The organism is Streptomyces albospinus (assembly GCF_014648695.1).
Lineage (GTDB): Bacteria > Actinomycetota > Actinomycetes > Streptomycetales > Streptomycetaceae > Streptomyces > Streptomyces albospinus.
Genome location: NZ_BMRP01000021.1, coordinates 57,672 through 98,753, shown reverse-complemented (window position 1 = coordinate 98,753; position 41,082 = coordinate 57,672). Strand labels below are relative to the sequence as shown.

The 41,082-nt window shown below is 70.0% G+C and carries 39 protein-coding genes (1 of these 39 cut by a window edge); 17 read left to right on the top strand and 22 right to left on the bottom strand.

What is annotated here, in order from left to right:
• Nucleotides 1-188 precede the first annotated feature (188 nt).
• Both cydB and IEZ17_RS26320 read right to left on the bottom strand, forming a co-directional pair.
• Entirely contained in the window at nt 189-1,190 is a 1,002-nt protein-coding gene (gene cydB, locus IEZ17_RS26325) for a cytochrome d ubiquinol oxidase subunit II (protein WP_189304234.1), read from the bottom strand.
• 9 nt (nt 1,191-1,199) lie between these two features.
• On the bottom strand, nt 1,200-2,708 hold the full coding sequence (locus IEZ17_RS26320; protein ID WP_189304232.1) for a cytochrome ubiquinol oxidase subunit I: 1,509 nt from the start codon (nt 2,706-2,708) through the stop codon (nt 1,200-1,202).
• A 249-nt stretch (nt 2,709-2,957) separates the two neighbouring features.
• Here IEZ17_RS26320 and IEZ17_RS26315 point away from each other — a divergent pair, with 249 nt between their 5' ends.
• A complete protein-coding gene (locus IEZ17_RS26315) occupies nt 2,958-3,326 on the top strand; it encodes a cyclophilin-like fold protein (RefSeq protein WP_189304230.1) in 369 nt (122 codons plus the stop codon).
• A 97-nt stretch (nt 3,327-3,423) separates the two neighbouring features.
• Here the strand turns inward: IEZ17_RS26315 and hisC are convergent, their stop codons facing one another.
• Complete coding sequence (gene hisC / locus IEZ17_RS26310; RefSeq protein WP_189304228.1) at nt 3,424-4,503, bottom strand: histidinol-phosphate transaminase; 1,080 nt, start codon at nt 4,501-4,503, stop codon at nt 3,424-3,426.
• 395 nt (nt 4,504-4,898) lie between these two features.
• Here hisC and IEZ17_RS26305 point away from each other — a divergent pair, with 395 nt between their 5' ends.
• From IEZ17_RS26305 to IEZ17_RS26295, 3 genes are all read left to right on the top strand, one after another.
• Entirely contained in the window at nt 4,899-5,999 is a 1,101-nt protein-coding gene (locus IEZ17_RS26305) for a LacI family DNA-binding transcriptional regulator (protein ID WP_189304226.1), read from the top strand.
• A 270-nt stretch (nt 6,000-6,269) separates the two neighbouring features.
• Entirely contained in the window at nt 6,270-7,358 is a 1,089-nt protein-coding gene (locus IEZ17_RS26300; protein WP_189304224.1) for a metallophosphoesterase, read from the top strand.
• Between the two features lie 208 nt (nt 7,359-7,566).
• Nucleotides 7,567-8,451 (top strand): G protein-coupled receptor family protein, encoded by an 885-nt coding sequence (locus IEZ17_RS26295; protein ID WP_189304222.1) that lies wholly within the window; start codon nt 7,567-7,569, stop codon nt 8,449-8,451.
• A 108-nt stretch (nt 8,452-8,559) separates the two neighbouring features.
• Here IEZ17_RS26295 and thiC read toward each other — a convergent pair whose 3' ends face one another.
• Nucleotides 8,560-10,338, bottom strand: coding sequence for a phosphomethylpyrimidine synthase ThiC (gene thiC, locus IEZ17_RS26290; RefSeq protein ID WP_229852639.1), 1,779 nt, complete (start codon nt 10,336-10,338; stop codon nt 8,560-8,562).
• A 222-nt stretch (nt 10,339-10,560) separates the two neighbouring features.
• Here thiC and IEZ17_RS26285 point away from each other — a divergent pair, with 222 nt between their 5' ends.
• Nucleotides 10,561-11,898 (top strand): YibE/F family protein, encoded by a 1,338-nt coding sequence (locus tag IEZ17_RS26285; RefSeq protein WP_189304219.1) that lies wholly within the window; start codon nt 10,561-10,563, stop codon nt 11,896-11,898.
• 118 nt (nt 11,899-12,016) lie between these two features.
• Here the strand turns inward: IEZ17_RS26285 and IEZ17_RS26280 are convergent, their stop codons facing one another.
• From IEZ17_RS26280 to IEZ17_RS26265, 4 genes are all read right to left on the bottom strand, one after another.
• Entirely contained in the window at nt 12,017-12,439 is a 423-nt protein-coding gene (locus IEZ17_RS26280; RefSeq protein WP_189304217.1) for an SsgA family sporulation/cell division regulator, read from the bottom strand.
• Between the two features lie 104 nt (nt 12,440-12,543).
• Nucleotides 12,544-13,326, bottom strand: coding sequence for an IclR family transcriptional regulator (locus IEZ17_RS26275; RefSeq protein ID WP_189304215.1), 783 nt, complete (start codon nt 13,324-13,326; stop codon nt 12,544-12,546).
• Between the two features lie 476 nt (nt 13,327-13,802).
• Nucleotides 13,803-14,027 (bottom strand): DUF5326 family protein, encoded by a 225-nt coding sequence (locus tag IEZ17_RS26270; RefSeq protein ID WP_189304213.1) that lies wholly within the window; start codon nt 14,025-14,027, stop codon nt 13,803-13,805.
• A 193-nt stretch (nt 14,028-14,220) separates the two neighbouring features.
• On the bottom strand, nt 14,221-14,538 hold the full coding sequence (locus IEZ17_RS26265; RefSeq protein WP_189304211.1) for a cupin domain-containing protein: 318 nt from the start codon (nt 14,536-14,538) through the stop codon (nt 14,221-14,223).
• 48 nt (nt 14,539-14,586) lie between these two features.
• On the opposite strand from IEZ17_RS26265, the gene IEZ17_RS26260 reads away from it, so the two are divergent.
• The 5 genes from IEZ17_RS26260 (at nt 14,587) to IEZ17_RS26240 (ending at nt 18,359) form a co-directional block, all read left to right on the top strand.
• Complete coding sequence (locus IEZ17_RS26260) at nt 14,587-14,964, top strand: phage holin family protein (protein WP_189304209.1); 378 nt, start codon at nt 14,587-14,589, stop codon at nt 14,962-14,964.
• A gap of 3 nt (nt 14,965-14,967) precedes the next feature.
• Nucleotides 14,968-15,522: a low molecular weight protein-tyrosine-phosphatase gene (locus IEZ17_RS26255; protein WP_189304207.1), complete on the top strand. Its 555-nt coding sequence runs from the start codon at nt 14,968-14,970 to the stop codon at nt 15,520-15,522.
• Entirely contained in the window at nt 15,519-16,667 is a 1,149-nt protein-coding gene (locus tag IEZ17_RS26250) for a cystathionine gamma-lyase (RefSeq protein ID WP_189304205.1), read from the top strand. Before IEZ17_RS26255 ends, IEZ17_RS26250 begins: the two co-directional genes overlap by 4 nt.
• 261 nt (nt 16,668-16,928) lie before the next feature.
• A complete protein-coding gene (locus tag IEZ17_RS26245) occupies nt 16,929-17,825 on the top strand; it encodes a LysR family transcriptional regulator (protein ID WP_189304203.1) in 897 nt (298 codons plus the stop codon).
• 54 nt (nt 17,826-17,879) lie between these two features.
• The gene (locus IEZ17_RS26240) at nt 17,880-18,359 is read left to right on the top strand and encodes an NUDIX domain-containing protein (protein ID WP_189304201.1); all 480 of its coding nucleotides are present in this window, start codon (nt 17,880-17,882) and stop codon (nt 18,357-18,359) included.
• A gap of 33 nt (nt 18,360-18,392) precedes the next feature.
• Here IEZ17_RS26240 and IEZ17_RS26235 read toward each other — a convergent pair whose 3' ends face one another.
• The 3 genes from IEZ17_RS26235 to IEZ17_RS26225 all read right to left on the bottom strand — a co-directional run bounded on the left by IEZ17_RS26235 (nt 18,393) and on the right by IEZ17_RS26225 (nt 22,236).
• A complete protein-coding gene (locus tag IEZ17_RS26235) occupies nt 18,393-19,244 on the bottom strand; it encodes a pyridoxamine 5'-phosphate oxidase family protein (protein WP_189304199.1) in 852 nt (283 codons plus the stop codon).
• A gap of 94 nt (nt 19,245-19,338) precedes the next feature.
• Entirely contained in the window at nt 19,339-21,150 is a 1,812-nt protein-coding gene (locus IEZ17_RS26230) for a globin domain-containing protein (protein WP_189304197.1), read from the bottom strand.
• A 450-nt stretch (nt 21,151-21,600) separates the two neighbouring features.
• Nucleotides 21,601-22,236 (bottom strand): HAD family hydrolase, encoded by a 636-nt coding sequence (locus IEZ17_RS26225; protein ID WP_189304195.1) that lies wholly within the window; start codon nt 22,234-22,236, stop codon nt 21,601-21,603.
• A gap of 282 nt (nt 22,237-22,518) precedes the next feature.
• Between IEZ17_RS26225 and IEZ17_RS26220 the strand changes: the two genes are divergently transcribed.
• The gene (locus IEZ17_RS26220) at nt 22,519-23,106 is read left to right on the top strand and encodes a DUF2269 domain-containing protein (protein ID WP_229852638.1); all 588 of its coding nucleotides are present in this window, start codon (nt 22,519-22,521) and stop codon (nt 23,104-23,106) included.
• A gap of 96 nt (nt 23,107-23,202) precedes the next feature.
• Here IEZ17_RS26220 and IEZ17_RS26215 read toward each other — a convergent pair whose 3' ends face one another.
• A complete protein-coding gene (locus IEZ17_RS26215; protein ID WP_189304191.1) occupies nt 23,203-24,423 on the bottom strand; it encodes an MFS transporter in 1,221 nt (406 codons plus the stop codon).
• Nucleotides 24,424-24,572: 149 nt separating this feature from the next.
• Between IEZ17_RS26215 and IEZ17_RS26210 the strand changes: the two genes are divergently transcribed.
• Together IEZ17_RS26210 and IEZ17_RS26205 are read left to right on the top strand one after the other, a co-directional pair.
• Nucleotides 24,573-25,055, top strand: a complete 483-nt coding sequence (locus tag IEZ17_RS26210) for a MarR family winged helix-turn-helix transcriptional regulator (protein ID WP_189304189.1) — start codon at nt 24,573-24,575, stop codon at nt 25,053-25,055.
• Between the two features lie 56 nt (nt 25,056-25,111).
• A complete protein-coding gene (locus IEZ17_RS26205; RefSeq protein ID WP_189304187.1) occupies nt 25,112-25,564 on the top strand; it encodes a GNAT family N-acetyltransferase in 453 nt (150 codons plus the stop codon).
• 168 nt (nt 25,565-25,732) lie between these two features.
• Here the strand turns inward: IEZ17_RS26205 and IEZ17_RS26200 are convergent, their stop codons facing one another.
• The 6 genes from IEZ17_RS26200 to dnaB all read right to left on the bottom strand — a co-directional run bounded on the left by IEZ17_RS26200 (nt 25,733) and on the right by dnaB (nt 34,778).
• Nucleotides 25,733-26,587 carry a TetR/AcrR family transcriptional regulator gene (locus IEZ17_RS26200; RefSeq protein WP_189304185.1) on the bottom strand — a complete coding sequence of 285 codons (855 nt, stop codon included), beginning with the start codon at nt 26,585-26,587 and terminating at the stop codon, nt 25,733-25,735.
• Between the two features lie 623 nt (nt 26,588-27,210).
• Nucleotides 27,211-28,350 carry a pyridoxal-phosphate-dependent aminotransferase family protein gene (locus tag IEZ17_RS26195; protein WP_189304183.1) on the bottom strand — a complete coding sequence of 380 codons (1,140 nt, stop codon included), beginning with the start codon at nt 28,348-28,350 and terminating at the stop codon, nt 27,211-27,213.
• 181 nt (nt 28,351-28,531) lie between these two features.
• Nucleotides 28,532-29,908, bottom strand: coding sequence for a serine hydrolase domain-containing protein (locus IEZ17_RS26190; protein WP_229852659.1), 1,377 nt, complete (start codon nt 29,906-29,908; stop codon nt 28,532-28,534).
• Between the two features lie 316 nt (nt 29,909-30,224).
• Nucleotides 30,225-30,917 carry a hypothetical protein gene (locus IEZ17_RS26185; protein ID WP_189304179.1) on the bottom strand — a complete coding sequence of 231 codons (693 nt, stop codon included), beginning with the start codon at nt 30,915-30,917 and terminating at the stop codon, nt 30,225-30,227.
• A gap of 64 nt (nt 30,918-30,981) precedes the next feature.
• Entirely contained in the window at nt 30,982-32,160 is a 1,179-nt protein-coding gene (locus IEZ17_RS26180; RefSeq protein ID WP_189304177.1) for a MerR family transcriptional regulator, read from the bottom strand.
• A gap of 143 nt (nt 32,161-32,303) precedes the next feature.
• On the bottom strand, nt 32,304-34,778 hold the full coding sequence (gene dnaB / locus IEZ17_RS26175) for a replicative DNA helicase (RefSeq protein ID WP_189304175.1): 2,475 nt from the start codon (nt 34,776-34,778) through the stop codon (nt 32,304-32,306).
• A gap of 459 nt (nt 34,779-35,237) precedes the next feature.
• Here dnaB and IEZ17_RS26170 point away from each other — a divergent pair, with 459 nt between their 5' ends.
• Complete coding sequence (locus tag IEZ17_RS26170) at nt 35,238-36,575, top strand: MATE family efflux transporter (protein ID WP_189304173.1); 1,338 nt, start codon at nt 35,238-35,240, stop codon at nt 36,573-36,575.
• Between the two features lie 40 nt (nt 36,576-36,615).
• Nucleotides 36,616-37,485: a trypsin-like serine peptidase gene (locus IEZ17_RS26165; protein ID WP_189304171.1), complete on the top strand. Its 870-nt coding sequence runs from the start codon at nt 36,616-36,618 to the stop codon at nt 37,483-37,485.
• A 79-nt stretch (nt 37,486-37,564) separates the two neighbouring features.
• Here the strand turns inward: IEZ17_RS26165 and rplI are convergent, their stop codons facing one another.
• The 4 genes from rplI to rpsF all read right to left on the bottom strand — a co-directional run bounded on the left by rplI (nt 37,565) and on the right by rpsF (nt 39,355).
• Nucleotides 37,565-38,011, bottom strand: a complete 447-nt coding sequence (gene rplI / locus IEZ17_RS26160; protein WP_043265241.1) for a 50S ribosomal protein L9 — start codon at nt 38,009-38,011, stop codon at nt 37,565-37,567.
• An 18-nt stretch (nt 38,012-38,029) separates the two neighbouring features.
• On the bottom strand, nt 38,030-38,266 hold the full coding sequence (rpsR, locus tag IEZ17_RS26155) for a 30S ribosomal protein S18 (protein WP_003978893.1): 237 nt from the start codon (nt 38,264-38,266) through the stop codon (nt 38,030-38,032).
• A gap of 128 nt (nt 38,267-38,394) precedes the next feature.
• Nucleotides 38,395-38,982 carry a single-stranded DNA-binding protein gene (locus IEZ17_RS26150; protein WP_189304169.1) on the bottom strand — a complete coding sequence of 196 codons (588 nt, stop codon included), beginning with the start codon at nt 38,980-38,982 and terminating at the stop codon, nt 38,395-38,397.
• Nucleotides 38,983-39,064: 82 nt separating this feature from the next.
• Nucleotides 39,065-39,355, bottom strand: coding sequence for a 30S ribosomal protein S6 (gene rpsF / locus IEZ17_RS26145; protein ID WP_003978891.1), 291 nt, complete (start codon nt 39,353-39,355; stop codon nt 39,065-39,067).
• 230 nt (nt 39,356-39,585) lie between these two features.
• On the opposite strand from rpsF, the gene IEZ17_RS26140 reads away from it, so the two are divergent.
• Together IEZ17_RS26140 and IEZ17_RS26135 are read left to right on the top strand one after the other, a co-directional pair.
• On the top strand, nt 39,586-39,903 hold the full coding sequence (locus IEZ17_RS26140; protein WP_189304167.1) for a hypothetical protein: 318 nt from the start codon (nt 39,586-39,588) through the stop codon (nt 39,901-39,903).
• A 131-nt stretch (nt 39,904-40,034) separates the two neighbouring features.
• Nucleotides 40,035-41,082, top strand: partial view of a lipid II:glycine glycyltransferase FemX gene (locus IEZ17_RS26135; protein WP_189304165.1) — the 5' portion only. Its footprint extends 71 nt past the window's final position; the window shows 1,048 of its 1,119 coding nt (coding positions 1-1,048); its start codon is at nt 40,035-40,037; its stop codon lies off the right edge, out of view.

The window sequence follows — 41,082 nt, the reverse complement described above, 5'->3', positions numbered from 1 at the left end:
GCTCCGACCACGATCTCGGCGATCAGCATGGCTTGGCCGATGACCAGGCCCGCTCCGGCAAGCCCGAGCACCACCACCGCGATGAGGAATCCGCGGGTGGCACGGGCGTATCGGAGCAGACGTGGGTCGACCGGTTTCACGTGAAACCTTCCGTTCTCCTGAGGTCCGCCGCGCGGTGCGGGGCTCAGCTAGTGGGCTTCGGCGATGTGCTGGGTGCCGATCCGCTTGCGGAACACCCAATAGGTCCACCCTTGGTAGAGCACCACGATCGGTGCGGCGATCCCGGCGCACCAGGTCATGATCTTCAAGGTGTAGGGACTGGACGAGGCGTTGCTGACCGTGAGGCTCCAACTCTCGTTCAGCGTGGACGGCATGACGTTCGGGAAGAGCGACAGGAACAGCATCGCGACCGCGGCGGCGATGGTGATCCCGGAGAAGGCGAACGCCCAGCCCTCGCGCCCGAGTTTGTTGGCCCCGAGCGCCGCGACCAGCGCGACCACCGCGACGACCATGGCGATCAGGCTGGTGCCGTCGCCCTTGTCGGCCTGGGTCCAGCCCAGGAAGCCGACCGCGAGCACCGCGGTGACCAGCCCGAGGACGCCCGCCGTCCTGCGCGCCCGTTCCCGGATGTCGCCGACGGTCTTCAGGGACGCGAACACCGCACCGTGGAAGGTGAACAGCGTCAGCGTGACCAGCCCGCCGAGGATCGCGTACGGGTTCAGCAGGTCCAGGACGCTGCCGACGTACTCCTTGTGCGCGTCGATCTTGACGCCGTGCACGATGTTGCCGAACGCCACGCCCCACAGGACCGCGGGCAGCAGCGAGGTCCAGAAAATCGCATGCTCCCAGTTGCGCTGCCAGCGCTCCTCGGGCCGCTTGGCGCGGTACTCGAACGCGACCCCGCGCACGATCAGGCAGACCAGGATCAGCAGCAGCGGCAGATAGAACCCGGAGAAGAGGGTGGCGTACCAGTCCGGGAAGGCCGCGAAGGTCGCGCCGCCCGCACTGAGCAGCCAGACCTCGTTGCCGTCCCAGACCGGACCGATGGTGTTGATCAGTACGCGCCTCTCGCCGCGGTCGCGGGCGAGGAGCTTGGTGAGCACGCCGATTCCGAAGTCGAAGCCTTCGAGGAAGAAGTACCCGGTCCAGAGGACGGCGATAAGAACGAACCAGACGTCGTGGAGTTGCACAGTCGCCTCCTAGTACGAGAAGGCCATCGGCCGGTCGGCGTCCGAGGTGTGGCCGCCGATCTTGGTGGGCGGGTTGAGGTCGGAGTCGGTGAGCTCCTGGGGTCCGGCCTTGATGTACTTCGCCAGCAGCTTGACCTCGACCACGGCGAGGATCGCGTAGAGCGTGGTGAAGACGACCAGGGACGTGATCACCTCGCCCTGCGTGACACCCGGCGAGACCGCGTCGCGGGTGCGCAGCACGCCGTAGACGACCCAGGGCTGGCGGCCCATCTCGGTGAAGATCCAGCCCCACGAGTTGGCGATCAGCGGGAAGCCGAGGGTGACGAAGGCCAGTCGCCAGTACCACTTGGCCAGGCGGTCGCCCAGCGTCTTGTTCTTGGTGAGCGCGAGGTGCGGTGGTTCGTCATCGCCGGTCCGCAGCGCGGGCGCGAGCCAGAACTTCTTGCGGGTGAGCCACAGTCCGGCCAGACCGATGGCGAAGGACGTCATCCCGAAGCCGATCATCCAGCGGAAGCCCCAGTACGTGACCGGGATGTTGGGCCGGTAGTCGCCGGGCCCGAACTTCTGCTGCTCGGACTTGTTGACGTCGTTGATGCCGGGGACCGGCGACGAGAAGTCGCTGTGGGCGAGGAAGGAGAGCACGCCGGGTATCTCGATGGCGACCTTGTTGTGGCCCTTGGCGACATCGCCGTACGAGAAGACCGAGAACGGCGCGGGCGCCGCCGTGTCCCACAGCGCCTCGGCGGACGCCATCTTCATCGGCTGCTGCTGGAACATCACCTTGCCGAGCGAGTCGCCGCTGACCGCGGTGAGCATCCCGGAGATGACGAGGGTGACCAGCCCGAGCCGCAGCGACGTCCGCATGACCTTGATGTGCTTCTTGCGCATCAGGTGGTACGCGGAGACGCCGACCATGAACGCCGCGCCCGTCAGGAAGGCCGCGGTGAGGGTGTGGAAGACGACGACCAGGGTGGTGTCCTGGGTGAGCACCTTCCAGAAGTCGGTCAGCTCGGCACGACCGGTGGCGTGGTTGTACTTGTAGCCGACCGGGTGCTGCATCCAGGAGTTGGCCGCGAGGATGAAGTACGCGGACAGCATCGTGCCGATCGAGACCATCCACATGCAGAAGCAGTGGATCTTCTTCGGCAGCTTGTCCCAGCCGAAGATCCACAGACCGATGAAGGTGGACTCGAAGAAGAACGCGATGAGCGCTTCGAAGGCCAGCGGGGCCCCGAATATGTCACCGACGAACCGCGAGTAGTCCGACCAGTTCATGCCGAACTGGAACTCCTGGACGATGCCGGTGACGACACCCATCGCGATATTGATCAGGAACAGCTTGCCCCAGAACTTGGTGGCCTTGAGGTACTGCTGCTTGCCCGTTCGCACCCATGCGGTCTCAAGTCCGGCCACCAGAGCGGCGAGAGAGATCGTCAGAGGGACGAACAGAAAGTGGTAGACGGTCGTGATGCCGAATTGCCATCGCGCCATCGTCTCTGGCGCCAACGCCAGTTCCACGTCGCTTCCTCCTTACGTCGCCGCTGCACTACGGCAATGTCCCTTTTGCATCACATAAAGCGGTACATACCGGGACCGAGCTTGTGAACGCGTTCACATTCACAAGCATTATCTCCTATGGACTTCCGGCCTTGAGGAAGGGGGGTACGTGACTGCCGTCACGCTCGATTCCATGGCGCCTGAACGTTTATCCCGAGGTTACGCACGCACTCTTCCCTCGGACTTCAACATATTGTTGAATTCGTCGCCATGAAGATCCGAATCTCCTGGCCCGCCGGGCATGTGACCGCCACCCTCGACGACACCCCGACCGCCGCGACACTGATCGCCGCGCTGCCTCTCCAGGCCACCGCGCACACATGGGGCGAAGAGGTCTACTTCGACACCGGCCTCACCCCTGCCCTGGAGGCCGGCGCCCGCCAGGTCGTCGACCCCGGCACGGTCGCCTTCTGGACCGAGGGCAACGCGCTCGCACTCCCCTACGGCCCCACCCCGATATCCCGCGGCGACGAGTCCCGCCTCGCCTCGCCCTGCAACGTCCTGGGGCGCATCGACGGCGACCCGCGCGCGCTGGCCACCGTCCGCGGCGGCGACGCCATCCACGTGCAGAAGGCCTGACTTCCCGACGCAGCCGGCACACACGACCTGAGGCCGCGGGTCGGCGGACCCACGGCCTCGGTGCGATACCTGCGAAGGCGCGCTGCCTTCCGCCGGCCTACAGCTCCTTGCGGAACTCCTCCGCCGCCCGCAGGAACAGATCCATCGCCGGCTTCTCGCCGATCGTCACGCGCACGCCCTCACCGGGGAACGGCCGCACGACCACCCCGGCCCGTTCGCACGCCGCCGCGAAGTCGGTCGTCCGGTCCCCCAGCCGCAGCCAGACGAAGTTCGCCTGCGACTCCGGAACCGTCCAGCCCTGCCCGACCAGCCCGTCGAACACCCGGGTCCGCTCGGCGACCAGCGACTCGACCCGCTCCAGCAGCGCCTCCTCGCTGCGCAGCGACGCCACCGCCGCATCCTGCGCCAGCTGGCTCACCCCGAACGGCACCGCCGTCTTGCGCAGCGCGGCGGCCACCGGCTCGTGCGCCACCGCGAAGCCGACCCGCAGCCCCGCCAGGCCGTACGCCTTGGAGAAGGTGCGCAGTACGCAGACGTTGGGGCGGTCCCGGTAGATCTCGATGCCGTCCGGCACCTCTTCGTCGCGGATGAACTCGCGGTACGCCTCGTCCAGCACGACCAGGACATCGCCCGGCACCCGGTCCAGGAAGGACTCCAGCTCGGCCCGGCGCACCACGGTGCCGGTGGGGTTGTTGGGGTTGCAGACGAAGATCAGCCGGGTCCGGTCGGTGATCGCCGCCAGCATCGCCTCCAGGTCGTGCCCCTCCCCGGAGGTCAGCGGCACCTTCACGGAGGCCGCACCGGAGACCTGGGTGATGATCGGGTACGCCTCGAACGACCGCCAGGGGTAGATCACTTCATCGCCCGGCCCGGCCGTCGACTGGAGCAGCTGCTGAGCCACCCCCACCGAACCGGTACCCGTCGCCAGGTGCTCCAACGGCACCGAGAACCGCTCGGCCAGCTCCGCCATCAGTCCGGTACACGCCATGTCCGGGTAACGGTTGAAGGACCCCGCAGCCGCCACCGCGCTCTCCATGACGCCCGGCAGCGGAGGATAGGGGTTCTCGTTGGAGGACAGCTTGTACGTCACCCGCCCACCGGACGGCGCCGGCCGGCCCGGCTTGTAGGTGGGGATGCCGTCCAGCGCACTGCGCAGCTTCGGGGTCTTCTCGCTCACCGCAGGTCCTCCTCGACCGTCCCGCTCGTCTCCAATACTGCACACCTTATGAGGATTGCCCCGTCCGGCGTCAGCCCCAAAAAGAGAGCCGCCCCTGGCCCCCGGCCGCGCCGGGTGTCCGGCGTGCGCCCTCAGGGGCGCGCTACCCGTGAAGCCGTGCGCCGGTGGCTCACTCCGTGGCGCGCATCACTCGTCAAGGTGACTTGAGACCTCTTCGAGACCTGGTCCCCTCGACAGGCAGAGCCATCAGATCTCCCCGCGAATGATCAGGATTGACGCCAACTCCCTTTGTTTTTATGGATTTTGATGGCACATCACCATGCAGAATCGTGCCTTCTCATGGCCGTCTGCGGTCACCCGCCAATGGCCGTACCGAGCCCTACTATCGGCTCGCCATGACAGCAGCAGGGAAGCACCAGGTGGGCCGGTCGACCGGTCGCCGACTGGGCCGTGCGGGTATCCGGGACGTGGCCGCCGCAGCCGGTGTATCGATCACGACTGTCTCCGACGCGCTCAACGGCAAGGGCCGGCTTCCGGATGCCACCCGTAGCCATGTCCGCGAGGTGGCCGACCGGCTGGGCTACCGCCCGTCCGCAGCCGCCCGCACGCTCCGTACCGGCAAGTCGGGCCTCATCGGCCTGACCGTGACGACGTACGGGGATGAACCTTTCACCTTCACCGAGTTCGCGTACTTCGCCGAGATGGCCAGAGCCGCCACCTCCGCCGCGCTGGCCCGCGGCTATGCGCTGGTCATCCTCCCCGCGACCTCCCGCCACGACGTCTGGTCCAACGTCGCCCTCGACGGCACCGTGGTCATCGACCCGGCCGACGGCGACCCGGTCGTCACCGAGCTCGTCCGGCACGGCATCCCGGTCGTCTCCGACGGCCGCCCCGGGGGCGCCATCCCGGTCACCGGCTGGGTCGACAACGACCACGAAGCGGCCGTCCTCGGCCTGCTCGACCACCTCGCCGACGCCGGCGCCCGCCGCATCGGCCTGCTCACGGGCACCACCACCGACACCTACACCCGGCTGTCGACCACCGCGTACCTGAACTGGTGCGAGCGGGTCGGCCAGGACCCCGTGTACGAGTCGTATCCCGCACACGACCCGTGCGCCGGCGCCGTCGCCGCGGACCGGCTGCTGGCCCGTCCGGACCGCCCGGACGCGGTCTACGGGCTCTTCGACCCCAACGGCACCGACCTGCTCGCCGCGGCCCGGCGCTACGGCCTCCGCGTACCGGACGACCTGCTGCTTGTCTGTTGCAGCGAGTCCACCGTCTACGCCAACACCGAGCCGCCGATCACCACGCTCTCGCTCAAGCCGCGCCGGATCGGCACCGCCGTCGTCCAGATCCTGATCGACGCCATCGAGGGACTCGACAACAGCCGCCCCGTCGAACAGGTGATACCGACGGACCTGATCGTGCGGACGTCCTCCCAGCGCCGCTCCCCGCGCACCACCGTCAGTCCGCCGCGCGGCCCGGCCGGCGACTGAGCGTGCTCCCCGGCTAGAAGGACCGGGCGTACGGGCAATCCCCGGACGCCCTCTCCGCCGAGGAAAAAACAGGGCGATCACGGGAGAAATCCGCCGCGAACGCCGGTCTTCGCGGGATTGATCACCCCCGGGTGCGTCACAACCCGCGAGCGGCGTTCCTATGATGGGCGCACGACACCGCGGATCGCCGTCGACCAGGCAAAGGTCCGAGAGGTGCACGGCGGCGCAACGGTGGAGGGGTCGATGACTCAGGGGGCCAGTCAGGGACCCATGGTGTGGACCATGGGGGCACAACCTCCGGCGTCCGTTCCGCCGCCCGGAGCACCGTCCGGCATGCCCGCCGGACCGCCGGCCGGTCCGCCGCTGCACCTGCCCGCGGGCCCCCCGGCCGCGCCGCCCGCGGCCCCTCCGGTCCAGCTGCCCGAGGACTACACCCCGACCGCCCGCGACCTCCCGGTCATCGGCCGTACGGACACCCTCATCGACCACCCGGTGGTGCTGCCGGTCCCCGAGCCGGCGACCTCCCCCGACATGCCCGGCGGCATGGGCCCGCTCTACGTCGTCGGCGATGTGCACGGCTTCTACGACGAGCTGCGCGAGGCGCTGGCCGCCGAGGGGCTGATCGACGCCGACGGCGACTGGGCGGCCGGCAACGCCCGGCTCTGGTTCCTCGGCGACTTCACCGACCGCGGCCCGGACGGCATCGGCGTCATCGACCTGGTCATGCAGCTCTCCGCCCAGGCCGCGGCGGCCGGCGGCTACTGCAAGGCGCTGATGGGCAACCACGAGCTGCTGCTGCTGGGCGCCAAGCGGTTCGGCGACACCCCCGTCCAGTCGGGCGCCGGCACCGCGTCCTTCCAGGCGGCCTGGCTCCTCAACGGCGGCCAGAAGTCCGACATGGACCGCCTGGAGGACCACCACCTCCAGTGGATGGCCCGCCTGGACGCCGTGATGGAGGAGGACGGGCATCTGCTCGTGCACTCCGACACCACCGCGTACCTCGAATACGGCGGCTCCATCGAGGCGGTCAACGACACCGTCCACGAGGTCCTGACGCGCAGCGACGCCGATGAAGTCTGGGATCTCTTCCGGAAGTTCACCAAGCGGTTCGCCTTCCGCGACGAGTCCGGCTCGCAGGCCGTCCGCGAACTGCTCGACGCCTACGGCGGCAACCGCGTCGTGCACGGCCACAGCCCGATCCCGTACCTGCTGGGCGAGGTCGGCGCGGAGGACGGCGAGGGCGACGGGATCGCGGTCAACGGTCCGCATGTCTACGCCGACGGCCTGGCCATCGCGATGGACGGCGGTATCACGATGGCCGGAAAGCTGCTGGTCGTGCAACTCCCGCTGACGGGCTGAGCGTTCCCCGGGCAGGTCTACGCGAGGCCGGCGGGCGGCCTGGAGGGCGTGATCCGGTCGTGGCATTACTCAAATTCCGCAAACTCTCTGTCACCTCGCGCCGGAGGCGCTCTACCATCGGTCTATCCGTAACAGGCTCTCCTCCGTTTCCGCCCACCGCCCGGCCCCGGCCGGCCCGTACGGCCCTACGGAGCATCGGGGGATCCACATGAACAGCGCTCCGCACCTGCTGAACGAGGACCGCGCGGAATTCGCGCGGATCCTCGATGAGGCGCTGCGTACTGCGGAATACCGCCCGGACGACCTCACCACCGTCACGGGAAGTCATCTGAACACCGAGCAGTTGCGCTCGATGGCGCTCAGTGCGACCACCGCCATCGCCGCCTGCGCCACGGCCGAATACCAACGCTTCGTGCAGCTGCGTGCCGAGCTCCGCGCCCCGGCGTCCGCCGCGTACGTCGCCGGCGCGGACCGCTCGTCAGCGGACCAGACCTCTGACGAGCGCACCGGACCGGCCACCGCGGCCGGCGGCGAGGCCGCCGAATCGGCCGGCGTCGGACTTGCCGCGATGGCCACCGTGCTCGTCCCGGTCCTCGCCGGTATCGCGGCCGTCCTCTTCCTCCTCATCGGCTACGTGCTGCGCGCCGTCAGCCCCGACCAGGCCGTCGCCCAACCACTGATCAGCGTCGGCTGGATCTTCGCCGCGCTGACCGCCGCCGGCGCGCTGGTCGCGATGGGCGGGCTGGTCGTCACCGCGCTGCGCAACGGCGCGTCCTCCCGCTCTGTCAGAGACGACGAGCTGGTGGCCGCCCTGGACGGCGCCCACGACGCCTGGCGGCACGCCCTCCTGGAGCGCGGGCTGCTGCCCTTTCTGCGCGAGGCCCTGGCGGACCCGTCGGCCGACCCCGCCGACGACCCGGTCCGCTACGTCCCCGACCCGGCCCCGGCACCGCAGCGCCGCATCCCCACCCTCGGCTACAGCCGCCCCGACTTCACCAGCCCCGACACCGGCTCCTCCCGGTCCCGCCCCCGCTACTCCAGCCCGGACTTCACCAGCCCGGACTACGGCGGGCCGGATCACCATCCGGAGTAGCGGCCGGCACCGGCCGCGCCACCGGCCCGAAGTCGCTTCCCGTGCAAGCGACTTCGGGCCGGTCTGCGGTTTTCACGGCGTTCGCGGCGTTCGTGCGGTTCGCCCGGATCAGTCCGCGATCGGCAGATAGACCCGGTTGCCGGCCTCCGCGAACTCCCGCGACTTCTCGGCCATTCCGGCCTCGGGGTCGACCGCCAGATCGCCACCGTGCTCGCGGCGGATGTCCTGGGAGATCTTCATCGAGCAGAACTTCGGCCCGCACATGGAACAGAAGTGGGCCGTCTTCGCCGGCTCCGCGGGCAGCGTCTCGTCGTGGAAGGCGCGCGCGGTGTCGGGGTCGAGGGCCAGGTTGAACTGGTCCTCCCAGCGGAACTCGAAGCGCGCGTCGGAGAGCGCGTCGTCCCATTCCTGGGCGCCCGGGTGCCCCTTGGCGAGGTCCGCCGCATGAGCCGCGATCTTGTACGTGATGACGCCGGTCTTGACGTCGTCGCGGTCCGGGAGGCCCAGGTGCTCCTTGGGCGTGACGTAGCAGAGCATCGCGGTGCCCCACCAGGCGATCATCGCGGCGCCGATACCGGAGGTGATGTGGTCGTAGGCGGGTGCGATGTCGGTGGTGAGCGGGCCGAGCGTGTAGAACGGCGCCTCCTCGCAGATCTCCTGCTGGAGGTCGATGTTCTCCTTGATCTTGTGCATCGGGACGTGTCCCGGGCCTTCGATCATCGTCTGGACGCCGTGCCGCTTGGCGATGGTGTTCAGCTCGCCGAGGGTCCGCAGCTCCGCGAACTGCGCCTCGTCGTTGGCGTCCGCGATGGAGCCGGGGCGCAGGCCGTCACCGAGGGAGTAGGTGACGTCGTAGGCCGCGAGGATCTCGCAGAGCTCCTCGAAGTGCGTGTAGAGGAACGACTCCTTGTGGTGCGCCAGGCACCAGGCAGCCATGATCGAGCCGCCGCGGGAGACGATGCCGGTCTTGCGGCGGGCCGTGAGCGGGACGTACCGGAGCAGCACACCGGCGTGCACCGTCATGTAGTCGACGCCCTGTTCGGCCTGCTCGATGACGGTGTCCTTGTAGATCTCCCAGGTCAGTTCCTCGGCCTTGCCGTCGACCTTCTCCAGTGCCTGGTAGAGGGGCACGGTGCCGATGGGGACGGGGGAGTTGCGCAGCACCCACTCGCGGGTGGTGTGGATGTTGCGGCCGGTGGAGAGGTCCATGACCGTGTCGGCGCCCCAGCGGGTCGCCCAGGTCATCTTCTCCACCTCCTCCTCGATGGAGGAAGTGACCGCGGAATTGCCGATGTTGGCGTTCACCTTCACCAGGAAGTTCTTGCCGATGATCATCGGCTCGATCTCCGGGTGGTTGATGTTGGCTGGCAGCACCGCACGGCCGGCCGCGATCTCGTCCCGTACGAACTCGGGCGTGACGTTCTCGCGGAGGGCGACGTACTCCATCTCCGCGGTGATCTCGCCGCGCCGGGCGTAGGCGAGCTGGGTGACCGCGGCGCCGTCCCGGCCCCGGCGCGGCTGGCGCGGCCGGCCGGGGAAGACCGCGTCGAGGTTCTTGAGGCCACCGCGCGGCGAGGTGTGCTTGATGCCGTCGTCCTCGGGGCGCAGCGGGCGGCCCGCGTACTCCTCGGTGTCGCCGCGGGCGATGATCCAGTTCTCACGCAACGGCGCGAGACCGCGGCGGACATCGGTGTCGATATTGGGGTCGGTGTACGGCCCAGACGTGTCGTAGAGCGTCACGTCCTTGCCATTGGTGAGGTGCACCCGCCGGACCGGGACCTGGAGGTCCGGACGCGATCCGGAGACATAGCCCTTGTGCCAGCCGATCTTCGGCTTTTCGCCGTTGTCGGAGACGCTTTCGGGCGTGCGTGCATCCTGCAGAGTCATATAGACCCAACTCCCTACGCCGGCATTACCCGGTAACAGGTTCGGCGGTCGACGCAGCGGCTTCCATCCGCCGGCGTTTCACGTGAAACGCCGCTGGGACGGAGGTCAGCGCCCTCTCAGCCCGGTGCTCCGAGCTCCCGCGATTGCAAAGGTGGCACCACGGTAGCGGCCGATACGGCAGTGTGAACAGGGGGCCCCATCGCTTCTTGCGATGATCTGGCGGTGAGCCCTCCCGAACACCGGCACCACTCCGCCGCCCACGCGCATACCCACAGCCATGGGCCTGCGGCACCCGTCTCCCGGCATCTGCGCAAGGTCATCGCCGCAGTGCTGATCCCGTTCGCCGCCGCCGTGGTGGTCGGCCTGATCGTGCTCTGGCCGGGCGGCGCACCGCCGCACAAGCCGTCCGGTGTGGGCTTCGACCAGCCCACCGAACAGGCCAGGGTGATCAAGGTCGAGGAGGTGGACTGCGCGAAGGTGCACGCCGAGCAGCAGCCGCAGCCGACCTCGCCCACGGGTCAGCCGCCGGCCGGGGGAGCGGCGAACGGCAAGCCCTGCGAACAGGACACGGTCAAGGTCACCACGGGGCCGAACGCGGGCCGGACCTTCCAGACGGTGGTGACTCCGGACGCCCTGCGGCACTTCACGACCGGCCAGGACGTGGTCGTCGCCTACTCCCCCAAGGCGCCGAAGGAATTGCAGTATTCGGTGACCGATGTCGACCGAACCCTCCCGATGTGGGTGCTGGCCGCGATCTTCGCCTTCGCGGTGGTGATCGTCGGGCGGCTGCGCGGAGTGCTCGCACTGGTGGCGCTGGTGGCCAGCTTCGGGGTGCTCACGCTGTTCATCCTCCCGGCGGTCCTCCAGGGCTCCGATCCGCTGCTGGTGGCGGTGATCGGCGGCAGCGCGATCATGCTGATCGCGCTCTATATGTGCCATGGGCTGACCGCCCGTACGTCCGTGGCGGTGCTCGGCACCCTCGCCTCGCTGCTGCTGATCGGGCTGCTCGGCTCGGTGTTCATCAACTGGGCGCTGCTCACCGGCAATACGGATGACACGACCGGGCTGGTGCACGGCCTGTACCCGAACATCGAGATCCGCGGTCTGCTGCTGGCGGGGATCATCATCGGGTCGCTGGGGGTGCTCGACGATGTGACGGTGACGCAGACGGCCGCGGTCTGGGAGCTCAAGGACGCGGATCCGTCGGCGGGTTGGCGCAAGCTGTACGGCGCGGCCATGCGGATCGGCCGGGATCACATCGCGTCCGTCGTGAACACTCTCGTCATGGCGTACGCGGGCGCCGCACTGCCGTTGCTTTTGCTGTTCTCGATCGCACAGAGCAGTGTCGGAACGGTCGCCACGAGCGAGGTGGTCGCGGAGGAGATCATCCGGACGCTCGTGGGCAGCATCGGGCTGGTCGCGTCGGTGCCGGTGACCACGCTGCTCGCGGCGCTGGTGGTCTCGGCGGACCGCCCGGGGCCGGCCGGCGGCACGCCGGCGCCGCCCACCGGGGCACAGGGCGGGCGGCGCGCGGCGCACGGGCGGCGCCGCAAGCGGTGACGGAAGCGGGTGGGCAGGTTCGGGTGATGGGGTGGGCAGCGGCTGCGAGTGGTTCGGGGGCGGCCGGGGTGCCGGTCCGGCCGGTGGTGGTGGGCGGTGGATCGGGCGAGCCGCCGGATCAGCCGGCCGGCGCCTCCGCGAGGATCCGGTCCAGCGCGGCGTCCAGGGTGTCGCAGACCTCTTCCTTGCCGAGCGGGACGAGCCGGTCCGTACGGTCCAGGAAGGCGATCAGCGGCGGCGCACTGGCCCGGAACAGGGCCCGCTCGGGGCCGACTTGCAGGTTGATGTAGACATCGCTGAGGTGCTCGGGGGAGGCCGGCTCGATCCGTACGTCGCCCTCACCGGACCGCCGACTGAGCCCGTCCAGCAGCAGCTCACGCCCGAACGCCCAGGTCACCGGCGCGTCGCCGGGGAGGTCGAAGGTGAGCCGGACCGCGTACGGATCGGCACTGTCGAAGTCCAGCTCCACCGGGATCCGAAAGGCGAGCTCCTCCGAGACGAGAAAGCTCATGATCACTTCTGCCTGAACCGTGTCGCTCATCAACCACTGCCCCGCACTTGATCGGAGATGGCCGGGATTCATCCCCGGAAGCCGTATGGACGCCATCGTCGGTCACGTGCAGGCAGATCACAAGGAGTGAGTTTTCAGATACTGATAGAGAAGGCGAGTGTCGTTAGTGCCTCCTCCGCCATTTTCCGTAGTCGGTCCGTAACCGACCGCAATCGGTGCAGTTCCGTTACAGGGAGGGAAACCGCCAGCGTCGCCGCGACCGAGCCGACCCGGATCGGAATCGCCGAGCACACCGTGCCCAGGGCATATTCCTGACGCTCGTACGCGACCTGGCCGCGACGCACCGTAGCCAACCGTTGCAGCAGCTCACCCTCGGATCGCAGGGAAAAAGGCGTTATCGGCTGCACGGGATGGCGCGCCAGATGCTCCCTCCTGGTCGCCTCGTCGAGCTGCGCCAGCAGGCACTGCCCGATCGCATGGGCATGGGCGGTGGTACGGAAGTCGACCCACTCCTCGACCGGGGGCCGCTCGGGATCGTCGGTCATCGCGACCACTTCCACCTCGCCCTCGCGGTAGACGGCGAAGTAGACGGCGGCGCCCAGTTCCCGGCCCACCGCGGCCAGCACATCGGAGAGCTCGCGGCGCTGCCGGCGCCTGGCCCCGGCCCGCCCGATGCACTCGGCGCCCTCGCCGACGACGAAGACGCCGTTCTCCCGGCGGAGATAGCCCTCGTGGGTCAGGGTCCGCAGCAGGTGGTAGGTCGTTGCCAGCGGGAGTCCGGCCGCTCGGGCGAGCTGCTTGGCGGGTGCCCCGTCGGGATGCGCGGCAACCGCCTCCAGCAGCCGGAGCGCCCGCTGCACCGATCCGATCAGGGTGGGGTGAGAGCCGGATTCGCCGTTCACGATCGCCAACGCCATCCCCCAGGTACGAGCGCCGTGGGCCGGTGGCCCCGGTCACGGGACCCGCTCCCGCGACCGCGCACGTCTCCCGGGACGCCGTCGGCGATGCCCGGCCCGCCCTCGCCCACTCGGCATTTTCCGGAACGTCACCCTCCGGAAGACGCCCGCGCACGCACTCTAGCCGCGCGGATCGGGCCGTGAGCGGAAAGCCGTGGGAGTTAACCCGGCCGGGACATCCGGCACCCGCCGATGACGTGCGGGGGCGCACCGCACACACCGGGCGAACAGCCGGAACGCCCTGAACTCCCCTCGTACGACGGACTGTCAACGGGCAGGTATCCGAACCGCGTTCGACGGCCACAGTGGGTGTGTCGGACCGGAGCCGGGCGCTCCGTGCGGCATCCCTCGGGAACGCCGGACGCCCTGCCCCCGAGGTGGGGCAGGGCGTCGTCGGACGGTGCGGGCCGGACAGTGTCGGCCAGTAGGACCCGGCCTTACCAGTCGCTCTTCGAGGAGGACGACGAGGATCCGGTGAACCTCCGCACGAGGTAGATGACGCCGGCGATCAGGGCCGCCGCGATCAGGACCTTGAAGAGCAGGCTGATCAAGAAGCCGAGTGCGGTGGCGAGCAGCCCGCCGAAGACCACGATCAGGATGACGGGCACCACGACCCAGGTGACCCACCACGGAAGCCCTGCGAATATCCCCTTACCAGCCACTGCTCTGCCCTGCTTTCTGTCTGTCTCGCTGATGTCGGTCACTGCCTGCCGCGCCGATGGCACCGTCCGCGCCCTGCGCGTCTGCCGTCTCCGGCCTTACACCAACGATGCTAGGGCGCCGGGGGTCGCCGTGGGGGCCTGACAGCCCCGGCTCATCCCTGACCCGACCCCTACGGGTTCCGGGGTCCGACCCTCAGCTCTCGGGCGGAGAGAAGACCACCATGACCCGGAGATCCTCGCTGATGTGATGGAACTTGTGGGGTACCCCGGCCGGCACATAGACCACGCTGCCGCGCGCCACCGGCTCCGTATCCGTGCCCACGGTGATCGCCCCACGGCCGCTGACCACGAGATACACCTCGTCCTGCGCGTGCGGCTGCTGCGGATCGGTGCTGCCGGCGTCCAGGGCGTACAGGCCGACCGACATGTTGCGTTCGCGGAGGAACTGGAGATATGCGCCGTCGTTCGCGACCCGCTCCGCTTCGAGTTCATCCAGTCGGAAAGCCTTCATGCCGTTCGCACCCCTCGCTGATTCAGAGTCGTCTGCGACGATCTCACCATGAAGCATTTTCTGGTCAAGACGATCGCCAACGCCGCGGCACTGGCCGTGGCCATCTGGCTGCTCAAGGGCATCACGCTCACCGGTGAGAACACCGGCCGCAAGGTACTGACACTCGTCCTCGTCGCGCTGATCTTCGGGCTGGTCAACTTCATCGTGAAGCCCGTGGTGAAGCTGCTGTCCTTCCCCTTGTTCATCCTCACGCTCGGCCTGATCACGCTCGTCGTGAACGCGCTGATGCTGCTGCTGACCTCCTGGCTCGCCGGCAGGGTCAACCTCGCCTTCCATGTGGACGGCTTCTGGACGGCACTGGTCGGCGGCGTGATCGTCTCCATCGTCGCCTGGGCGATGCATGTGATCCTCCCCGACAAGGACTGACGCTTGTCCACTCCCTATCGCCTCTGCTTCGTCTGCACCGGCAACATCTGCCGCTCGCCGATGGCCGAGTCGGTCTTCCGCGCCCGGATCGCGGAGGACGGGCTCGACGCCCTGGTCGAGATCGACAGCGCCGGTACCGGCGGCTGGCACGAAGGCCACGGAGCCGACCCGCGCACGGTCGCCGTGCTGCGCGCGGGCGGCTATCCGTACGCCCACACCGCCCGACAGTTCCGCTCCTCCTGGTTCGCCCGCCTCGACCTGGTGATCGCCCTCGACTCGGGCCATCTGCGCGAGCTGCGCCGACTGGCCCCCACCGCCCGGGACGCCGCGAAGATCCGCCTGCTGCGCTCGTACGGCACCGGCTCCGGGCCCGCCGCGGACCTCGACGTACCCGACCCGTACTACGGCGGCTGTGAGGATTTCGAGGAGTGCCTGGAGATGATCGAAACGGCCTGCGACGGCCTCCTGGAAGCGGTCCGCGCCGAGGTCACCTCCTGCGCGCCCGGACCCGCCGAGCCCCGGCCGCACCCGCCCCACCAGCAGAAGGAGAGCGCATGACGGGCGACGGAACCCGCGCCGTACGAGCCGGGCTCCCCGAGCCGGAAGCCTACGAACCGACCCTCCCCGGACCGGTCTTCGCGGCGCACTACCACCTCCCCGGCGACGCCGCCGGCCCGTACACCTACGGCCGCGACGCCAACCCGACCTGGACCCGGCTGGAAGCCGCCATCGGCGAACTGGAATCGCCGGACGGGTCCGCACACACCGTCGCCTTCGCCTCCGGCATGGCGGCGATCACCGCCGTGCTCTTCTCGCAACTGCGCTCCGGCGACGCGGTGGTGCTGCCCAGCGACGGCTATCAGCTGCTGCCGGCCGTCCGCACCCGTCTGGAGAGCTACGGCATCGAGGTCCGCACGGCGCCCACCGCGGACGACGCCCAGCTCGGGGTCCTCGACGGCGCCCGCCTGCTGTGGATCGAATCGCCGTCCAACCCCGGCCTCGACGTCTGCGACATCCGGCGGCTGGCCGACGCGGCGCATGCCCGAGGCGCCCTGGTCGCCGTCGACAACACCCTCGCCACCCCGCTCGGCCAGCGCCCGCTGGACCTCGGCGCCGACTTCTCGGTCGCCAGCGGCACCAAGGCGCTGACCGGGCACGGCGATGTCCTGCTGGGGTACGCCAGCACCCGAGACGCCGCGCTGGCCGACGGCGTACGGCTGTGGCGCAAGACCGTCGGCGCGATCCCCGGCCCCATGGAGAGCTGGCTCGCGCACCGCTCGCTGGCCACCCTGGCGCTGCGCGTCCGCCAGCAGGCGACCGGCGCTCTGGCGCTCGCCACGGCGCTGGCCGAGCGGCCCGAGGTCACCGGCCTGCGGCACCCCGGGCTGCCGTCCGACCCGTCCCATCCGCTCGCCGTCCGGCAGATGCGCGCCGGCCGCTTCGGCTGCGTGGTCTCCTTCACGCTGCCCGACCAGGCGTATGCGGAGCGGTTCCTGGCCGCGCTGACGCTGGTGGACGACGCGACGAGCTTCGGCGGCGTACGGTCCACCGCCGAGCGGCGCGGGCGCTGGGGCGGCGATGACGTGCCGGAGGGCTTCATCCGCTTCTCGGTCGGCGTCGAGGAGCCCGAGGATCTGGTCGCGGATGTCCTCCGGGCGCTGGACGCGGCCAGTACGGATCACCATGCCCGGCCGGCTGTTTGAGACCGCAACCGGCGACGTTCCGGCGGGACAGCAGGGGTGCACGAAGGGCCGGCAGGGTATCCCCCCTCGTCACCCTGCCGGCCGGCGGTCCGCCTGCACCGGCCCGGACGTTGCACGGACCCGTTGTTTCACGTGAAACGAACCGCTTCAACAAGGCTAGTTGACTGAGCGTCAGTGTCCAATCACGCTAGCGGCACAGCCCTATCGACAAATTTATAGTTGGCGCGCGACCAGGCTTCCGAGGGGCGCAGGAGGTACGCGATGGATCTGGCGCTGCTGCGTACCTTCGTCACGGTGCACCGGGCCGGCTCGTTCACCCGTGCCGCGGCGCTGCTCGGACTGTCCCAGCCCGCCGTGACGAGCCAGATACGGACCCTGGAACGCCAGTTGGGCCGTCCGCTCTTCCTCCGCTACGCCCGTGGGGTCACGCCCACCACCATCGGCGACGAGCTCGCCCACAAGGTCGCGCCCCACCTCGACGCGCTGACCGAGATCACCGAAGCCGGACTGGACCAGGACTCCGCCACCCGCACCCTGCATCTCGGCGGCCCCCCGGAGTTCACCGCCGAGCGCGCACTGCCCGCGCTGACCCCGCTCATCACCCAGGGCCTCTCCATACGCACCGCCTTCGGGGCCGCCGACGAGCTGCTGAACGGCCTGGCCGCCGGCCACCACGACCTGACCGTCACCACCACCCGGCCGCGCGGCGGGCTGCTCACCGCCACCCCGCTGTGCGACGAGGAACATGTGCTGGTCGCCGCGCCCCGCTGGGCGGCCCGGGTCGGCGGCCCCGGTGTCCTCCAGGACCGCGGCGTACGCGTGCTGGATCCCGTACCGCTCGTCGAGGTCCACGAGAGTCTGCCGCTGATCGCCCGCTACTGGTCCGCGGTCTTCGATGCCAAGCCGGCCGCCTCGGCAGCGGTGATCGCCACCGATCTGCGGGCGGTGCTGTCCTGCGTCGCGGCGGGCGCGGGACTGGCCGTGCTGCCCCGCTATCTGTGCGCCGAGGCGCTGGACAGCGGGGCGGTGGTCGCCCTCCTCGAACCGCCGGTGCCCCCGCTGCGCACGTACTTCCTCGCCGTACGGACCGGGACGCTGGGGCTGCCGCACATCGCGCGGGCACACGAGTGGCTGCTGCGCACGGCGGTCGACTGGTGACGTGAGTGCTGGGGCGCGGGTTTCACCAGGCGGCGACTGCGGCATCTGTCCCCTATGACCGTACGGCCAGTCGTCAAACGCACCGCCCGCGCGATTCTGCTCGACGGAGCGGATCTCGTACTGATCAAACGCACCAAGCCGGGACGGGCACCGTACTGGATCACTCCCGGCGGCGGTGTGGAACCCGAGGACGCCACCGTCATCGACGCCCTCCACCGCGAAGTGGACGAGGAACTGGGCGCCAAGATCACGGATGTGGTGCCGGTCTTCGTCGACACCGTCGAGCACTTCAGCGACGGCGGTGTGGACGGCGTCAAGGTGCAGCACTTCTTCGTCTGCCGGCTCGACTCGATGGACCTCTCCCGCCGTCACGGCCCCGAGGTCGAGGAGCCGTGCGGGGAGTACGAGATCGTGCGGGTGCCCTTCACCCGCGTCGGGATCGCCTCCGTCGAGGTCGTACCGCTCTCGCTGCGGCACTACCTCGACGGCAATATCGAGGGCGTACGCGCGATGCACGCCCCCGATCTGGGCTGAGCGGCCACCGGGCGCAGCCGCTCGCACCCCGTCTCAGACGTCGGGCGGGTCGAACCAGCCGCGGAACTCCGCAGCGTCCTCGGCGCGGCTGCGTGGTTGGGCACGTGCCAGCACCCGCTCGACCCGGTCGAGGAACTCCCCGTTCAGCGCCGACGCCACCTCGTCCCGGGCGGGCGGGAGCGCGGTGCCCGGCGCGATGCCGGGCGGGCGGTACGCCGGGCCGTCCCCCCGGACCACCTCCGCCGCGTCCTCGTGCAGTCCGCCGCGCAGGTGCACGTACTTGTGCTGCGGGCGCCGGAAGGGCGGGCGTTCGTCCGCCTCGGCGGCGGCGCCGAAGAAGTCGCCGCCCTTGCGCCTGACGTCGTCGGTGCCCCAGGCCCGCGCACCGCGCGCCTGTGCCGGGACCTTCTGCAAATGGGGAATGTGCTTGGCGCAGTGGATGTACGCCTCCTCGACCTCGACCGCGACCCACAGCTGCGCCCGCCGCCCGGGGACCGGGTCGATCGGCAGCTCGGGATGGGCGGACCGCATCTCCTCGTCCAGCACCACCCGCGCCCGGCCGTTGACGTGCAGCCCTATGCGGTCGCGGGTGAAGTCGATCATCAGGATGCCGAGGCGCGGGTTCTCGGAGATATTGCCGACGGACGCCATGACGCCGTTGCCGCGGTACTCCGGGTACGCCAGCAGCCGTTCGCCCAGCACCTGCACGAAGCCGGGCGGACCGGCACGGAAGGTCGAGTCGCATTCACCGTGCCGGTCGGCGGTGGCCAGGAAGAACATCTCCTGTCTCGCGACGAACTCCCGCATACGGCCGTTGAGATGGTTGAGAACCTGGTCTTTGTAGAACCGGTCGGCGCGCTCGGTCGTGCCGAGTCTCTGCTGCACCAGGTGCTCACCATCGCTTCCGGGGCGCTCCTCCTGCCCGGAAACGCCCCGTCCCTCCCCTGCCCGGCCGTATTCACCGTCTACTGCCAAGTGTTCAGTCTCCTGTCGATACCAGCTCTTCGATGGAGTCGTGCCGTATGCGATCGGACGAAACACCGACCCCCACCAGAGCGTCCACCCCACTGCGTATCAGTCCCGGCGGACCGGACAGATACGCGTCATATTCCCGGTACGGCCCGTATTGCCGTACTGCGTCCGGGAGTTGCCCCGTTATGGTGCTGGGCCCGCCCCGCGTCCCGGGCCCGATGGCGACGACCGGGCGGACCGACAGCCAGGGGTGGGTCTGGTCCAGCCGCAGCATGGTGTCGATGTCGTAGAGGTCGTGGTCGCTGCGGGCGCCGTAGAAGACGTCCACGGGGCGCCGGATGCCGTGCTCCGCGACGTCCTCGATCAGCGCCTTGATGGGCGCGATGCCGGTGCCGCCGCCGACGCACAGCAGGCCGTTGCGGTTCGTGTGGTCGACGGTCATCGAGCCGGCCGGGGCGCCGAGCCGGAGGACGTCGCCGGGCCGGGCACGGTGCACCATCGCGTTGGAGACCCAGCCGGCCGGCACCGCCTTCACGTGGAACGACAGCAGTCCGTCCGAACGCGGCGCGGAGGCGAAGGAGTAGTGCCGCCAGACCCGCGGCCACCAGGGCGTCTCCAGGCTGGTGTACTGACCGGCCCGGAAGGGGTACGGATGGTCAGGCCGGACCGTCACCACCGCGGTGTCGGGCGTGCGCAGCTCGTGCGAGACGACCTCGGCCTGCCACCAGGCCGGCGCGATGGCCTCGTTCTCGGCCGCCGCGTCGATCATGATCTGCGAGATCGCGGTGTACGCGCGCACCCACGCGGCCTCGGCCTCCGGGCTCCAACTGGACGTCGCGTATCGGGAGAGCGCGGCCAGCAGGCATTCGCCGACCGCCGGGTAGTGGTCGGGCACGGTCCCGTATTTGCGGTGCCCGCGGCCCAGGTGGGAGAGGTACTCGGTGAGCACCGGGCCGTTGTCGACGTGCTGGGCCGCGGTGAGCAGCGCCTTGAAGAGCCGGTCGCGCTGGGTGTCCATCGCAGCGGGGAACAGCGCCCGCAGATCGGGGTGCTGGACGAACAGCAGCGCGTAGAAGTACGAGGTGACCTTGTCGGCGACCGGCTCGATCTCGGCCATGGTGCGGCGGATGAGGATCGCGTCGGGAGAGGCCGGGGCAGTGGTGGAGGCGGAGGCTTGCACGGCGCTGAGGGTGGGCTCCGGGGCGGGCGGTGCAGGAGTGGTCGCGGGGGTCGGCGGAGCCGGAGCAGCAGCCGGGGGCGGCGGGGCGGCCGGGGCAGGCGGGGCAGCCGGGGCGGCCGGGGCCGACGAGGCTGGAGCAGCGGCCGGTGCATGGGTGGCTGCCGGTGCCGGAGGTGCCTGAGCGGTGCGGGGGTCGGTGGCGACGAACGGGTCGAAGGGGTTCCGCACCGGCTCGTGCACGGGCTCCGGCTCGGCCTCGCGGCTCGGAGCGGCATACGCGGACGCGGATGCGGGAGCGGACTGCTCGGCGTTCGCGGGGGAGCCGTCCTGACGGCCCGTCTCCCGCTGCGGCGGCGGCCCCTGCTGCGGCACCCGCTGCGACTCCGGCTCGCGCTCCCGCTCCGCGGCGGTACCCACCGGGCGTATCGGATTGACCGGCCGCGTGGGTATCCGTTCCGCTTCTACGCGTTCGCCCTGGTCATTCCGGTTGTCCTGGGCCGATTGCCGCCCGTCCCAGGTGTTTTGTCTCGCCTGCTTCTCTTCGGAGGATTTCCTCGACGCCGGAGTGAACCAACCCCAATCGCCACTGCTCCCGCCAGAAGGGCCGTTATCGGCCGACGTGGTGGTCGGAGCGTCCATGGTCTGCCTCGCCTCGAACGTCTTTCGGTTGTCTTTGCAGGTCCGTTGATCGGAACTGCCCGGAATTCCCCCGCCCTGCCCCCGGAATTCTTAATCGACTCAAGCGATCCCGGCAACACCCTTCAAAGCGGACAAATCTCACTTCCCTACAGCAAGTAGCGCAGATGTCGTTCCGTCAGGATGCCACCCTGGCCGACCGCATCGGACAAATAGCCGGAAGTACGGGTGTCACGGACCGCCGAGCCACTAGGCTGACGAGCTTTGCCTGCCGTTCACGCGGCCACGGAGACCCTCACCCCACCAAGCCGGACTCGACCATACCGGCAGTAGTTGAATCCACAAGCCCTGATCTGGGAACACTCCGTGCGGGCCCGCCAATATCAGTGATCCTCCCCACAGACAGCATTTTCCGCGCACCAAGCGGACGAATCCGTCAGGGAAAGCAGTGAATTACTCGCCAGTACGCACCAGTTCGTAAGCCTCCCGCAGATCACGTCCTGTGTACGTATACGAGGCCAGGCTGCTGACATGGTGATCCGCATTCACCGCGACCGACTCCGGTACCACCGCGAAGAGTTCGGCGTCCGACATGGAGTCGCCGTACGCCACGCAGTCGGCCCGGCTCAGCCCGTACCGCACACAGAGTTCGTCCGTGATGCGTACCTTCGCGGACGGCGAGAGGATGCCGGCCGGTTCCAGCGGCTGCCGGATCGGCACGGAGGGCCAGCGGGAACCGTGCGCGGTGTCCACACCCCATGCCAGCAGCCGTTCGACGAAGAATCCCGGCGAGAGGGAAATCACGGCGCACCGTTCGCCGCGTGCCCGGATATCCGCCCAGACCTCCCGAATCCCGGTCAGCCACGGCGCGCCCTCGAAGGCCGCCGCCACCTGAGCTTCGGTCAGCTCGGCAGCCCACAGATCGCATGCCAGCTGCGCGAAGTGCGCCGGTGTCAGCTCACCGGCCGCGAACCGGCGCTCCAGCTCGGCGATCTCCCGGTCCATCCCGAGCCGGCGGGAGATCTCGACGGCCGCCGCGGACCCGTGCAGCAGGGTCCCGTCCATGTCGAACAGATGCAGCTTGCTCATGGGGCGGAGCCTAGGGCGTGCACGGGCGGGGGCGGAGCGAGCCCGTGCAGCGGTTCTCCGCAGGTGCGCCGGCGACGTGGCGAGGCGACGCACGGGGGAGCGCCTCCCGGAGCCGGCCGGGGGAGCGTCGCGCGCCGGGCGGGAGTCCACGGACCCGGGCGCCGGGCGTGCACGGGTGGGGCACGGTCGGGACGGCCCGCACGTCACGGGCTGCGGGATCGGGAGGCCGTCGCCGTCTGCCCGTACTCAAGCCCGCGTACCGGCGGATACTCCCACCGTCAGATGTCCGGCCCGGCGCCGACCGCCACCGTGGGCGGTATGCAGCTCAGCCGCCCCGTCCGCCGGGCCCTCCTCGTCGCCCATGTCGCCGTGTCCGTCAGCTGGCTGGGGCTGACTGTCGGACTCCTCACGCTCGGCCTCGCCGGCTTCACAACCGGCTCTCCGGAGACGGCCGCGATCGCGTACCGCGCGATGAAGATCTTCGCGGACTGGCTCATCGTTCCCGTGGCCCTGGTGTCGCTGGTCAGCGGACTGGTGCTGTCGCTGGGCACCCACTGGGGGCTGATCCGCCACCGATGGGTCGCCGTCAAGTTCTGGCTCACCGTGCTGACCACTCTGCTGTCGGTCTTCGCGCTCCGCCCCGGTATCGACCACCTCGCGGCCGAGGCCGCCGCCGGCCACCCGGCGCCCGACGTGAACCTCCTCGTGGCGCCGGCGGTCGCCACCGCCGCGTACCTCTTCATGACCGCGATCTCCGTCCTCAAACCGTGGGGGCCGACCGAACGTGGCCGCCGACAGCGCACTGCGCAGCATGCCGAGGCCCGGGAACACCGCAGGCGCCTGGAGCGGGTGAGCGCCCCCGGCCGGTGAGCGCCACCCGCTGCCGGGGCGGGTGAGCGCCGTACGGTCCGACGGCCCTGACCCTCACCTCCTGGCCGCCGTCCTCCCGGGCGGCAACCGGGACGCTCAGCTCCGCCCCGCCGGTACGGACTCCTCGGAGACCGCGGCCGGACCGCCCGCCGCCACCACTTGGCCGCGGCCCGTCTGCCGGCGCTCCAGGACCGAGGCCAGGACCGCCACACCGAGCGCCGCCACGGTCATCAGCGCACCGACCCAGTTGACCGAGGTGAAGCCGAACCCGGCCGAGATGACCAGCCCGCCGAGCCAAGCGGCCAGCGCGTTACCGAAGTTGAAGGCCGCGATGTTGCCGGCCGAGGCCAGGGTGGGTGCGGCAGTCGCCTGGTCCAGCACCCGCTTCTGAAGCGGCGGCACGGTCGCGAAGCCGAAGAAGCCTATGAGCGCGACGGTGACAGTGGCGGCGATCTTGTTGTGCGCGGTGAAGGTGAACGCGGCCAGAACGAGCGCCAGACCGGTCAGTGACGCGTACAGCATCGGCATCATGGCGCGGTCGGTGAACCGTCCGGAGAAGAGGTTTCCACCGACCAGGCCGAGGCCGAAGACGGCGGTCAGCCAGACGACGGAGGACGGCGCGAAACCGGTGACCTCGGTCATCATCGAGGCGAGGTAGGTGACCGCCGCGAAGACACCGCCGAAGCCCAGGATCGTCATCAGCATCGCCAGCCCGACCTGCGGATTGCGGAAGACCGCGAGCTCGCTGCCTATCCGGGCCGCCGCCTTCGCCCGCTGCGCCGGGACGAGCTTGGCGATGCCGAGCAGCCCGAGCACGCCGAACCCGGCGATCGCATAGAAGGTGGTGCGCCAGCCGAACTGCTGGCTGAGCAGGGTGCCGGCCGGCACGCCCACGACATTGGCGAGGGTCAGGCCGCTGAACATCAGCGAGATCGCGGCGGCCCGCTTGCCCGGCGCGACGAGATCGGCGGCCACGAGAGCACCGATGCCGAAGAACGCGCCGTGGGTGAACGCGGAGACGACCCGCCCGGCGAGCACCAGCTCGAAGGTGGGCGCGAGGCCGGTGAGCGCGTTGCCCACGATGAAGAGGCCCATCAGCAGCATCAGCATCTGCTTACGGGTGAAGCGGGTGCCGAGGGCGGTCATCAGCGGCGCGCCGACCACCACACCGAGGGCGTAGACCGTGGTCACGTAACCGGCGAGCGGGATGGAGACACCGAACCCGGCCGCCATGTCGGGCAGCAGGCCCATGACCGCGAACTCGGTCGTCCCGATCCCGAAGGCTCCGATGGCGAGTGCCAGGAGAGCGAGAGGCATGACGGATCCCTCCGACTAGTGCGTACGTCCGTTGATTGCGTCCGTCCCTTACGAGCGTACACAATAATTGCAGACGCTGAATAAATGCAAACGCGGGATATTTCAGAAGTGCCCTATCCTGGTGCGTACGACGCATGAGGAGGTCTTCGATGACGCAGCGGACGCGGGAGACGGCACAGGCGCAGACGGCTGCTGCCGGGGGCCTCGCTCAGGGCTGGTGCGCGCTCTCCGCCCTGCACGGCCGCATCGAGACGCACATAGAGCGCGCCCTCCAGGCCCAGTACCACCTCAGCGTCCGGGAGTTCTCGGTCCTCAATGTGCTCAGCGAGCAGCACGACGGGCCGGGCGGCCACCTCCGGATGCACCAGGTCGCCGACTCGGTCGTCCTCAGCCAGAGCGCCACCACCCGCCTGGTCACCCGGCTCGAAGAGCGCGGGCTGCTCTCGCGCTATCTGTGCCCGGACGACCGGCGCGGCATCTACACCGACGTCACCCCCGACGGCCTGCTCCTCCTCGCGGAGGCCCGGCCCACGCACGACACCGCGCTGCGCGAGGCCCTCAAGGACGCCGCCAAGCGGCCCGAGCTGGCCCCCCTGGTGACCGCGGTCGAGGAGCTGGCGCCGCCGGCGTGACGCACGGCGGGCCCGGCGCCTCGGCCGTGACACGGGCGCGGCATAAGGTCGCGCCCATGAGCGATATCGAGATACGCCGGGCCACCGAGGCCGATCTGCCCGCCATCGTCGCCATGCTGGCCGACGACCCCCTGGGCGCCGGCCGTGAATCACCGGACGACATGACCCCGTACCGCGCCGCGTTCGCGACGGTGGCCGCCGACCCGCATCAGCACCTGATCGTCGCGGTCCGGGACGGCCGTACCATCGGCACCCTCCAGCTCACGGTGATCCCCGGCATCTCCCGGCGCGGCGCCACCCGCTCGATCATCGAGGCGGTACGGATCCACGCCGACGAGCGCGGCAGCGGTCTCGGTACCCAGCTCATCGAATGGGCGATCGCCGAATCCCGCTCCCTCGGCTGCCTGCTCGTCCAGCTCACCTCCGACGCCACCCGCGTCGACGCCCACCGCTTCTACGAGCGCCTCGGCTTCGAGGCGTCCCACCTGGGCTTCAAGCTCCAGCTCTGACCGGAGCACTGCGGACTCCAGCTCTGACCGGAGCACTGCGGAAGAGAGCCGGCCCAGCCGCGAGGGAGCCGGCTCAGCAGGGGGCGGCTCAGCGGGGGGCGGCTCAGCGGGGGGCGGCTCAGCGGGGGGCCGGGCGGCGACCGGCCCGGCTCGCGGGAGGGGCTCGTTCTACGACGTGCCGTCCCGCGCCCGCCCGCGCGCCCGCGCCCGGTGGGCCTTCTGCCGGCAGGCACCCCCGCAGTACCGCGCGGGCCGGCCGGTCCGCGCGACCTCGATCACGTTGCCGCACACCTGGCACCGAGCCTCGCTCCGGGACGCGTTCCTGACTCCGTTCCCGGTCACGGTCCCGGCCTCGACGCCGGTTTCGTTACGCATCGGCGGCACGGGGGGAAGTTCCGTTATGGTCCGGTCCACCCGGAGCCCATCGAGCATGAGCGCCGTCATCCGGCCCGCCGACGCCGCCCCCGGCCCCGCTCCGCCGTCCGCCGGGCCCGTTCCCCCCGCCCGCCGCCGCTCCATCGCCGTACACCCGACCAACAGCACGCGGAGGTCCTCCAGCTCCACGTCCGCCCTTACGGCGCCCGCCTCTTGGGCCCGTACCAGCAGGACGCCCAGCGCCGCCACGAACTCCCGCTCGGGCCCCCGCGACGCCTGGTCCGACGACACCGGTCCGTCCTCGCCGGCCGCCTCCAGCGCGTCGCACAGCGCGCGGTTGCGGGCCGCCAGCCGCACGACCGACGCCAGGAAGCGGAAGAACACCCCGCCGGGATCGTCGACATCGGACAAGTCCGTTGCGGTATCGGCGAAAAGCCGCATCCGGTCCCTGATCGACGCCTTGAACAGCGCTTCTTTGGACGGGAAATGGCGGTACACGGTCCCCGCTCCGACCCCGGCACGACGCGCGATCTCCCCCAGCGGAACCCTCAATCCCCGTTCCTCGAAGGCCGATCGCGCCGCCTGGAGCACCAGCGCCCGATTGCGTCGGGCATCCGCACGCGAGGGCACCGCCCCGCCGTCCGACATCCCTGCGCCTCCCGAAAACGCCCGGCTCCACCGCATTCCAGACCCGGAAATGAACCGGGCTGATCGTTCCGATTCTACGAGGGCCTTAAAACATGCGTGCGCATCGCCACACTTGCGGGTGTGGCCGGCACCGGCGGCTCGGAGGGAGGGACCGCGCTGCGCGAGCCGGGACGGGAAACGGTGGGTCGTCGGGTCGGACCTGTTGAAGCGGCGTCGGTTCGGCTGGGGCGACGTCGGATTACTGGGGCGGCGTAGACGGCCGAGCTGTCGGCCCGGGAACTGATGGGCGTACGGTGCGGTACGAGGACCGGGCCGGCTTGGCGCACGGGGCCGGCCGACGTCTCGCGGGAACCTGCCACGACGCGATGCGACGCGGAGATCGTCCGACGTGACGACAGACGCTCCGACTTCCCCTCCCTCTCCCCTTCGCCAGCCCCAACAGGCGCCCAGAATAGGGAAGTTGAGGGCCGAATGGGTGACGAATCCAAGGCCGGAAAACAGCGCTACGACAAAGGGGTGGGGTCGTGTTTCACGTGAAACACGACCCCACCCCGAGCCTTGTGATGTGGGTTCTGCGCTCTTGGCCCCTGTGTTCTCGGGCCGGCCCGCCGAACCGGCGCGTATCAGGCCGCTACGACGGACTCATCCCACGCCGCACCGGCCGCAGCGGCAGCCGCGGTCTCATCGACATCGACACCCAACGCTCGCAGACCGGCGGCCAGCGCAGCCAGCGAGGCGAGCACCACCGCACGGTCCGCGGCGCGGCCGTAGTGGTTCACCCGGATCATCTCCTCGGCCAGCGCACCCGCTGCGGCCTGCACCGGCACCGAGCCATCGGCGGCGAGCGCGGCGGACACCACCTCACGGGCGTCCACACCGGTCGGCGCGCGGAGCGTCGTGGCGGCCGGCGCGGCGTCCTCGTCCCGGACCACATACGGCACCGGCCCGCCGAGCACCGCCGCACCCGCACGGACCGCCGCCGCTGCCGCGCGGTGGCGGGTGATGACCGCATCCAGCCCCTCGGCCTCGACACGGTCCACGGCCTGTTCCAGCGCGAGCATCTCCAGCTGCGCCGGAGCGTGCGGAAGGGAGGTGCGCCCGCCGTCGATCCAGCGCTCCTTCCAGTCCAACAGCGAGAGATACGAACGCCGCGGGGCCTGCTCGTTGGCCGCAATGCGCTCCCAGGCACGGGCGCTGACCGACACCGCCGAGACACCGGCCGGACCGGCGAGCGCCTTCTGGCCACCGATGACGCACAGATCCACGCCCCACTCATCGGTGAGCAGCGGTTCGGCACCCACCGATGCGACCGCATCGAGCAACAGCAGCGCCCCGTGCGCCCGCACCACCGCACCGATCTCGGCAACGGGGTTGGTGTTGCCGGTCGCCGCCTCGGCATGCACCAGGCTCACAAAGTCGATCTCGGGGTGCGCCCGCAGCGCCTCCGCCACCTCCTCAGGGGCGACTGCACCGGTGAAGGGCGCGGTAATGGTGACCACCTCGGCGCCGCAGGAGCGCAGCCAGCCGCCGAACGTCTCGCCGTACGGGCCGGTGATGATGTTGAGCGCGGTACTGCCGGGCCGGACCGCCGAACGGATGCATGCCTCCAGGGGCAGCAGCGCCTCGCCCTGCGTCGCCACGACGTCGCAGCGGGTCCGCATCAGTGCGGCGACCTTGTCCTCGATCCGCGCGAAGCGGGCCGCGTCGAGCGGCGGCAGGTCGAGCAGAACCGGGGCGTCGGGGTTCGCAGTCACGGCAGTCACGGTGGCCCTTCCAGCGGTGGCGAGCCGCGCGGTGCGGCGGCTCCTGGCATCTCGCTCGACTGTACGTGCGCCCCGGACGGCCGCGCCGTACGGGCCCGGGAGCCCGCCGCCGGCCTCTACGGGCCTGCCGCAGCGCGGGGGCGATACACCGCGGCCCCCGCCCCCGCTCGTTCTGTCCCGCTCAGAGCCCCCGCCAGCCCTCCGGGTCCACGCCTCCCGGGACCGGTTCCGCGGGCTCGTACGGACCTCGGGTGAAGATGAAGGTCCCCAGATCGAGATGGCTGACCGAGCCGTCGTCCGCGCGCACCACCCGCAGCGTCTCACCCGCGTAGTAGCCGTCCAGCCCGGTCCAGGTGCCGTCCGGCTCCGGCCGGAAGCGCGAGGTGCGCCCCGACCCGGACAGCGTCACCAGCTCCAGTGCGCGCCCGTCCCTCAGCCGCAGCGCGAACGGGTTCGCGCCCCAGTACCAGGGTCCGGTCACCGCCAGCAGTTCCTCGTCCACCGGGCCGGACAGCGGGCGCCATGGCTCCGGGATCCGCGGCTCGTGCTCCGCCGTGATCTGCACGAGGTCGGCCGCCACCGCACTGATCGCGACCCCCGAGGTGCAGTTCGCCAGGGCGATGCCCGCCACGTCCTCCTCGGGGTCGATCCACAGCGCCGCCAGGAACCCCGGCATCGACCCGGTGTGCCCGGCCAGCCGGCGTCCCTCTCCCGTCCGCTGTCCGCTCACCCGTACCAGTTGCAGCCCCAGGCCGTATCCCGCCTCCCAGCCCGCCCCCTCCGGCGGCACCGTCGGGATCCGCATCTCGGCGACACTGCACTCGCTCAGCACCCGGGCATCGCCCCGCAACAGAAACGCCGCCCACCGGCACAGATCCTCCGTGGTGGACCACAACTGCCCTGCCGGACCCATCAGTCCCGTGTCCTGCGCGGGTTCCGGCAGCATCACATCGGCCCACGGATGCACCGCCCAGCCACCCGCGTGGGGCATTTCCGGACGCAGCGTCGTACGGGCCATGCCCAGCGGTTCCAGCACCTCGCGCCGTAGCACCTCGCCCCATGACTCCCCGTCCCGCAGTTGCTCGACAAGCGCACCGAGCAGCGCATAGCCAGGGTTGGAGTAGTGGTACCGCCGCCCGGCCGCCAGCCGCTGCGGGCGCTCACCGAAGAGATCGGCCCGTTCGGGCCGCAGCTCACCCGGGGTCCGCTCCCACCACGGACCACGCGCCTCCGCCGCCAACCCCGAGCTGTGCGCGAGCAGTTGGGCGATCGTCGCCTCCGGCGCCGGAACGCCGGCCAGGTGCTTACCGATCGGGTCTTCCAGCCGGAGCAGTCCCTCATCCCGCAGCCGGAGCACCATCACGGCCACAAAGGTCTTGGTGAGCGAGCCGATCCGGTACTGCACATCGCCGTGCGGCACCTCACCGTCCACAGAGCTCCGCGCCCCCGTCCACACCGCTCGCCCGCCTCGCACCACCGCGCCCATCATCGACGGCGCCCGCCCCTCGGCCTGCGCCACCGCCAGCCGTCGCAGCAGCGCCCGCCGGGTCTGCGGCATCAACTCCCCGTACGCATCGGCCGAATCGACGGACGGCACCGGACGCGGCGCCGCCTCTCGCACTCCGCCCTCGTCCGACTCGGGCTCCCTGGACTCCGCGGACTCCACGACGGTCATGACGCTCCTCAACGAGACGTTCCACCTGCCGAACCGGCTCAGCCGGCCCTGCTCACCGGTGAGCTACTGCCCACCGCGCGGCCATCCTGCCCCGACCACCAGGCCCGGCGCCTCCCGGTTTCACGTGAAACGAAGGCCCAGCCACCGGGACCTGATCGCCACGTGGCTGTTTCACGTGAAACAGCCACCGCCCGCCTCATCACCGCAGCGCCGCCGCCCCGATCACCTCTCCGAGCGCGGCCTGTTCATCCTCCGGGAGCCAACGCGCCGCATGCACCATGTGCAGCGCGCTCCGCAGTCGCTCCCGGTCCTCGTCAGTCCCGAGATACCCGAGATACGCCGGGAGCGTCAGTGCCAGTGCCTTGAGATCGCCGCGCGCACACCACCGCGAGAACAGCTCCCGGACCGGCCCGTCGACGACCTCGTCGACGCCCCACCGCACCGCGGTCTCCGCGTCCTCGTCGGCAGCTGCCGCAGCCGCGGTGTCCCGCAAGCCGTCCGCGATCGCGAACCGGTTCCAGTCGCCGTACTGCCCCTGAGGCGCATCCGCCACCCGTGCCGCGGCACGGGTGAAGTACGCATGCGCCGACCCCAGTTGACCGAGATCCCGGTGCGCCTGCCCCATGTTCACGTACAGCGACGCATAGAAGCCCCGCACCCGCTCGTCCCCCACCAGATCGGCGCGGTCCAGACACTCCTGGTTCCAGCGGAGCGTCTCGTCGGGCGAGCTCTGATGCCGTGCGAGATAGTGCGCGGCGATACACGCTTCATAGTCATCGCGCGCAGTGTCCCAGGCCCGCTGGAAGAACCCGAGCGCCTCATCGGGATGCCCCTCCGCCTCGGCCTGCATGCCCGCTACGCACAACTGCACCACCGGCAGGTCCTGATCCATGCACCCACTCCCCTCATCACCCATCAGCCGTCCCGCCTCTCCCGCCGTCGCGCCCGCCCGGCTGTCACTCACGGGCACCTTCACGAAGCGGCATCACCAACGTCGTGAAACTCCCCTGATCCGCGGAACGGACCACGACGGGCCGGTCCGCCGCAGCGATCTCCAGCAGCACATCGGGCCCCACTCCGGCTTCCAGCACCGGCACAAGTACTGCCGGATCAAAGGCGATCCGCATCCCCGGCCCCATACGTACGGCCCGCAGCCGCACGCGCTCCCGTTCCCCGCCCGCCACCTCCAGCACCTGTGCCGACTCGGGCTGCGCGGCACCGCCGGTGTCCGCCGCGCCCACGCCGGACGTCAGCGACACCGCTCCGCTCCGTCCGGCCACCGCGTCCCGCAGCCCGATCCGGTCCACGATGACCCGATACCGTCCGGCCTCCAGCCCCGCCACCATCAGCCGGTAGTCCGGAAATTCCCCGGTTTCCCCTACGTCGTTCGCCCCGTGACCGATGGCCCACTGCGCGAAGTCCCCGTGCTCCTCGTCGCTCCTGATCCGGAGCGACGCCCGGGCCTCCGCGTCAGCCCCGGCGCCGCACTCCATCTCGACCGCCGTCCGGCGCACGGCCCACTCGGCCAGCCTCTGCGCCATATCCGCGGTGATCAGTACCCGCCGCGCACCGCCTTCGAAGACCTCCGGCCGCAGCACCCGCATCGCCATGCGGTAGCGATCCGTGGCCACCAACCGCACTTCGCCGTCGGCGAGTTCGAGCAGCACGCAGCCCAGCACCGGAAACTGCTCCCGCGCGGCGCCGACCGCCGCCGCGGGCGCCACCTGCCGCACCGCACTGGCGAGTTCCGGACCGCCGACCCGGGCCCGCACCCGGCCACCACGGTCCTCCGGTTCCCCCGACGCCTCCTGGAGGAACCCCTCGACCACGGCCCGCGCCTCGTCCGCCGCCCGGCGGGTGCGCTCCAGGTGAGCCCGCAGTACTCCGCGGACCGCATCATCGGGCCCCTCCAGCACGACCTCGGCATCCGCCAACGGCAGCCCCGCAGCCCGCAGTTGCCGCAGCCGCACCGCCCGCGCCACCTGCCCGGCGGCATAGCGCCGGTACCCCGTCGCCGCATCCACCCGGGCCGGGCGCAGCACTCCGCAGTCGTCGTAGAACCGCAGCGCGCTCGGCGCCAGCCCCACCCGCCGGCCGAACGCGCCGATGCTCAACAGTTCCCCGGTGTCGTCCATGACCGCGATTGTCGAGCTTCAAGCAACATGAAGGTCAACCCGCACGCCGCCGCGCTGCCGGCGTCGGTTACGGCCTCCCGGGCCCCGCCTCGCCCGGCTCACTTCCCGCGGGCACGCAGGAGGAGACCGGACACGGCCTCGCCTCACGTCTGTGCCATATCCACAAACCGCGAATAATGCCCCTGGAAAGCGACGGTAATCGTCGCCGTAGGACCGTTACGGTGCTTCGCGACAATCAGGTCGGCCTCGCCCGCGCGCGGCGATTCCTTCTCGTACGCGTCCTCGCGGTGCAGCAGGATGACCATGTCCGCGTCCTGCTCGATCGAGCCGGATTCACGCAGGTCGGAGACCATCGGCTTCTTGTCCGTACGCTGCTCGGGGCCGCGGTTGAGCTGGGAGAGCGCGATAACCGGGAGTTCCAGTTCCTTGGCCAGCAGCTTGAGGTTTCGGGACATGTCCGAGACCTCCTGCTGACGGCTCTCGGCGCGCTTGGAACCACCGGACTGCATGAGTTGCAGATAGTCGATGACGACCAGCTTCAGCTCGTTGCGCTGTTTCAGCCGACGGCATTTGGCGCGGATTTCCATCATCGAGAGATTCGGCGAATCGTCGATATAGAGCGGTGCGGCCGAGACATCCGGCATCCGGCGCGCCAGCCGCGTCCAGTCCTCGTCCGTCATGCTGCCGGACCGCATGTGATGCAGCGCCACCCGGGCCTCGGCCGACAGCAGACGCATCGCGATTTCGTTGCGCCCCATTTCGAGCGAGAAAATCACACTCGGCAGATTGCTCTTGATCGAGCAGGCGCGCGCGAAATCCAGCGCGAGCGTCGAGTTGTGCGTGGGGACCATCGACCGCGTGGCCAGATACAGGTGGTCAGGGTTGTCCACCTGGACACACCGGACCGGGACGCTCGTCACCTCCCGAACGCCGGTGATGAAGCGCTGCGTCGGAGCCGGGCCGCCGGGGCGCCGGCGCTCTTCGTGCAGGCGCCGCTTCCGCTCGATGCCGAAGACGTCGTCGGTCGTGGTGAAGCTGACGAGATATCCGGTGGACGAATCCCCGGAGCGCCTCCCGCCCTCCTCGGCACGCATGGTGCAGCCGTGGCCGAGGCTCACCACCAGCTCGCAGAACCCTTCGGCCAGCGCCTTGCCGACGGCCGTGAACTGTACCGAGCCGGTCTCGGTGACCGTTCCCTGCGCATCGAGTAGCCCGGCGAGGAGCTCTTGCCGCTGGGCAACGGAAGCGCGCAGATACTCCTGAGGGAGATGGCCGTTCCCCAGGAGGCCCATGGTGCGCAGCGACGGCAGCAGGTCGTCGCCCTGGACTTCGCAGCCCTCTTCCGCGAGACGCCGGACGGCCTCCGGGTCCGCCGCGCCGAACTCCGCGGCGTCGTGGTGTCCGGCGCCCAGCCACGCGCCGAGCACGTAGGGCGGCACGGGAAGGTCCCGGTGGGGGAGATCGAGGGCGCCGGCGTTCTGCACGCTGTGGTGCGCGGGCCGGCCGGCTGTGCTGCCGTGCAGCGTCGCGGCGATCTCCTTGGTCGTCCGGACCGAGGCGAGGCCGTGCTTGTCGCGGGAGCTGCCGTCCTCGGCTGCCGCGGCACGGGAGTCCGGGGTGCGGGTGAGCCACTGATGATCGGCGTCGGCGATCACGGAGGTGCCGTCGTCGAACGACATCTCGTAGCAGGGGCGCCCCGTCATGACCTCGGTGGCGGCCACCACACGGGTGGGCTGCCCCGTCGCGTCGAGCAGATGGTCACCGGGCCGGACCTCGCCCATGGTGGTCCACCCGCCAGGAGTGGGCAGCGGGGTGTCCAGAGCGAGCGCCTTACCCATCGCCGGACGGGCCGCGATCACGATCATCTGGCCCGGATGCAGACCGTTCGTCAGCGCGTCCAGGTCGGTGAAGCCCGTCGGCACACCGGTCATCTGGCCCTGGCGTGAGCCGATCGCCTCGATCTCGTCGAGCGCGCCCTCCATGATGTCGCCGAGCGGGAGGTAGTCCTCGCTGGTCCGCTGCTCGGTGACGGCGTAGATCTCCGCCTGGGCGCTGTTGACGATCTCGTCGACATCGCCGTCCGCGGCGTATCCCATCTGCGTGATCCGGGTGCCCGCCTCAACGAGGCGGCGCAGCACGGCCCGCTCATGGACGATCTCGGCGTAGTACTCGGCGTTGGCGGCGGTCGGGACGGACTGGACGAGGGTGTGCAGATACGAGGCGCCGCCGACGCGCCCGATCTCGCCCCGCTTGGTCAGCTCCGCCGCGATGGTGATCGGGTCGGCCGGCTCGCCCTTGGCGTACAGGTCGAGGATCGCCTGGAAGACCAGCTCATGGGCGGGGCGGTAGAAGTCTTCGCCCTTCAGGACCTCGACGACGTCCGCGATGGCGTCCTTGGAGAGCAGCATGCCGCCGAGCACGGACTGTTCGGCGTCCAGATCCTGCGGGGGGACGCGCTCGAAGCCGCCGGACCAGCCGCCACCGCCGTCGTCGTCGCGATCCTGGCGCTCGCCCCGACCGCGGCCCTTTCCGTCGCCCCGGCGGGAGCGGGCGGCCGGCAGCAGGTCACTCGGACCGGAGTCCGCCCAGGGATCGTCCAAGGGCTCGGGAATGCTCACCCCGGCACCTCCTCCCGTCCGCGACGCGGACCTTGCTGTGCTGTTCTTTCTTACGGCACAGCTCTGACATTCGAGACGCCCGACTCCGGTTACGGCGCGTCGAGTTCGGACGAGGTCTCAGGCCGGAACAGGCGGCGGGTGCCGGACCACGGTAGGCCCGCGCGCACCGTCCGCCAATCTGGTTATCCACAGGCCATGTGGATGACTGCCCCACAGCTGTGGAGAAGTCCCCGGATCCTGTGCACGGCACGGGGGAAACTTCTGTGGACAAGCACACAATCACGCCACCATCAAGCCGCTGACCTGCACTTTTCTCATCCATAGGCTGTGGGGGAGAAAAACTTCGGCAACCTGTTCATGATCGTCGCAAACGGCACACGGAAGGCACCTCCACACAGCGGAAAGTAAGGGCCAGATCACGGTTGCATCTCTTACCTGTGGAAGATTAGATTGCCCCTCATGACACAGGCTCCCGCGACGCCACGGCGCGCCGACCGCCGCCATGACCGCGAGATCGTCGCACTGGCCCTGCCCGCCTTCGGCTCGCTGGTCGCGGAACCGCTCTTCGTCATGGTCGACAGCGCCGTCGTGGGCCACCTCGGCACCCGCCAGCTCGCCGGCCTCGGCGTCGCCGCCGCCCTCCTGACAACCGCCGTCTCCGTCTTCGTCTTCCTCGCCTACGCCACCACCGCCGCGGTCGCCCGCCGGGTCGGCGCCGGCGACCTCTCGGCCGCGATACGCCAGGGCATGGACGGCATCTGGCTCGCCCTGCTGCTCGGCGCGGCCGTCATCGCCGCCGTCCTGCCCACCGCCCCGTGGCTCGTCGAAGCCTTCGGAGCCTCGCCGACCGCCGCCCCGTACGCCGCGACCTATCTGCGCATCAGCGCGCTCGGCATCCCCGCGATGCTGGTCGTCCTGGCCGCCACAGGGGTCCTCCGCGGCCTCCAGGACACCAGGACCCCGCTCTACGTCGCCATCGGCGGGTTCTCCGCCAACGCCGCCCTCAACGCCGGCCTGGTCTACGGCGCCGGGCTCGGCATCGCCGGCTCCGCCTGGGGCACCGTCATCGCCCAGTGCGGTATGGCCGCCGTCTACCTCACCGCGGTGATCCGCGGCGCCCGCCGCCACGGCGCCTCGCTCCGCCCGGACCCGGCCGGTATCCGCGCCTCCGCACAGGCCGGCGTCCCGCTGCTGGTCCGTACGCTCTCGCTGCGCGCGGTGCTGATGATCGCCACCGCGGTCGCCGCCCGGCTCGGCGACGCCCAGGTCGCCGCCCACCAGATCGTCCTGACCCTCTGGTCGCTGCTGGCCTTCGCGCTGGACGCCATAGCCATCGCCGGACAGGCCATCATCGGACGCTACCTGGGCGCCGAGGACCGGGAGGGCGCCCGCGCCGCCTGCCGCCGCATGGTCCAGTGGGGCATCGCCTCCGGCGTCGTCCTCGGCGCGCTGGTGGTCCTCGCCCGCCCGCTGTTCATCCCCCTGTTCACCACCGACCCCGCCGTCCAGGGCCCACTGCACACCACGCTTCTGGTCGTAGCGGTCACCCAACCGGTCGCCGGCATCGTCTTCATACTCGACGGGGTGCTGATGGGCGCCGGGGACGGCCCGTACCTCGCCGGCGCGATGGTGGTGGTGCTGGCCGTGTTCGCCCCGGCGGCGCTGGCCGTACCGGCACTGGGCGGCGGTCTGGTCGCCCTGTGGTGGGCGATGGCCCTCATGATGACCGTGCGGATGCTGACCTTGTGGCTGCGCGCCCGCTCCGGACGATGGATTGTGACAGGAGCCTCCCGCTGAATAGTCTCCCGAATTTCCCGACCGCATCGATAATGACCTTGTGCGCTCGCTTGCCAGAAAGTCCGTACTGCCCCTGACGCTGGTCATCGTGGGGGCAGCCGCAGTGGTGGGTTACGCCGCGGAGGAGACCCACACGAGCAGAAACAACGGGCGCAGCAGCTACGGCAAGTCCGGCGAACCGGGCCAGACCCCTCAGGACCAGGACCCCTCGGCCACCGCCCCCGCCCAGGACGGCACCGCGTACACCCCGCGCAGGACCGAGGAGAACGCCCGCATCGGCACGGTCTTCGAGAAGGACGACCACGGCGCCCACTTCTGCACCGCGAGCGTGGTGCAGAGCCCCGGCCGGAACATGCTGATCACCGCGGCCCACTGCGCCTTCGACGCCGACGCCAGGAAGCCGGTGGACGACCTGGTCTTCGCCCCCGACTACCGCAACGGCGACGAACCCAGCGGCCTGTGGAAGGTCAACAAGGTCGTCGTCGACGATCGCTGGGCCAAATCGCAGGACGAGGACCTCGACGTCGCCTTCCTCACAGTCGACCCGAAGGACGGCAAGAACGTCCAGGACGTCCTGGGCGGCAACAGCCTCGGCATAGACCGCGGCTTCAACAACGAAGTCAAGATCACCGGCTACCCCACCAGCCGTGACACCCCGATCTCCTGCCAGAACCGCACCACGAAATTCAGCGACACCCAACTGCGCATCCAGTGCACCGACTTCGAGGGCGGCACGAGCGGCAGCCCCTGGCTCGCCGACTACGACCCCAAGAGCCACACCGGCACCGTCATCGGCGTCCTGGGCGGCCATGAGGGCGGCGGCGACGAGGACGACGTCTCCTATGCCGCGTACTTCGACAACGACATCGCCAAGCTCTACCAACGCGCCCAGGACGAGGACGGAAACTGACCCCGCCCTCCCGCGCACGGCGAAGGGCCGTACCCCGTGACGGGGTACGGCCCTTCGGCGTTGTGCTGCGGTGCTGCGATTACGCGGCGACGACCTCGACGCCGAGCTTCGCGACGACCTCGGCGTGCAGACGCACGGAGACCTGGTGCGCGCCCAGGGTCTTGATCGGCGAGCCGAGCTCGACACGGCGCTTGTCGACGTCCGGGCCACCGGCAGCCTTGATCGCCGAGGCGACGTCGGCCGGGGTGACGGAGCCGAACAGGCGGCCCGCGTCGCCGGCGCGAACGGCCAGCTTCACGTTGACGCCCTCGAGCTGAGCCTTGACCTCGTTGGCCTGCTCGATCGTGGCGATCTCGCGGATCTTGCGACCGCGGCGGATCTGCTCGACGTCCTTCTCGCCACCCTTGGTCCAGCGGATCGCGAAACCACGCGGAACCAGGTAGTTACGGGCATACCCGTCCTTGACGTCAACGACGTCACCGGCGGTGCCGAGGCCGGAGACCTCGTGGGTGAGGATGATCTTCATGAGTCGGTCACCCTTCCCTTATCGCGCGGTGGACGTGTAGGGCAGCAGCGCCATCTCACGGCTGTTCTTCACGGCCGTGGCGACGTCACGCTGGTGCTGAGTGCAGTTACCGGTCACCCGGCGGGCACGGATCTTGCCGCGGTCGGAGATGAACTTCCGCAGCAGGTTCGTGTCCTTGTAGTCGACGTAGGAGATCTTCTCCTTGCAGAACACGCAAACCTTCTTCTTAGGCTTGCGAGCAGGCGGCTTCGCCATTGTCTCTCTCCAGTAAGTTCAAGAAGTATGTGCTGACGCCCTCAAGGCCCCGGCCGCTCCGGTCGCCGTTTCACGTGAAACGCGCGGTTTCACGTGAAACACCGTGGAACCGGATCGGCTGTACGGACCTAGAAGGGCGGCTCGTCCGAGTAGCCACCGCCGGAGCTACCGCCCCAGCTACCGCCACCCTGCTGGCCACCGCCGGCAGGACCGCTGGTCGCCCACGGGTCGTCGGCGGGCGCACCGCCGCCGCCCTGCTGGCCGCCGCCGGGGCCGCCGCCCCAGCCGCCGCCACCCTGGCCACCGCCCTGCTGACCGCCGCCGAAGCCGCCGCCGCCCTGGCCACCACGACCGCCGGTCTTGGTGATCTTGGCCGTGGCGTTCTTCAGGCTCGCGCCCACTTCCTCGACGTCGAGCTCGTAGACCGTGCGCTTCACGCCCTCGCGGTCCTCGTACGACCGCTGCTTGAGGCGGCCCTGGACGACCACGCGGGTACCCCGCGTCAGGGACTCGGCGACGTTCTCCGCCGCCTGACGCCACACCGAGCAGGTCAGGAACAGGCTCTCGCCGTCCTTCCACTCGTTGGTCTGGCGGTCGAAGGTGCGGGGAGTGGACGCGACGCGGAACTTCGCGACCGCCGCACCGGACGGGGTGAAGCGCAGCTCGGGGTCGTCGACAAGATTGCCGACAACCGTGATGACGGTCTCGCCTGCCATTAGGGGAACCTCTCGGCGGGTGTGCTGCTGGCTGCTGGTGTTGCTGCTACTCGAACCCGGTTACCGCTGGGCGCTGACGCGCTCAGTGGGTCTCGGGACGGAGGACCTTGGTCCGGAGGACCGACTCGTTCAGGTTCATCTGACGGTCGAGCTCCTTGACGACCGCAGGCTCGGCCTGAAGGTCGATGACCGAGTAGATGCCCTCGGGCTTCTTGTTGATCTCGTACGAGAGACGACGACGGCCCCAGGTGTCGACCTTTTCGACCTTTCCGTTGCCCTCGCGGACGACGGAGAGGAAGTTCTCGATCAGCGGGGAGACAGCGCGCTCCTCAAGATCGGGGTCGAGGATGACCATCACCTCGTAGTGACGCATGTGGAACCCACCTCCTTTGGACTCAGCGGCCACGGTCGTTCCGTGGCAGGAGGGTCGTAATGCGTTCCGCGCCGGCCCGCCGGGGTATCCGGGCAGACATGGGCGCAGACCGTACAGAGTACCTGCCTCCGAGCTTCCGGTTGAAATCCGACCGCCGCACCCCGCAATCTGGAACACAACGGGTGTGAGCGGCGTTACAGTGCGCCGCCCTGTCCAGTCGGAGGTGCCGTATGGCACAGGCAGCACGGACCCAGCGGAACCTGCTCGCGCTTCTCAACAGCGACGGCGAATCCCATCCCGTCGAGAACACTCTCGCGGTCACCACCCTCCTCCTCGGTGTGATCGCCGTCCTCACCACTCTCTCGCCCAGCCTGCACCTGGTCAGCTCCTGGGTGGGCCTGATCGGAATCGGAACGGGTCTCTGGGGCCAGTTCATCTCGTCGACGACGGGTGAACGCTTCCTGTTGATCATCGGGCTCGGGGCAGCCGCCCTGGGCTTCTACATCGGCCTGGCACACGGCGGCCTCTTCGGCGGCGTCATCGGCTAGGCGCCGCCGCACTGCGGCATACGGGGCCCGGCCCCGTACGGCCCAGACGGGGTGCTCCCCGGTCACAGTAGGCTTCGGCGCGAGAGCCGGAGCCCCGACCAAGGGGACACACCAGCCGAGGAGCGCCCCGCATGAGCCTGACCCTGAGGACCATCAGCCGAGAGCAGCATCTGGCATACATCCAGAGCCTGCCCGCGGCGAGCCACATGCAGGTCCCGGCCTGGGCGGACGTGAAGGCCGAGTGGCGTTCGGAGAGCCTGGGCTGGTTCGACGCCACCGGCCAGCTGGTCGGCGCCGGCCTGGTCCTCTACCGCCAGCTGCCCAAGATCAAGCGCTACCTGGCGTACCTCCCCGAGGGCCCGGTCATCAACTGGTTCGCGCCGAATCTGGAGGACTGGTTGCAGCCGATGCTCAGCCACCTCAAGCAGCAGGGCGCCTTCTCCGTGAAGATGGGTCCGCCGGTCATCATCCGGCGTTGGGACTCCGCCGCGATCAAGTCCGGCATCCAGAGCCCGGACGTCAAGCGCCTGCGGGACATCGAGGCCACCCACATCGAGCCGCGCGCCTTCGAGGTCGCCGACCGGCTGCGCCGCATGGGCTGGCAGCAGGGCGAGGACGGCGGTGCCGGCTTCGGCGATGTGCAGCCCCGCTACGTCTTCCAGGTGCCGCTCGCCGACCGCTCGCTGGAGGAGGTCCACAAGGGCTTCAACCAGCTGTGGCGCCGCAACATCAAGAAGGCCGAGAAGGCCGGGGTCGAGGTCGTCCAGGGCGGCTACGACGACCTCGCCGAATGGCAGCGGCTGTACGAGATCACCGCGGAGCGCGACCGCTTCCGGCCCCGGCCGCTCGGCTACTTCCAGCGCATGTGGACGGCCCTCAACTCCGAGGATCCCAACCGCATGCGGCTCTACTTCGCCCGCCACGACGGCGTGAACCTCTCGGCCGCGACGATGCTCGTCGTCGGCGGCCACGTCTGGTACTCCTACGGCGCCTCGGACAACATCGGCCGTGAGGTCCGCCCTTCCAACGCCATGCAGTGGCGGATGCTCCAGGACTCCTATGCGCTCGGCGCCAGCGTCTACGACCTCCGCGGCATCAGCGACTCGCTGGACGAGAACGACCACCTCTTCGGCCTGATCCAGTTCAAGGTCGGCACGGGTGGGCAGGCGGCGGAGTACC

What these genes read in the sequence shown, in the direction of transcription:
- IEZ17_RS26245 (WP_189304203.1), top strand. Translation starts at nt 16,929, where the DNA reads ATGGATCTGGCGCTGCTGCGTACCTTCGTCACGGTGCACCGGGCCGGC.
- IEZ17_RS26220 (WP_229852638.1), top strand. Translation starts at nt 22,519, where the DNA reads ATGTCCGGCCCGGCGCCGACCGCCACCGTGGGCGGTATGCAGCTCAGC.
- IEZ17_RS26180 (WP_189304177.1), bottom strand. Translation starts at nt 32,160, where the DNA reads ATGGACGACACCGGGGAACTGTTGAGCATCGGCGCGTTCGGCCGGCGG.
- thiC (WP_229852639.1), bottom strand. Translation starts at nt 10,338, where the DNA reads ATGACTCTGCAGGATGCACGCACGCCCGAAAGCGTCTCCGACAACGGC.
- IEZ17_RS26200 (WP_189304185.1), bottom strand. Translation starts at nt 26,587, where the DNA reads ATGTCGGACGGCGGGGCGGTGCCCTCGCGTGCGGATGCCCGACGCAAT.
- IEZ17_RS26185 (WP_189304179.1), bottom strand. Translation starts at nt 30,917, where the DNA reads ATGGATCAGGACCTGCCGGTGGTGCAGTTGTGCGTAGCGGGCATGCAG.
- IEZ17_RS26230 (WP_189304197.1), bottom strand. Translation starts at nt 21,150, where the DNA reads ATGGACGCTCCGACCACCACGTCGGCCGATAACGGCCCTTCTGGCGGG.
- IEZ17_RS26170 (WP_189304173.1), top strand. Translation starts at nt 35,238, where the DNA reads ATGACACAGGCTCCCGCGACGCCACGGCGCGCCGACCGCCGCCATGAC.
- rpsF (WP_003978891.1), bottom strand. Translation starts at nt 39,355, where the DNA reads ATGCGTCACTACGAGGTGATGGTCATCCTCGACCCCGATCTTGAGGAG.
- IEZ17_RS26150 (WP_189304169.1), bottom strand. Translation starts at nt 38,982, where the DNA reads ATGGCAGGCGAGACCGTCATCACGGTTGTCGGCAATCTTGTCGACGAC.
- IEZ17_RS26210 (WP_189304189.1), top strand. Translation starts at nt 24,573, where the DNA reads ATGACGCAGCGGACGCGGGAGACGGCACAGGCGCAGACGGCTGCTGCC.
- rplI (WP_043265241.1), bottom strand. Translation starts at nt 38,011, where the DNA reads ATGAAGATCATCCTCACCCACGAGGTCTCCGGCCTCGGCACCGCCGGT.
- IEZ17_RS26315 (WP_189304230.1), top strand. Translation starts at nt 2,958, where the DNA reads ATGAAGATCCGAATCTCCTGGCCCGCCGGGCATGTGACCGCCACCCTC.
- IEZ17_RS26275 (WP_189304215.1), bottom strand. Translation starts at nt 13,326, where the DNA reads ATGGCGTTGGCGATCGTGAACGGCGAATCCGGCTCTCACCCCACCCTG.
- IEZ17_RS26260 (WP_189304209.1), top strand. Translation starts at nt 14,587, where the DNA reads ATGAAGCATTTTCTGGTCAAGACGATCGCCAACGCCGCGGCACTGGCC.
- IEZ17_RS26250 (WP_189304205.1), top strand. Translation starts at nt 15,519, where the DNA reads ATGACGGGCGACGGAACCCGCGCCGTACGAGCCGGGCTCCCCGAGCCG.
- IEZ17_RS26190 (WP_229852659.1), bottom strand. Translation starts at nt 29,908, where the DNA reads ATGCCGCAGACCCGGCGGGCGCTGCTGCGACGGCTGGCGGTGGCGCAG.
- IEZ17_RS26215 (WP_189304191.1), bottom strand. Translation starts at nt 24,423, where the DNA reads ATGCCTCTCGCTCTCCTGGCACTCGCCATCGGAGCCTTCGGGATCGGG.
- IEZ17_RS26240 (WP_189304201.1), top strand. Translation starts at nt 17,880, where the DNA reads ATGACCGTACGGCCAGTCGTCAAACGCACCGCCCGCGCGATTCTGCTC.
- rpsR (WP_003978893.1), bottom strand. Translation starts at nt 38,266, where the DNA reads ATGGCGAAGCCGCCTGCTCGCAAGCCTAAGAAGAAGGTTTGCGTGTTC.
- IEZ17_RS26225 (WP_189304195.1), bottom strand. Translation starts at nt 22,236, where the DNA reads ATGAGCAAGCTGCATCTGTTCGACATGGACGGGACCCTGCTGCACGGG.
- IEZ17_RS26305 (WP_189304226.1), top strand. Translation starts at nt 4,899, where the DNA reads ATGACAGCAGCAGGGAAGCACCAGGTGGGCCGGTCGACCGGTCGCCGA.
- IEZ17_RS26205 (WP_189304187.1), top strand. Translation starts at nt 25,112, where the DNA reads ATGAGCGATATCGAGATACGCCGGGCCACCGAGGCCGATCTGCCCGCC.
- IEZ17_RS26295 (WP_189304222.1), top strand. Translation starts at nt 7,567, where the DNA reads ATGAACAGCGCTCCGCACCTGCTGAACGAGGACCGCGCGGAATTCGCG.
- IEZ17_RS26265 (WP_189304211.1), bottom strand. Translation starts at nt 14,538, where the DNA reads ATGAAGGCTTTCCGACTGGATGAACTCGAAGCGGAGCGGGTCGCGAAC.
- IEZ17_RS26300 (WP_189304224.1), top strand. Translation starts at nt 6,270, where the DNA reads ATGGTGTGGACCATGGGGGCACAACCTCCGGCGTCCGTTCCGCCGCCC.
- IEZ17_RS26140 (WP_189304167.1), top strand. Translation starts at nt 39,586, where the DNA reads ATGGCACAGGCAGCACGGACCCAGCGGAACCTGCTCGCGCTTCTCAAC.
- IEZ17_RS26280 (WP_189304217.1), bottom strand. Translation starts at nt 12,439, where the DNA reads ATGAGCGACACGGTTCAGGCAGAAGTGATCATGAGCTTTCTCGTCTCG.